A 57,671-nucleotide genomic window follows, 5' to 3' on the forward strand; every position below is an offset into this window, starting at 1 on the left:
TGTGTAGCGCACGGTGACGAGTTGCTCGCCCGGTACTCCCGCCAGCCCGTCGACGTCGTGCTGGTGGGCACGCAGCGTGCCGTGCCGACCGGTGTCGAGGCCACGCGTCGGTTGGTCTCTGCCAACCCGCAGGCGAACGTCATCGTGTTCGGTGCCCCCGACGACGCCGGCAGCATCGCCGCCGCCATCGCCGGTGGTGCTCGCGGCTACCTGCGGTGGGACGCCTCGCGCCCCGAGCTCGTCGCCGCGCTCGCGCACACGCTCGCCAGCACGTCCGTGCCCGCGCCCCGTCAGCCCTCCGACCCCGGTGTCCAGCTCACTGAGCGTGAACTGCAGGTGCTGCGAGGGATGAGCCAGGGCAAGAGCAATGGACAGATCGGTCGTGAGCTCTACCTGTCCGAAGACACCGTGAAGACCCACGCTCGTCGGCTGTTCCGCAAGCTCGGCGTGCGCGACCGGGCCCAGGCCGTGGCCCACGGCTTCCGACGCGGTCTCGTCTCCTGAATGGGTCTGTGTCGCCAACTCCGCAGTGTCCCTGATCCCCCCGAACACGCCACGCCGGCACGCCGGTGTGGCGTGTCACGTTGTAGGGCGACGAACTGTCGCCGGAAAGCTGACGATCGTCGACATGGTCCGCTCTGAGGTAGTGTCCGTCGTCGCAGGTGGCGTGGCGGAGTCGGCCCGGAAGCGACCGTCGGCGATATCGAGCGGTACCGGCAGGTACGGTAGGTGTCATCGGCGTGGTGGCGACGGTTTCGACAGCCGCACGCCGTTGTTTATGCACGCCTAGACGTAACACCGGGACTGTTGTCTGCGATGGCCAACGTGGGGGATGGGCTGGACGAGTCGGTCGCCGCCGCTGTGGAGGGAGATCCTCAGGCGGTCGAGCGGCTGCTGGCCGCTATCCGTCCCCTCGTGGTGCGGTACTGCCGCGCCCGAGTTGGCAGGCAGGAGCGCACGTTCGCTTCGGCAGACGACGTCGCCCAGGAGGTGTGTCTCGCGGTGCTCACGGCATTGCCTTCGTACCGTGATCAAGGCCGCCCCTTTCTGGCGTTCGTCTACGGGATCGCCCAGCACAAGGTCGCCGACGCGCATCGCGCCGCGTCCCGCAACCGCGCCGAGCCGGTCGCCGAGGTCCCTGACGAGGTCGAGGGCGACGTCGGCCCCGAGCAACGCGCTCTCCAGGGCGAGCTGAACGAACGGATGTCGCAGTTGTTGCAGGTTCTGCCGGACAAACAACGCGAGATCGTGGTGTTGCGGGTCGTCGTCGGGCTGTCCGCGGAGGAGACCGCGGACGCCGTCGGGTCGACGCCCGGGGCGGTCAGGGTCGCCCAGCATCGCGCCCTCGCGCGGCTACGCAAGGCGCTGGCCGCTGAGGAGGTGGTCTGATGACGGAACGCGACGGTGTCGACGGCGACAACCACGAAGGCAACAACCACCGGTTCGGGATCGACGGCCGCGACGAGGCCACGACGTCCAGGGACTCCCACGACTCCGGAGAGGTGTCGGACCTCGCCGACGGGTCGGATACGACGAGTAGGTCCGACGAGGCAGTGACGCGGGACGACGCCGACGTCGAGCGGAGTGACGTCGAGCTCACCGATCTCTCCTCGATCCAGGCCGACGACGCGTTGCTCGACGTTCTCGGTGGCGCAGACTCCCGGGTCGCCGACGGACTCGGCGACCACGAACTGAGCGCGCTGCTGCTCGCCTGGCGGCGGGACGTGGACAGCGAGGCGCTGCCCGAGCTGGTCGACACGGAGACGGCCGTCACGACGGTGCGCACCGCCGCCGTCGCGCACAGCGCCCGTGGGCGCGGGCGCAGGCGCATGCTCGTTCCCGTGGCCGCCGCCGCGGCGGTGTTGGCGATCGGTTTCACCGGGACCGCTCTCGCCGCGCGGGACGCCCAGCCCGGCGACACGCTGTGGGGCCTCAGCAAGGTGCTCTACGCCGACCACGCGCGGTCGGTGGAGGCCGCGGCGTCCGTGCGCATCGATCTGGAGGCCGCGCACCTGGCCATTGCGCAGCAGCGGTACGAGGACGCGCGGGCGGCGCTCGACGAGGCCGAGGAGGCGCTCGAAGGCGTCACCGGCGAGGACGAGCTGGCCAAGCTGCGTGCCCGGCACACCGAGCTGATGGCCCAGCTCGACGAGCCCGACAACGCGCCCGAGGCTCCGACGAGTTCGTCGTCGCACGTGACGTCGAGCACGGAGAAGTCGAACCCCTCGACGCCGTCGGGCACGTCGCCGGAGTCGTCGGAACACAGTGTCCCGCCCGAGCTGGACGAGACCTCGTCGATCCCGACGACCGAACCGCCGTCGTCCACGGAGCCGACCACGCCGCCGACCAGCACCGAGGACAGCCCCAGCGAGGACGAGTCGGGTGGCCGCTCGGACACGTCGGCCTCTCGCGAGAGCTGGAGCCTCACCGGCTGAGCGCCCGACCGGCGCGCTCGAAGACCCCCCGACACGACGAACGCCCTCCGCGAGGGAGGGCGTCGGTCGCGTTGTGCCGTCAGTGAGCGCTCTCGGTGGCGGTGATCCCGTCGGCGAACCCGCGGCAGTAGTCCCAGGTGACGTACAGGGCGGGGTTCGGGTCGAACGCCGGTTCGTGGGGCCGCATGTGCCCGTCCGAGAGCAGCTGTTCGAGACTCGCCCGGAGCAGATGCCAGTCGTGGTAGTGAGGCTGCTCGCACTCGCCGCAGTCCACCACGATGCCCCGCACTCCACGTGGCTCCAGCAGTGCCTGGTAGACCGTGAGGTCCGACAGGTCCGCGAGGAGCTCGGAGCGTTCTTCCGGGCTCATCGGTTCGGCAGCGGGTTCGTCCAGCGCCGCGAACTCCCTGGCTGGGTCGTTCGGGTCGTCGGCGAACGGATCCGGAGGCAACACTTCGTGTGGCACGATCCTGCACGGTACCGGGCCGTCCCCGGGTTGCGTCCAGATACCATCGATAAAAGGGTCCGCGGGTTTCGTGGACGGTTCATCCTGCCGAGGAAGGTCAGCTCCACCCATGACGAATGACACCGTGCCCTCAGGTCTGTCCTCCGTGTCGGAGGATGCCGGTGGGGTTCCGGACAAGTTCGCGATGCTGGGCCTGACGTTCGACGACGTTCTGCTGCTTCCCGCCGAGTCGGACGTGATTCCCAGCGGCGTGGACACGAGCACCAACCTGACGCGCAACGTCCGGCTGAACATCCCCGTGGTGTCCGCGGCGATGGACACGGTGACCGAGGCGCGCATGGCCATCGCCATGGCGCGGCAGGGTGGTCTGGGTGTGCTGCAGCGGAACCTGCCGATCGACGAACAGGCTCAGGCCGTCGAGGTCGTCAAGCGGTCCGAGGCCGGCATGGTCACCGACCCGGTCACGTGCTCGCCGGACGACACGCTCGCCGAGGTGGACGCGTTGTGCGCCCGGTTCCGCATCTCCGGTGTGCCGGTGACGGACGCGTCGGGCACGCTCGTCGGAATCATCACGAACCGCGACATGCGGTTCGAGGTCGACTACAGCAAGCCCGTGCGCGACGTGATGACGAAGGCGCCGCTCGTGACGGCCCAGGTGGGCGTCACGGCCGACGCGGCGCTCGGCCTGCTGCGGCGCCACAAGATCGAGAAGCTGCCGATCGTCGACGGTGACGGCAAGCTGCGCGGGCTCATCACGGTCAAGGACTTCGTGAAGACGGAGCAGTACCCGAACGCCACGAAGGACCCCGACGGCCGATTGGTCGTGGGTGCGGCCGTGGGCGTGGGTGCCGACGGGTTCCAGCGCGCCATGGCGCTGGCCGACGCGGGTGTCGACGTGCTCATGGTCGACACGGCGCACGGACACTCCCGCGGGGTCCTGGACACGGTGGCCCGGTTGAAGAAGGAGCTGGGCGACAAGGTCGACGTCGTCGGCGGCAACGTCGCCACCCGTGCGGGTGCGCAGGCGCTCGTCGACGCGGGCGCGGACGCGGTGAAGGTCGGCGTCGGACCCGGCTCCATCTGCACGACGCGGGTCGTCGCGGGCGTCGGCGTCCCGCAGATCACCGCGATCTACGAGGCCGACAAGGCGTGCCGGCCCGCCGGCATCCCCGTGATCGGCGACGGCGGCATCCAGTACTCCGGTGACATCGCCAAGGCCATCGCGGCCGGTGCGTCGTCGGTGATGCTCGGCAGCCTCCTCGCGGGCACCGCCGAGGCTCCCGGTGAGCTGGTCTTCGTCAACGGCAAGCAGTACAAGATCTACCGAGGCATGGGTTCGCTCGGGGCCATGCAGTCGCGGGGCGGCGGTCGTTCCTACTCGAAGGACCGTTACGCGCAGGACGACGTGCTGTCCGAGGACAAGCTCGTGCCGGAGGGCATCGAGGGGCGGACGCCGTTCCGTGGCCCGCTCGCGGGCGTGGTGCACCAGCTCGTGGGCGGACTGCGTTCGGGGATGGGCTACGCCGGGGCCGCGACGATCGCGGAGCTGCAGCGCGCCCAGCTCGTCCGCATCACGTCGGCCGGGCTCAAGGAAAGCCACCCCCACGACATCACGATGACGGTGGAGTCGCCGAACTACACCTCGCGGTAGTTCGCACCCCCGCCTCACACGCCGCCTCGCGGTCGAAGAACAGAAGGGATTTCACGTGCGGGATCTGGTCGAAATCGGCATGGGCCGGACAGCCCGGCGGTCGTACGACTTCGACGACATCGACATCGTGCCGTCGCGGCGCACGCGGTCGTCGAAGGTCGTCTCCACCGCCTGGCAGATCGACGCGTACCGATTCGACCTGCCGCTGGTGACCCACCCCACCGACGCCGTGGTCTCCCCGGAGACCGCCGTGTCGGTGGGCAAGCTCGGCGGGCTGGGTGTGCTCAACGCGGAGGGCGTGTGGGCCCGGCACGCCGACGCGGACAAGGCGCTCGGCCGGGTCGTGGACGCCGCTCGTCGGGGTGCCGACTGGGCCGAGCTGGGTGCGTTGCTCCAGGAGCTGCACTCGGCGCCGATCCAGGAGGGGCTGCTCACCGAGGCGATCCGCACGGTGCGCGACTCCGGGGTGACGGTGGCGGCCCGGGTCAGTCCGCAGCACGCGGCCGAGCTGACGCCCGTCCTGCTCAGCGCGGGTGTCGAGGTCCTGGTGGTGCAGGGCACGATCGTGTCGGCCGAGCACGTGGCACGCGACGGCGACCCGCTCAACCTCAAGGAGTTCATCTCGAACCTCGACGTGCCGGTGATCGCGGGCGGCGTCAGCGACTACCGGACGGCGATGCACCTGATGCGCACGGGCGCGGCGGGAGTGATCGTCGGACACGGCCACACCCCGGGTGTCACCAGCACCGACCGGGTGCTGGGCATCGGTGTGCCGATGGCCACGGCGGTGATCGACGCGGCGGCAGCGCGCCGTGACTACCTCGACGAGACCGGTGGCCGGTACGTGCACGTCCTGGCCGACGGCGGCATCACGTGCAGCGGCGACATCGCGAAGGCCGTGGCCTGCGGTGCCGACGCCGTGATGCTCGGTGCTCCGCTCGCGGCCACCCGGGAGGCGCCGGGCAAGGGGCTGTACTGGACCGCTGCGGCGGCACACCCGTCGTTGCCGCGGTCGCGCGTGGCCGAGGGCCCGAGCCGTGACGTCGACCTCGAAACGCTGCTGCGGGGGCCGTCGTCGGACCCGGAGGGCGTGGTGAACCTCTTCGGCGCGCTGCGTCGGGCACTGGCGAAGACGGGCTACTCCGATCTGAAGGAGTTCCAGAAGGTCGGGCTCGCGGTTCGAGCCTGATCGATCCCGCGTAACCAGCCGGTAACTTACCTCTGGTCAGGAACCGGTTGCGCGGTCTACGCTCTGCCTGTGACTGGGCGTAACACTCACGGTGTGGACCGCGCCGTCGACTACGACGTCGTGGTCGTCGGATCGGGCTTCGGCGGCAGCGTGGCCGCACTGAGACTGACGGAGAAGGGCTACCGCGTCGCGGTGGTGGAGGCCGGGCGCCGGTTCGCCGACGACGAGTTCGCGTCGACATCGTGGGATCTGCGGCGGTACCTGTGGGCGCCGAGCGTCGGATGCTTCGGCATCCAGCGCGTTCACCTGCTCAAGGACGTCATGGTGTTGGCCGGCGCGGGCGTCGGCGGTGGTTCGCTGGTCTACGCCAACACGCTGTACCGGCCGCTGCGGCCCTTCTACACCGACCGGCAGTGGGCCCACATCACCGACTGGGAGTCGGAACTCGCGCCGCACTTCGACCAGGCCAGCCGCATGCTGGGCGTGGTCACCAACCCCACGGTGACCCCGGCCGACGAGATCATGAAGAAGGTGGCGGCCGACATGGGCGTGGCCGACACCTATCACCCGACGCCCGTCGCCGTGTACTTCGGTGAACCGGGCAAGCGCGTGGCCGACCCGTACTTCGGCGGCGTGGGACCGGACCGGGTCGGTTGCACCGAGTGCGGTTCGTGCATGACGGGCTGCCGGGTCGGCGCCAAGAACACGCTCGTGAAGAACTACCTCTACCTGGCCGAGCAGCGGGGCGCGAAGGTCATCCCGCTGACCACGGTGACGGCGGTGCGGCCCCGGGGCGACGGCACGTTCGAGGTGGACCTCCGCAAGACGGGCACCGTGTCGCGACGGTTCCGGCACACACTGACCGCGGGGCACGTGGTGCTCGCGGCGGGCACGTGGGGCACGCAGCGACTGTTGCACGACATGCGCGACAAGGGTGTGCTGCCGCGGCTGTCGCGTCGGCTCGGGGAGCTGACGCGCACCAACTCCGAAGCCATCATCGGTGCGGGCCGGACCACCGTGGACCCGAACCGGGACTTCACCCGCGGCGTGGCCATCACGTCGTCGTTCCATCCGGACCCGAACACCCACATCGAGCCCGTGCGCTACGGCAAGGGCAGCAACGCCATGAGCCTGCTGCAGACGGTCGCTACCGACGGCTCCTCGGAGGTCCCCCGGTGGCGGCAGGTGCTGCGGTTCGTGCGCAAGCATCCGCTGCAGACGGCGAAGCTGTTCAACGCCTACCGGTGGAGCGAGCGCACGGTGATCCTGCTGGTGATGCAGAGTCTCGACAACTCCATCACCACCTACACGAAGAAGACCTGGTTCGGGCGTCGCAAGTACACGTCACGGCAGGGCCACGGGGCGCCGAACCCGACGTTCATCCCCGCGGGCTACGAGGCGAACCAGCGCACCGCCGAGCACATCGACGGGGTCGCGGGCGGCACCTGGGGCGAGGTCTTCGACATCCCGTTGACCGCGCACTTCATCGGAGGCACGCCCATCGGTACCGACCCCGACAGCGGTGTGATCGACCCGTACCACCGGGTGTTCAACTACCCGAACCTGCACGTCGTCGACGGCACGGCGATCACGGCCAACCTGGGGGTCAACCCGTCGCTGACCATCGCCGCGCAGGCCGAACGCGCGTTCTCGCTGTGGCCGAACAAGGGTGAGGCGGACCCGAGGCCCGAGCAGGGGCAGCCGTACCGGCGTGTCGACCCGGTGCCGCCGAAGTCGCCCGCCGTGCCCGCGCATGCCCCCGCCGCGTTGCGGTTGTCGGCGCGGAGCGGCGACTGAGCCGACGAGTCAGGGGCCGCCGACGGCGAGTTCCGTGACGACTGCTCGTCGGAGTGCGCGGGCGGTGTCGCGGACGTCGTCGGGGTGGTGTCGGGGCACGTCGCCGACGACGATCCGGTCGGCTGTCGTGCGTTCCGCGAGGTCCTGAGCGAGCCGGAGGTCGCGGGTGAAGACGCCGACGGCCCTGGGTGCGGGACCGGCCGGGTGCAGCGCCGTGGTGAGTGCGGCGTCGGCCGTGTCCGCGACCGACAGCGTGACGACGGGGCCGGGAGGGTGCCGCTCGGGAAGGCCGTCCACTGCGAGACCGGTCACCACCGTGGGACGGACGACGGCGCCCGACCGATCGCCCCCGAGCAGGACCCTGCCTCCGCGGGACCGCGCCTCGGCGACCCAGGCCAACGACCGGCGGGCGGCGTCCTCGTCGGGCAACGCGCCGACCGTGACGGCCGTGTCGTAGGGGTCGCCCACGACGTGGGAGGACAGTGCCTCGGTGAGCGCCGACTCCACGCGGTCGGCCAGCGGCGCGGGCACCACGACGTGTCGGACGGGCAGGTGGATGCGACCTTCCCAGTCGACCACCGACGCGGCCACGGTCGCCGCCGCACCCTCGACGTCCGGCCAGTCGGGCAGCACGGTGACGTGTGAGTGGCCTGCGGGTGTGGGCAGCGGGCACAGCCGGGAGTCGGCGGCCAGCAGGTCGGGCGTCCGAGTGGGCAGGACCGAGAACGACTCCGTCGGTGCGCCCGTCTCGGCCAGCGAGTCGGCGAGCACCTCCGCGAGCGCGAGCGTGGACAGCGAGGCCTGCGGTGGGGGAGCGAGCACCACGGGCGCGCCCACGGCGAGGGCGGCGCCGACCACGCGCGACGCGCTCGCCAGCGCTCGGGACGGCGGGACGAGGCCGAGTGCGATTCCGCGTGGCACCTGCCGGAGGACCCGCACGGTCGGCCGGGTGGGCGGGGTGAGCGGCTCCGCGAGGTGGGTCTCGGACCGCGTTTCGCCCGCGAAATGCGCCGCGTGCCGCAACGTCGCGACCGCGAGAGCCACCTCGGTGGCCGCGTGGGCCAGTGGCGTGGCGGCCTCGGCGGTGCGCAGTTCGGCGAACTCGTCGGCGCGGGCCTCGACAGCCGCGGCGAGCCGGTCGAGGAGGAGGGCGCGGGTGTGCGGGGGTGTCGACCGCGTTCTGCCCGCGAAACGCGTCGCGCCGGCCACCGCCCGCTCCACCTGCGCGGGGCTCGGCAGGCACACGGTGGCGACCTCGGTGCCGTCGTAGGGGTGGTGGACGGAGGCGGTGTCCTCGGCCTGTTCGGGGCGTCCGTCGACCCACGTCTCACGGGGGCTCGGGGTGACCGCGTCCATCGGCTCCATGCGCGTGACCGTAACCGCCACCTGGGCGAATCGCTCGGCGGTGGGCCTGCGACGATGGGGGCAGACTTTTCGTCTCGAAGGCCGACTGGTGAGGAGTTCGACAGTGTCAGATGGCCCCGTGCTCGTGGTGGACTACGGCGCGCAGTACGCGCAGCTCATCGCCCGGCGGGTCCGCGAGGCCCAGGTGTACGCGGAGGTCGTGCCGCACACGACCCCGGTCGACGAGCTCCTCGAACGCAACCCGTCCGCCATCATCCTCTCGGGCGGTCCCGCGAGCGTGTACGCGGAGGACGCCCCGGGCGTCGACCCGGCGCTGTTCGACGCGGGAGTTCCCGTGTTCGGCATCTGCTACGGCTTCCAGGCGATGGCGAAGGCCTTGGGCGGCACGGTCGAGCACACCGGCACCCGTGAGTTCGGCCGCACCGAGCTCGGCGTCACCGGCGGCACGTTGCACGAGGCACTGCCCGCCCGGCACCCGGTGTGGATGAGCCACGGCGACTGCGTCACGAAGGCCCCCGAGGGCTTCGCCGTGACGGCGGGCAGCGAGGGCGCGCCGGTGGCGGGCTTCGAGGACCCCGAGCGCAAGCTGGCGGGCGTGCAGTACCACCCCGAGGTGGCGCACTCGCCCCACGGCCAGGAGGTGCTGCGGCGGTTCCTGCACGAGATCGCCGGGGTTCGCCCGAGGTGGACGACGTCCTCGATCGTCGACGACCAGGTGGAGCGCATCCGGGCTCAGGTGGGTGACGGGCACGCGATCTGCGGACTTTCGGGTGGCGTGGACTCCGCGGTGGCCGCCGCGCTGGTCCAGCGTGCGATCGGCGACCGGTTGACGTGTGTGTTCGTCGACCACGGGTTGTTGCGCGCGGGGGAGCGCGCGCAGGTCGAACGGGACTTCGTCGCGGCCACGGGCGTCAAGCTCGTCACGGTGGACGCGGCCGACCGGTTCCTCACCGCGCTGGAGGGGGTCACGGACCCCGAGCAGAAGCGCAAGATCATCGGTCGGGAGTTCATCCGCGTCTTCGAGCAGGCGGCGCGTGAGGTGAACGCGAAGGAGGACGTCCAGTTCCTCGTCCAGGGCACGCTGTACCCGGACGTGGTGGAGTCCGGCGGCGGTGCGGGCACATCCAACATCAAGAGCCACCACAACGTGGGCGGGCTGCCCGACGACCTGCAGTTCACGCTGGTGGAGCCGCTGCGGCTGCTGTTCAAGGACGAGGTTCGCAGGGTCGGTCTCGAACTGGGGCTCCCCGAGACGATCGTGCACCGGCAGCCGTTCCCCGGCCCCGGTCTGGGCATCCGCATCATCGGCGCGGTGACCGCCGACCGGTTGGAGACGCTGCGGGCGGCGGACGCCATCGCCCGCGAGGAACTCACGGCGGCCGGGCTGGACTCCGACATCTGGCAGTGCCCGGTGGTGCTGCTCGCCGACGTGCGCAGCGTCGGGGTGCAGGGAGATGGCCGCACATACGGTCATCCCGTGGTGTTGCGCCCGGTTTCGAGCGAAGACGCCATGACCGCCGACTGGGCTCGGCTACCCTACGACGTGCTCGAGCGCATCTCCACCCGGATCACCAACGAGGTGGCCGAGGTGAACCGTGTGGTGCTGGACGTGACCAGCAAGCCGCCGGGGACGATCGAGTGGGAGTGAACGACGCGGGCCCCGGGGGTGGATAGCGGTGTGGATCGTGGGCGTGGTGCTGCTGGTCGTCGCGGTGGGCGCGTTCTTCTACATGAAGCACACGCGCGACGAACTGCACGCGATGATCGGCACCGAGACACTGTCGATCCCTGAGCTGGAGCGGTACCGGAGCGCCTCCGACGAGGTCGGGGGCACCGGGTCGTTCCGTAAGACGGCCGAGGTCGTGGGTGCGGCACATCCCCGGCCCGAGGGCCCGTTGACGGCGGAGCTGTCGAAGACCGAGTGCGTCTGGTACCGGTACCGCATCGACCGGCACTACGAGGTGATCGAGTACCGGGACGGCAAGCGGCATCGGCGCAAGCGCACCGAACGCGTCGCCGAGCACACCTCCCACCAGGGGTACGCCGTCATCGACAACGAGGGGCGCACCATCGGCGTCGACCCGAACGGCACGAACCCCGACGGTGTCGAGCAGACGGTGTCGCGGTTCGAGCCGCACCACGACGACCGTGGTGGCGTCGACCTGTTCGGTATCCGGCTGCCTGCGTTGTTCGGCCGCAGCGACAGCACCATCGGCTACGACTACAAGGAATGGGTCATCCGCCCTGGTCAGCGGCTGTACATCCTCGGTGAGGTCCACGACCGCATCGGCCCGCTCGTGATCGGCAAGCCGGCCGACAAGGGCCACTTCATCATCTCCACGCGCACCGAGGAGGAGCTGCGCGCGAGCCGGGTGCAGCGGCACAAGCTCCTGGCCGCCGGGACGATCGCGAGCTGTGTGCTCGGCGTCGGGTTCCTCGTGAGTGCCCTGTTCGTCTGACGGGCGGACCCGTCGCGCCGGGCCCTCAGCGCTTGTGCCGGCGCCTCAGCGTTGCGACTTGCGGGGTCGCATCGAGGCCACCAGCATCAACACCCCCACGAGCGCGGCCCCGCCGCCCAGGACCCAGCGCAGGTCCAGGTTCGGGAACCACGTGTGTGCGTCCGAGAGGACGTAGAGCGAGACGAACAGGGTGACGACTCCTGCCAGCAGGGTGACGGGGTCGGTGCTGCGCGAGGCGGGAGTGCGCTCATCGGCGGGGTCAGCCACGGATTACCTCCACGGGTCCGGCCCCGGCCTCGGCGGTCAGGGTGATGTGCGGTCCACCTTCGCCGTCGACACCGTAGTCGTGGCCGCGCAGCGCCGGCGGGTTGAGCCCGGTCTGACTCCGGCCGAGGCAGTCGAGGGTGCCGACCCGGGCGGAGCAGGTGTACCAGACGTCGGCGTCCGCGGGGACCTGCACCGTGACGGGGCCCGCACCGGTGCGGACGGTCGTGGTGACCCGGTCGTCGCCCGACAGTTCCCTGAGGTCGAGGTGCACGTTGCCTGCGGTCCTCGCGTAGACGGGGAGCACCTGCTCCGCCGAGGTGGGCCTGGCGACGAGATTGCCGAAGCCGCCCCGCAGGTGCTCGCTCGGGATCGTGGTGAGGACGAGTCCGGCCATCGCCAACGGCAGCGCCAGCCACACGAGTCCGCGGCTCCCCCCGAAGAACGCGCCCACCACCATGCCGAGACCGAGCACCCCGAGCATGAGCCCGACCACGTGTGCCGGGGTGAACCATGGCACGCCCTCGGCGGCCAGCGCCGCGCCCACCCCTCCGACCGCCAGGGCCAGGCCCGCGGCCGCGACGCCGATCCGGGACTTCCGGCGTTGCGGTGCGGGGGGCTCCGGCGGAGTCGTCGGGGTGGGCACGTCCGCGCCCGGCAGCCGCCAGCCGAGAGGATCCGCCCCCAACGGGTCCCAGGTCACGACTGCCTGCGACACGGGCGCTCCCCCGGCGCCCGTGGCCGCTGTCCCCATTGCCGCCGTGTCCGTCCGCACGCCCGTCGGCGCAGGCCGACGGTATTGCCCCCTGCTGCGGTGCAGCAGATAGAGGCTCCCCGCGACGAGCGCCAGACCGACGAACGTGCCGCCGTCCATCCAGGTGTGGTCGGCGAAGGTCCACAACGCCACCGGCAGCAGCACCACACACAGGACGATCACGGTGCTCTTCGCCATCGAGCTGTGCCCCTTGCCGAACAGGCTCTCCATCCCCGACACCGGGTCGTCGCCCTCGGCGAAGAGGAGGACGCCCAGCAGGTAGAGGGCGACGCCGATGCCTCCGAGCACGGTCAGCACGACGAACGCGACCCGCACGACGGTCGGGTCGATCCCGTACCGGTTGCCGATACCGGCAGCCACCCCCGCCACCTTGCGACCGTGGTGAGGTCGTCGAGGCCGGGAGACCCAGAAGTCCTTCACCGTGTCCTCGAATCCGTGGAGAGGTTTCGCCGAACCCGTCGTGTGGTCCATGTCGACAGCATGCGGGGAAAATCCGCTCGACACATCGGGGAACAACCCTGAACCTTCCCCGGGGGACGGCCCGTTGTCCGGGACAGGTTCAGGGGTTTCCCCGATGAACGGGCGGGGTGCGACGTGTGACGATGGACGGGTGGAGCAGCAGGTGACCGGCGATCGCGTGTCCACCGAGGGGGAGGACCGCACGGGCACCGGTGCGGCCACGACCGCGGAAGCGCGGGGGAACGAGGCCGCGTCCGGTTCGGGGGTGGACGCGGCCGTGGATCCGCCGGGTGGTCGGCACCCAGCATCGGCGGCGGACGGGGACATGCCGCCGAAGATGTATCGCCGCCGAGGTGGTCGGGCGCTCGCGGGGGTCGCGGGCGGTCTTGCCGACCATCTCGGCGTCAAGGTGCTGTGGGTGCGGGCCACGTTCGCGGTGCTCGCGGCGTTCGGTGGCATGGGGTTGCTCGCCTACGCGCTGCTGTGGATGTTCGTGCCGCAACAGCCGGGGGACGAGAAGAACCCGCCGGTGTCGGCCAAGGAACGACAGCAGACGTACGGCTTGGTCGCGTTGGGGCTCGGCCTCGCCGTGGTGGGCAGTGCCCTCACCGGTCTGTTCAGCGGTTGGGTCGGGGTGCCGTTGGCCGTCGCGCTGGTCGGTGCCGCCGTGGTGTGGCGGGAGGCCGACGAGTCCCAGCGCAGGCGGTGGCGGGACGGGGCCCGCACCGGGGTCGCGGGGGTGCTCGGTGGCGGCGGTGTCCGGCCTGCCGTGCGGGTGCTCGCGGGTGTGGCGCTCGTGGTGGCGGGCATCGGCGTCGTGGTCTTCCGGGGCGGCAGCCTCGACCAGGTTCAGTTCGCCCTGATCGCGGTGCTCGCGACCCTCGTCGGAGTCGCGGTGCTGACGGTGCCGTTCTGGCTGCGCCTCATCCGCGATCTCGGGGAGGAACGCCGCGCGAGGATCCGGACGGAGGAGCGCGCCGAGATCGCCGCCCACCTGCACGACTCGGTGTTGCAGACCCTCGCGCTGATCCAGAAGCAGGCCGACATGCCGCGTGAGGTGGCCCGGCTGGCCCGCAGCCAGGAGCGGCAACTCCGGCAGTGGCTGTACGGACCGTCGGGTTACGGCAGCTCCACGAACTCGGGGCGAACCCGGACCACGAACCTGTCGGAGGCGTTGGCCACCGCGTGCGGCGAGGTGGAGGACACGTTCGCGATCTCCGTGCAGCAGGTGGTGGTCGGCGGGGAGGTCGAGGTCGACGACCGGCTCGGGGCGTTGATCCAGGCAGCGCGCGAGGCGATCGTCAACGCGGCCAAGCACGCGGGCGTCGAGGAGGTCAGCGTGTACGCGGAGGTGGAGCACGACGCGGTGACGGTGTTCGTCCGCGATCGGGGGCGGGGCTTCGATCCCGAGGCCGTGGGGAAGGACCGGCATGGTCTTGCCGACTCCATCAAGGGCAGGATGGAACGCAACGGTGGCACGTGCCGGTTGCGGACCGCGCCGGGCGAGGGCACCGAGGTGCAGTTGGAGATGCCGCGCAGGTCCGCGGACAGGAGCGCTCAGGGGGCGACGTGACCACAGGCGAGCAGCAGAAGCGACCCGTCACCGTCTTTCTCGTCGACGACCACGCGTTGTTTCGCGCGGGGGCGCGGACGGAGTTGGAGTCGGTCAGCGACGAGGTCCGCGTGGTCGGCGAGGCCGGGTCGGTGGGGGAGGCCGTGGCCGCCATCCGCCGGGTGAGGCCGCAGGTGGTGCTGCTGGACGTCCACATGCCCGACGGTGGGGGCGCGGAGGTGCTGCGCCGGGTTCGGCCCGAGCTGCCGGACGTGGTCTTCCTCGCGTTGTCGGTGTCCGACGCCGCGGAGGACGTCATCGCCGTGATCCGGGCCGGCGCTCGCGGCTACGTCACCAAGACGATCTCGTCGCGCGAGTTGGTGCGGGCGGTGCTCAGGGTGGCCGACGGGGACGCCGTGTTCTCGCCCCGACTGGCGGGGTTCGTGCTCGACGCGTTCGCCGACCGCCCGGGCGCCGAACCGATCAACGACCCGGACCTCGACCTGTTGACGCCCCGCGAACGTGACGTGCTGCGCCTGCTCGCGCGTGGCTACGCCTACAAGGAGATCGCGTCCGAGCTGTTCATCTCGGTGAAGACGGTGGAGACGCACGTGTCGAGCGTCCTGCGCAAGACACAGTTGTCGAACCGCTACGAACTCTCCCGCTGGGCCTCCGACCGTCGGCTGGTCTGACTCCAGCGCGGGGCCACGACGGCCAGGGCCAGCGCGCCCAGGACGCCGAGCGCGGCCGACGCGATGCCGAGTGTCTGGCCGGGTGGGCTCCACTCCAGGGTGAGCGTGCCCGCCTGCACGCCCGCGGGCACGGTGACGGTGATCAGCCCGGCTTCGGTGGTCTCCACCGGGACTTCGACGCCGTCGACGTCCGCGCGGTAGCCGGGCCAGCCCAGCCGGGAGAAGACGAGCCGATGTTCTCGGGTCGGGTCGGCTGCGGCGAAGCGCACGGTCTCCGTGGTCGCGCCCGTCGTCGTGTGCGTGGTGGCGGCGGAGGTGACGTCCAGGCCGGCCGAGGCCCACGTCAGCGTCGAGTCCGGCCACGGCAGCGGTGACTCGCGTTCCAGGACCGTGACGACCTCGTCGCGTTCGCGGACCCGCCAGCCCGCCGGGCCGTCGACGGTGGCGGACGTGGGTACGAGAGCGTTCTGCACCACCACCGTGGTCACGCCGAGCAGGTCGGCCAGGGGAGCGCCGTCGTGGTCGGTGGGCCGCCACAGCGCGTCCCACGCCTCGGGGCAGATCGTGGACCCGGAGTTGTCGAGGCAGAAGGCGTCGACGAAGTCGAGGTAGCCGAGGCCGGTGTAGGAGACGAGCGAGTCGACTCCCGCGACGGAGTGCAGGTTGCCGAACAGGAAGTACCGCCACGCGCCGTCCGGGTGCAGGCCGAGGGTGCGTTCGGCCGTGCTCATGTCGGCGATCTGCATGACCGTGCCGGGATAGCGGTCGGCGAACCGGTCCTTCAGGTCGGTCACGGAGTGCGGGTAGTAGAGCTGGGAGACGTTGGTGTTCTTCGGCGCCAGACCGAGCTGGAGGGCGAGGACCGCGGCGGTGCCCGCGCACAGCAGCCCGGCGAGCCGGACCTTCGAGCGCCTGCCCCACCCGACGGCCGCGGTGACCAGGACCGCGAGCAGGACGCCGCCACCGACGTGCCAGGCCCACAGGTCGGGTTCCGCGGCCCAGGCCAGGTAGACGCCGAGCGCGACGATCGCCGCGCTCGCGGCCCCGCGGGCACGGGATCGGTCGGTGCGCAGCCCCGACGACAGCACCACGGCAAGGACGACGGCACAGCCGAGGAAGCAGTACTCCAGGTGTCGGATCGGCCAGCGGAACAACCACAGCTTCGACGGGCCGAGCGCCAGCACCGCGAACGTGCCCGCCACGACCAGCGGGGCGAGCAGCAGCCGCCAACGTTGCCGGACCACCGGCCAGTCCAGCCAGGGCAGGAGCGGCAGTGCGAACCAGGCGAAGTAGGCGGCGGGCACCGCCAGGCCCGTGCCGCCGAACACCCCGATGTAGGGCAGGTGGGTGGGCGTGCTGGAGGCCAGCAGGTCGGTCAGCCCCGGGACGAGGAAGCCGTCGTTGACCACGGTGGTGTCGCTGCGCCAGGTCACCGACGAGCTGCCGAGCAGCGGCAGGAACACCAGGGGGGTCAGCAGCGCGGCACACGTGCCCAGTCCGGCCACCACCGTGGTGCCCCGGGCGCGGCGGCGCACGGCGAACTCGACGAGCAGCCCGACGTACACCAGCGCGACACCGAGCACGCCGTACGGGTTGCCCGCCGTGACGGCCAGCGCGGAGACCGCGAACGCCCACAGCGGGTTCAGCCCGCCCCGGGCCGCGCGTCGCGTCGTCCACCAGACGTGCGGCACCCAGGCGAACGCGATGAGCCCGGACGCCCACGCGCTCGCGTCGAAGTACAGCACGAACCCGGCGAACGGCAGTGCGGTCGCCACCGCGGCGGCGGCGGAACGGGCGGCACCGTACTCCCGGCACAACAGGTATGTGCCGAGCGCGAGCAGCACGAGGAACTCGGTCTTGACGATCACGGCGGCCACCGCCAGGTCCGGCAACGCGGCCACCAGCAGGAAGTTGGCGACGTTGACCGGGTTGTAGACGCCGAACAACGCCTCGGCCGCGAGGTTGCCGCCCATCCAGGATCCGACGTCCAGCAGCGTCAGCCACTGCCCGTTGCCGACGAGCTCGCCCAACCGGTGCCACATCGGCAGGAACTGCTGGGCGCTGTCGTCCCAGAAGTAGAAGATCCGGTTGCCGATCAGGGGAAGCTGGGCCAGCACCGCCACCAGCACGCACACGCCGGTGGCTGTCCAGAATCCCGTGGCCCGCGACGGCGTGGGGCGGGGTTGCGGGTGGGTGACTCTCAGCTCGTCGGCAGGGATCGTGGTCGTCATGAGTGAACCTCCGGCTCGGCCCAACGCGGCTGGGCGCGGCGTTCGGTGAGGATGTACTGGGCCACCAGGAACGTCACGGGGATCGCCACCGCCGCCGCGAGCAGGGGCGCGATCCGGTCGTTCACGTCGAGCACGTCCACGAGCAGGTACAGGCCCACGGAACTGACGACGAAGTTCGTGGCGTTCGACAGCGGGAACAGCAGGAACGTCCGCAGGCTCGGGCGGATGCGGAACGTGAAGCGGCAGTTGAGGAAGTACGAGCCCACCATCGCCAGCACGAACGCCACCACGTGGGCGACGAGATACCCGAGGACGAGCCGCAGCAGCAGGTACAGGCCGACGTAGGTGGCCGTGTTCACCACGCCGACGGCGGCGAACCGGATCAGTCGTCCACGCACGGGGACTCCGGTGCGGCGACGGGACTGGTCTCCTTCACGAGGAAGTGCGGCCGATGTTTCGTCTCGTGGTAGATGCGCCCCAGGTACTCGCCGACGATGCCGACGAGCAACAACTGCATGCCGCCGAAGCCGATGATGCCGCACATGATCGTGACGTAGCCGGGTGCCGTGGTCCCGTTGAGCAGCGTCCCCAGCACGAGCCACAACGCGTAGCCGAACGCGGCGGCGGTGCACAGCGCGCCCAGGTAGACGGCGAGCCGCAGCGGCCGGTGGTTGAACGACAGGATGCCGTCGATGCCGTAGTTGAGCAGCGAGCGCAGCGACCACTTGCTGTCACCGTTCGCGCGGGTGACGTTCTCGTAGTCGACGACGGCGGTGTCGAACCCGATCCACGAGAACAGGCCCTTGGAGAACCGGTTGCGTTCCTGCAGCGACAGCAGCGCGTCCACCGCGCGCCTGCTCAGCAGGCGGAAGTCGCCCACGCCGTCGGTCAGTTCCACGTCGACGAGCCGGTTCATCACGCGGTAGTACGCCCGCGAGGCGGCTGTCCGGAGCCTGGCCTCGCCGGTGCGGGTCCGGCGGGCGACGACCTGGTCGTAGCCCTTGTCGAGGAGGGCGACCATGTCACCCAGCAGTTCCGGGGGATGCTGGAGGTCGGCGTCGAGGATGGCGACCAGGTCGCCGGTCGCGTGCTGGAGGCCGGCGAGCATGGCGGCTTCCTTGCCGAAGTTGCGACTGAGCGAGACGTACGTGAAGCGCGAGTCGTAGCGGGCCATCGCGCGCAGCAGGTCGAGCGTGCCGTCGCTGCTGCCGTCGTCGACGAGGACCACCTCGAAGTCCTCCGTGAGCGGAGGCAACACGTGGAGCAGGGTCGCCCGAAGGGCGGGAAGGCAGGACTCCTCGTTGTAGCACGGGACGACGACGGAGAGACGCATTGTCCGCTGCTTTCGGTCGGCCGGCACGCGACACGAGCGATGGGCCGGGGCCCATGGCTCCCCACGGTGCTTGCCGGGCGGCGGCGACCGAAAACGCGATGTCAGCGCATCAGGGCGGGAACTCCCGCCGGACGGGTGACAGGTCCGCGTGGCTCGCGCGCTACAGGACCAGGACGGCGATGACGGCGAGCACGACCACGAGCGCCGCCACCGCCCACAGCGCGATCCGCATCGACGACGGAGCCGGGTCGGCGGTCACGGGCACACGGGTGGCCGCGTTCGCGGGGGGAACGCGCGGTGGCCGCGGCATCAACGGCACGGTGGGCATGGCCGGAGCCGTGGGAGGAACGAACCCGGCCTGCCTGCCCTTGCTGACGGCACGCAACGCGGCGACGGTGTCCCCGAGTGTCGGCCGCAGGTCGGGCTCGGAACGCAGCAGCTTCTCCAACGCGGCGGTCAGGGGACCGCTGCGGGACGGCACCACGGGGTCGTCCTCGCCCTCCGGCCCGAAGGGAGGAGCCCCTTCCACCGCCTCGAACAGGGTCGCACCCAGTGCGTACGCGTCGGAGGCCACGGTGGGTTCACCGCCCCGCTTCACCTCGGGCGCGAGGTAAGCGGGGTTGGGCTTGCCGCCGTGGATGCCGATGTCGGTGAGTTTCACGCCGCCGTCGTCGGCGAGCAGCACGTTGCCGGGTTCCACGGCGCCGTGGATGACGCCCGAGCCATGCGCGGAGGCGAGCGCTGCACCGAGCGCCGCACCGAGGTACCCGGCCTGCTCCGGGGTGAGCGTGCCGTGCTCGGCGAGGAAGTCGGCCATGTTGCGCGAGGGCACGTACTCCATGACGAGCCAGACGTCGTCGCCGTCCTGGAGCGCGTCGTACACCGTCACGGCGCTCGGATGGACCACCTGCATAGCGCGCTTGGCCTCGTCGAGCGCGATGCGCCGAGCCTCGTCGGGGTCACGTTCCGGGTCCAGGTACGTCGGTTTCGCCGCGACGGTGCGGTGCAGCATCGTGTCGAAGGCCAGCCACACGATGCCGGCCCGGCCACGGCCGATCGGCTGGTCGAGCCTGTAGCGCTCCCCGACGAGTGAGCCTTCGGTCTTCTTCACACGACCCCTTGTATCGCGATGCCGGTCAAACGCACATCAACGAAGCAGCAGCGGTCACCCCGTGACCTCCGGGTCCGGCTGCGACGTCACCGTGGTGGGCTCCGGTTCCTCCGGTTCCTCGGTCTCGTCCGGGGTCGAGGTGATCGGGTTCTGCGTCGTGGTGGTCTCGTCCGTCGTGGTGTCGGTGGTGGGCTCGGGCGTCTCCTCCGACGTCGGCTCCGGGTCCACCGGCAAGGGATTCTCCTGCTCCACCGGTTCCGTGGTGGCGGCGACCTCGGTGGTGGTCGTCGTCGGTTCCGTGGTGGGGATGATCGAGGACGACTGCGAGGTGTCCTCGACGGGAGGCTGGTCGCCGGGACCGGTGGTGGTGTCCTCACCGCCACCGCCGAACAACCACATCACGAACGCCGCCATGCCGATCACGACGACGGCGCCGATCGCGGCGGGCACCTTCCAGTTGCCCTTCTCCTCGTCCTCGGCGGGAGGCGGACCGTCGTAGCCGCGGTCGTCGTCGTAACGGTCGTCGTAGTCGTCGTAGCGGTCACCGGCCGACGCGTCGGAGCCGCCGTAGGCGCTGGACTCCACGGGGACGGCGCGGGTCGGCTGCGGCCCGGGTGCGACGGCCGTGCGGTCGTACTGGTCGTAGTCGTCGTACCGGTCGTAGTCGTCGTACTCGTCGTAGCCGCCGTGCGACTGCCCGGCACGTGGGTCGTCGTAGTACTCGTCGTAGTCCCGGTCGTCGTAGTCCCGGTCGCCGTAGTCGCCCAGCCGACCGGAGTGGCCGTCCGCGTAGTTGGCGGCGGCAGCACCGGCCGCACCTCCGAGCGCGGCGGCTCCCGCGGCACCGAGAACGGCGGTGCCGCCGTCGGCACGCGGGTGTTCCTGAGTGGGCTCCCCACCGGGGCCGCCCAACGGCGTCTCGCCGCGTGCGACGGCTGCGAGCAGCTCCTCGCACTGGGCCGCCGTCGGTCGGTGTCGGACGTCGGGGTGCAGCATCACGGCGAGCACGCTGGTCAGCGGACCCGACCGACGCGGTGGGTTGATCTGTCCCGCGGCCACGGCGTGCAGCAGGCCCAGCGTGTTCTCGCTGAGTCCGAACGGGGGCTGGCCCTCCGACGCGGCGTACAGGGTGGAGCCGAGCGAGAAGACGTCGGACTCGGGGCCGGGGTCGCCGCCGATGGCCACCTCGGGGGCCAGGTAGGCGGGAGTTCCGGCGATCATGCCGGTCTTGGTGACCGTGACGTCGTCCTTGGCCCGCGAGATGCCGAAGTCGGTGATCTTCACGGTGCCGTTGCCCGCGAGCAGGATGTTGCCCGGCTTGATGTCCCGGTGGACGATGCCGACGGCGTGCGCCTCCTTGAGCGCGGCCGCGACCTGCGCGCCGATCTTGGCGACCTCGACGGGAGGCAGCGTCTTGTGCTGCTGCAACTCCTGCGCGAGGCTCGTCGACGGCAGGTACTCCATGATCAGGCAAGGCTGCCCGTTGTCGTCCATCACCACGTCGAACACGGTGATCGCGTTGGGATGATGGAGTCGGGCCGCGATTCTGCCCTCGCGCATGGTGCGTTGCCGCGCGTCCTCGGCCTCGTTCTCGTCGAGACCGGGTTGGAGCAGGAGCTGCTTGATCGCGACCGTTCTGTGCAGCACGTCGTCGTGTGCCTGCCAGACGGCACCCATGGCACCGGTCCCGATCCGCTTGATGACACGGTAGCGGCCGGCGACCAGGCGACCCTCGTCGCTCACGCGACCTCCTTCGGGCTCGCACATACCGGAGTTCGTGTGCCGGCTTACCGAGGACCGACCCGTGTCAGAGTAGGCTGATTACCCTCTGCACTCACGGGGGGCACGCTCGGGGAGTCGGTCGAACCCCGATCGAGGGCCACGGTAACGGGCTTACAAGGCCGATGAGCTTACAGTGTCGGTCTCGGCGGTGGCGTCGCATGGTGGACGCTCGATCGCGGACCGTCACCGACGCCCGCCCTCGCAACCACCTTCTCCGGGGTCACGTCGGGGCGTGGGGAACCGTCCTCGACGCCGGCCACGGTCGGTGGCCCGAGCGAGGAGTCGTCCGCGTCGTCGTCGGCCAGCATCGACGCGACCACCATCGACCCCACCAGCGCCAACGCCGCCAGCAGGAGCGCGATCAGCTTGGCCCGACGAGCGAGCAGGCTCTCGGGTTCCTCGGGGGCCGGAGCGCACGTTTCCCCGTGGTCGCTGTGGTCCCCGTGCTCGTTGTGGTCGCATGTCGTGTCGATGGTCCTGCCGTCGACACCGATGCCGAGGTTCTCGATCGAGAGGTTCGGCACGGTGGGAGCGTCGACGACGACCGTGGGTTTCTGCCCGGATTGGCGCCGGTCGTGCACTGCCTGCCCTCGCCTGCGTGTGGTGTTGTGACCGTTGTCCTGCCGTGCGGTGCGTGGACTCCACGAGCCAGACAACTCGTTAGTGGAGCCGTTTACCAGGACTTGTCGGTGGACAGTACGGGGTACACGACGAACGGCGGGTCACGTCACCCGAGCAGAGTAACGATCACGTATGGAACCGGCGTTGCACGTGCACGCTGTCGTGCAGGTGCGTCGTGCAGGAGGCGTGGTCGGACGGCCCGAGCGCGCCTCCGTCAGGCGAGGTCGGCGGCGATCCGCTCGTCGTCGGAGAAGACGAGCTTGCGGGTCTGGATCTCCGTGGTGCCGTCGGTGTAGGTGACCTTCACCGTGTTCAACGTGTAGCCCTCGCGGGAGTCGACGAAGACCTCCTGGACCTCGAAGTACGCCACGTCGGCGTAGCGGTCGGCGAGTCCTTCCGGTCCCTGCGCGGCCAGCTCGCCGGTGGTGAGCGCGTGTGCCGCGTGCGGATCCTCGGTCACGGTGTCGAAGTACTGCTGCGAGCGCTGCGCGAGCAGGTCGCTGTCGTGCTTGGACCACAGCACGACGGGGGCCCGCTCGGTGGGCGCGGGGGTGACCGGCGGTTTCGGTGGCACCGCGACGCCGTCGGTGTCGTTCGTGCCGTCCTGAGCTGGTTCGCCGCCGTCGGCGACGTCCTCCGCGGCCTCCGCGGCGGTCGGGGACGTGGTGTCGTGGGTCGCGAGCGCGCCACGGGTGCCGTCGGCTCCCTCTTGCGCGGACGTGGTGGCCGACGGACCAGCCGGTTCGGTGGTGTTCTCGCCGGTACGCGGCGTGCCGTTGCCGTCGTTGCCCGGCAGGGTCGGTTGGGGCGAGTTCGGCCCGGGCCAGGTGTCCAGGGCCCGGGTGGCGTCGGTGGAGTCCGAGACGAATGCCGAGCCCGCCATGAGCATCGCCGCCACGGCGGCCCCCGACGCCACGCTGGCGAACCAGGCCGCCTTGCGCCACGTCCGGGGCGGCGTCACCGACGCGGGCACCGAGCCGAGATCGAAGGTGCCGAGACCGCGAGGGCCGGACGAGTACACGCGAACGTCCTCGTCGCCCTCGGCGTCGGAGGCCGTGGTCAGCAGGACCCGTCTGCGTCGGGTGCGGCGGGATCGCGGCACCTCGTCGTCCAGGGCCAGCACGCCCCGGACCTCGGGGTAGTCGTCGGAGTCGTCCTCGTCGCCGTCACCGTCGTGGCCCGTGGGGACACGGGGGAGTGGTTCGGTGCGGGCGTGCGAGGTGCCTCCGCCGTGAGCCGCGGGGATCCACCGTCCCGGTGCGGGCCGGTGTCGGTGCCCCGACGTCTCGCCGGGGTCGGGCCCGTGGTCGTCGAGCCCGTCTCCCGGGTCGTCCAGGACGTCGATGACACCGATGCGCCCGGTGTCCTCGTCGCCGCTGTCGCGACCAGGAAGGTCGCCATGGGGAACGTCGAAATGTCCGGTCATGCCGGGTGGACGCCTCCTCCCGCTGCTGCGCCCCCGTGTGCCGGGGTCGCCGTGGGGCCCGAGCGAGGGAGGCCGTCCGCCCACGTCGCTGCCCTCGGTCTCGCGCGTGCGGACCGATCGGCGTTCGTGCCACCCCTCGCGCTCACCTGAAGCAGAGTAGGAGCTTTTCGACCCGGCGGCGGGCACTGAACGCCGACGTCCGTCCGATTCACTCTCTAGGGGCGCGAGCCTCATGCGCCCGGTGGCACGTCGGCGTCGTGCCTCCTCCTCAGCTACCGCTGCGGTAGCGGGCCTGCGTCGACTGGAGTGCCTTCGTCGCCACCGCACCCGAGCCCACGGCCAGCAACACGGCGAGGATGTCCATCACGGTGCCGCCCGCGGTGAAGAGCAGAGCAACCACGGAGGCCGCTGTCGTGCCGCCCGCGATCGGCCACCGCGAGCGCACGTAGTCGGCGATCGGGCCGCCGCCTGCTCGCTTGTTCGCCGCACTGTTCAGCAAGGCCAGGTAACCGACGTGGGCGAGCGCGGCGAGCAGGCTCGCGATCGCGGCCACGACGGCGATGATGTTGACGATGTCCATGACACCAGTGTGCCGTCGCGTCGGCCCGATCCGGGTCAGGGGAATCCCTGAGATCGGACAACGGTACCGAAACGACGCCGAACGTCGTCGGTGTCAGCGCCCGAGGCGGCCTCGACCGAGGTTCAGCAGCGCCATGGCGAGCTGCCGCCCTTCGGGGCCCAGCTCCCGGTAGCGCGCGAGCACGTCCATCTCGCGGTTGTAGACGATGCGCGGGCCTCCGGCGGCCATCCGGGCGGCGCCGATCGTCTTCGACACCTCGGCACGTCGCTTCACGAGGCGAAGGATCTCGGCGTCGAGCCAGTCGATCTCCTTGCGGAGCTCGTCGATCTCCTCGGCGGCCGGGCGGGCGTCGTGGTCGGTGTCGCGGGTCTGGGCGTTCATCGTGACCTCTTCTCAGTCGTGGAGGTGGTCCGGTCCCCGAGACGACGAAAGCCCCGGGGTCCGGTGGACTCCGAGGCTTTCGTGATGACTGGGTGGCACTACGCGATCACGGGAGCCGGAGTCCGGATCCCGTAGAAAAATCGGAACGCGTCGTGTCGCACGTCGTCGAGTATGCCACATCGAACCCCTTCCGAGGCCCGCGGTGACGTGGACCGCACGCGGCGCGGCGGTGCGGCGACGACGGCGACGTAACATCGAGACGTCCCTTCCCGCCGTTCCCCGGCTCGGGCGATCGGCTCGCCGTCGGTGGCATCGAGTAGCGTCGGCGCACGTCAGCTCGCCAGGCACGTCGTTAGGTCCAGTCACTCACGATGAACACCCTGTTCGACCTTCCCCCCGAACCGGCGCACCGAGCCGGTGACTCGTCCTCCACCGACGCCCGTGAGGCTCTTCTGGAGGACCTCAATCCCGCACAACGTGCGGCGGTGGAACACCAGGGGCGCCCGTTGCTCGTCGTCGCCGGAGCCGGTTCCGGCAAGACCCGCGTGCTGACCAGGAGGATCGCCTACCTGCTCGCCGCGAGGGACGTGCATCCCGGTCAGATCATGGCCATCACCTTCACGAACAAGGCCGCCGCCGAGATGCGCGAGCGCGTGTCCGACCTGGTCGGCCGTCGGGCGGGGGCGATGTGGGTGTCGACCTTCCACTCGATGTGCGTCCGCCTGCTGCGGCGCGAGGCGAAGACGCTGGAGATGACGTCCAACTTCTCCATCTACGACGCCGACGACAGCAGGCGCCTCATGACGCTCGTGGGACGAGACCTGGACCTCGACCCGAAGCGTTACGCGGCGCGCGCGCTCGCCACGCACGTGTCGAACTGGAAGAACGAGCTGATCGACCCCGACGCGGCGGCTCAGGCCGCAGCCAGTGACTTCGACCGCAAGGCGGCCGAGGCGTACCGCGAGTACCAGCGCAGGCTCGTGCAGGCCGGGGCCATGGACTTCGACGACCTCATCATGCGGACGGTCGAACTCTTCCAGGCCTTCCCCGACGTCGCCGAGCACTACCGGCGGCGCTTCCGGCACGTCCTGGTGGACGAGTACCAGGACACCAACCACGCCCAGTACACGTTGGTGCGTGAGCTGGTGGGCACCGAACCCACCGAGTCCGGGCTGGAACCGTCGGAGCTGTGCGTCGTCGGTGACGCCGACCAGTCGATCTACGCGTTCCGGGGCGCGACCATCCGGAACATCGAGGAGTTCGAGCGCGACTTCCCCGACGCGCGCACCATCCTGTTGGAGCAGAACTACCGGTCGACGCAGACGATCCTGTCGGCCGCGAACGCGGTCATCGCCCGCAACCCGGGCCGTCGCGACAAGCGGCTGTGGACCGACGCGGGTGACGGTGAACGCATCGTCGGCTACGTGGCGGACAACGAGCACGACGAGGCCGCGTTCGTGGCCGGGGAGATCGACGCGCTCGCCGACCGCGGGGAGGCGAACTACTCCGACGTCGCCGTCTTCTACCGCACCAACAACCAGTCGCGGGTGTTCGAGGAGATCTTCATCCGGCTCGGGCTGCCCTACCGCGTCGTCGGCGGCGTGCGGTTCTACGAGCGCAAGGAGGTCCGGGACGCCCTGGCCTACCTGCGGGTGCTGTCCAATCCCGAGGACACGGTGAGCCTGCGGCGCATCCTCAACGTGCCCAAGCGCGGCATCGGCGACCGCGCCGAGGCCGTGGTCGCGACGCACGCCGAGCGGGAGCGCATCTCCTTCGCCGCCGCCCTGCGCGACGCCGTGGCGGGCCGGGTGCCGCTGCTCAACCCCCGCTCGCAGAAGGCGATCAGTGCCTTCGTGGAGCTGCTGGACGGGTTGCGGGACCTGGTGGACGAGGGCACCGACGTCGCGGACGTGCTGGATGCGGTGCTCGACCGCACCGGTTACCGCGCCGAGCTGGAGGAGTCGCGGGACCCGCAGGACGCCACACGGTTGGAGAACCTCGACGAGCTGGTGACGGTCGCCAGGGAGTTCACGGAGTTCGCCCAGACCGTGCGGGCGGAGCAGGAGGCCGGCGACGACGCCGACGACACCGATGACGGGGTCCCCGAGCCCGGCTCGCTCGCGGCGTTCCTGGAACGAGTGTCGTTGGTCGCCGACGCCGACTCGATCCCCTCACCCGACGGCGAGGAGGACGACGAGGACGACCAGGGCGTGGTGACCCTCATGACCGTGCACACGGCCAAGGGGCTGGAGTATCCGGTCGTGTTCTGCGCGGGCTGGGAGGACGGTGTCTTCCCGCACCTGCGGGCGCTCGGCGAACCGAAGGAGCTGGCCGAGGAGCGCAGGTTGGCCTACGTCGCCATCACCCGGGCCCAGCGGCGGCTGTACCTGTCCCGCGCGCTGGTGCGCACGGCCTGGGGGCAGCCGATGAGCAATCCGGCGTCGCGGTTCCTCGACGAGATCCCCGAGGAGCTGATCGACTGGCGTCGGCAGGAGCCCCGCAAGGAGGCCAGGGCGCCGCGGGCGGCCACCACGTGGGGGCGCAGGCCGGGCATCGGTTCCGACTCGGCGCAGGCGGGCCTCGCGGCAGGCGGGATGCGCACCACGTCATTCCAGGGCTTCTCGTCGTCGCCGAGGCGGGGCGACGCGTGGAAGAAGACGGTGGCGCTGAAGCTCGACGTCGGCGACCGGGTCAATCACGACAAGTACGGTCTTGGCACCGTCGTGGCCACCGAGGGGTCGGGTCCGAGGGCCACGGCCACGATCGACTTCGGCAGCGCGGGCACCGTGCGGCTCATGCTGATCGGCAGCGTGCCGATGGTGAAGCTCTGAGCCGGAGCGGCCCGTTTTTGTCGGACCCTCGGTCTAACCTCGATCTCGAACAGGGGTTCGACCGGGGAGGTCCAGGGTGTGTCGTGTCACGGCCGGGGTGGTGTCCGGCTCGGGGACAGGCGCGGCATACAGCGCGGCCCGGGAGTCGAGGGACTCCCGGGCCGCGTGGATCGTCTCGATCACCGACGCCGTCGGCGTCGGAAGGTTCGGCGTCGGAAGGTTCGGCTCAGACGTAGACGCCGCGAGCGGCGAGCCAGGCTCGCGGGTCGACCTTCACGCCGTTCTCGTGCACCTCGAAGTGCAGGTGGGGGCCGGTCGACTGGCCCTTGTTGCCGATGACGGCGATCTGCTCGCCCGCCTTGACGCGCTGGCCGACCTGGACGGAGAAGCTGTCCATGTGGCCGTAGACGTGGATCGTGCCGTCGTCGAGCTGCACGCGGACCCAGAGCCCGAAACCGCTCGCCGGACCGGCGTCGATCACGGTACCGTCGGCCGCGGCGAGGATCGGCGTGCCGATGGCGTTGGCGATGTCGATGCCGTAGTGGGTCTCGCCCCAGCGAGCGCCGTAGCCGGAGGTGAACACACCCTGCGCGGGTGCCACGAACTTGGGGCGCGCGGCCTCCTCGGCGGCCTTGCGCCGCTCCTCGGCCTCCCGCTCCAGCCGCTCCTCCGTGAGCTCGGCGCTCTCGGTGAGCTTCTGAGCCTCCAGGGAGGCGTCGGTGGGGTCGGCGGTGACCTGGAGCAGTACCGGTGCGCCCGCACGGGCGTCGCCACCGACGCCTGCGGCGCCTCCGGTGGTCATGGCCGTGCTCGCGTCACCGGCGTTGGCCAGGGGAGTCACGTCGGTGTGGCGTTCGGTCGAATCGCCGCCGGACGTGGCCTGAATCGTCTGTCCTGCTGCTGCGGCGGCGAACGCGCCTGCCGCGACGGCGGCCACCATCACACGGCCACGCAGCGCCGAGGACGGCGCGGGAAGCCGGTGCGAGCCCCGGGCACGAACGACAGCACTGTCCAGTGCTTCTTCGAGTGCCGGGGAAGGACCTTGGCCGCCGGGGGAGCGGTGTCGAGCCAAGACAGCGCCTTCCGTTACTCGGGGAGTCAGTCGCGATCCGCCGGGCGGGGGGACCCGGTTGAGCGGTGTCGGGGTACCGCTCGTGGTTCGTGATCTGACCGTAATGGGGACTGCGGGACAGTAACGAAATGGTGGCGCTGCGAGCAAGGTTCCCACCGTGGCGACGGGCGGCCTGGGGGCCGCCGTGATCGTGGGTCGGTCGCATGACGACAGGTAGACGGGTATTCCGATCGCAAATGTGATGTGCGTTACATTCAGGCAACCGGAGGTTTGAAACCGCGCGAATGAGATTCCGATCACCGCTCGCGCGCGCAACGCGCTCGCACGCGCGCCGACCCGACGGTCGGGCGGCCGGTCCGCCTTCCCGCGCACTCGACGGGGACCGCGGGGAGGCGGCTGCCCGGCTACCCTCGTCGCCGGAAGTTCCGCGTGGCGCGGGCTGCTGTGCCGGACGCGCCGCGTCGCCCGCGACGCCGGCACGGGGGTGGATCATCGGACCTCGACGCGTAGACGTGACCGCGGCGTCGCGACCCACGGGTGTCGACGGGGAGGCCGACACAGAGGTCGGCGGTCTCGACCGGCGCCTGCTCACGGCCGCGATGGTGGTCGCGGTCGTCGGTGCGGCCCTGCGCGCGGTGGGCGGAGTCGTTCCCGTGGTCGACGGCGGTGAGCCCGGTTTCGTCAGTGCCCCGATGCTCGTCGCGCTCGCGCTCGCTCCCGTACTGGTGGCCGGGGCGCTGCTCCGTCGAGCGCGGCGTGGCGCGGGCGCGGCTGTCCTGGTGGGGACGGCCCTCCTCGCTCCCGGTGCGGCCCTCGTCGACCTCCAGCTCGCGGCCGACGCGTCCGTGGCGTCCCGGCCGGAGTTGTATCTCCCGGTCGATCTCGGACTGCCCTCGCCGACGCCGGGTCTCTGGACGCTGATTCTCGGGCACGGGTGTGTCGTGGTCGCCGGAGTGCTGGCCTTCGCGGCCCTGCGCCGTCGGGACGCGGTTGCCGGCGGTGGGGCGGGCGGTGGTCTCCTCGCCGAGGGGGGAGACACCGACGGTCCGATCGGTTGGCGTCGCCGCGTCCTGTTCGTCGCGGGGGCGGCCGCGGTGGTCGGCGCGTACGGGCTGCTGATGGCGCCCTTCTCCTCCGACGACGTCTACCTGCTCGCGTCCAACGCCTTCGACGGTCCCGGGCTGGTGCTGCTCGGACTGGTGGTGTGTGCGCTCGCCCTACCGTTGAGTGTGGTGCTGTTCGTCGCCGAGTTCCGTGAGGCCTCCGTGGTGCGGGCGGCGGTGAGCGGGCTCGCGCTCGCTCTCGCCGGGGTGAGTCTCCCGGCGCTGGTCGCCGCGATCGCGATGCCGTCGCTGCACGTCGGCGCGGGGTCGGTCATCGCCGCATTCGGCGTGTTCGGTCTCGGAGCGGCGTCGCTCAGCCTCGGGCGTGCGGAGCCGCGGCAACCGGACGCCGAGGTGGACGCGCACCTGCCGGGCCGGCGTGGTCTCGAAACGGGCACCGCGGTGGTCGCCGTGCTCACCGCCGGATTGGCCGTCCTCGGTGCGTTGTCGCCGCAGGTGGAGGTCGGCGGCGGCGCGGAGCCGCCCGAGAGTCCGGCCCGGTTCCTCCTGCTGGCGGCGGGTCTGGTGCTCGGCGTGGCCGGTGTGGCGATGTTCGTCGGACGGCTGGCCCCGCTGGTGCGGCCGGTGGTGTCGATGGTGTGGGTCGGTGTCCCGCTCGCGGCCGCGGCCGTGCTCGACACGGCTCTCACCACGGGCTACACGTCGTCGATGTTGTCCGTCTCCGGGCCGTTGTCCGGCGACGAGGTGACGGCGGTGTCCATCGACTCCGGACCCGGGGTGCTCTGGGCGTGGCTCGCGATGGTCGGCGCGGCGGTGACCGCGTGCTGTTCCGTCGTCGCCGGGCTGGTGGAGCGCGAGGAGCTGGACGAGGGCGAGAGCGTCGCGGGGCTGTCGGCGGTCGGTCTCCGCATGCTCACGCCGTTGGCCGCGGCGGCGGTGCTGGTGATCGCGGCCTTCGTGACGCCGATGGTGACGGCGGTCGGTTACGTCGAACCGGGCCTGATCTCCGACGTGGGTCCGCCGACCTGGGGGCTCGCCGCCGCGTTGGTCACCGTGCTCGGGGGCTGCGTGCTCGCGGCGCGGAGCAGGCCTGCGCGGGCGGCGGCGCTGCTGGTGGGGGCAGCCGCCGTGGCGGGGCTGCGGGCCGCGACGGCGCCGTTGGTCGGAGGACAGATCGACGGGGCCTCCGCGGGGCCCGGACTGTGGTTCTCGCTGGGCGCCGTGGTCGTGCTGCTCGCCTGTGCCGCGACGGCCGCGTTCGGTGGTCGGCGACCGTGACGACGTCGGCTCGCCCGGTGTGCGGCGGACCTCACTCGAACGGGTCGGCCATGGGGGCCGACAGCGCGATTTTCGCCACACTTCCCAGCTCAGACGGGGTGCGGTGACCCAGTTCACCTGACGTGGGCGATGTCGCGACCGGACGGCTCGATAGGGTCGACGGCGTCCGGCAGCACGGTTTCACACAAACCACATTTGGCGTGTCGTCAGGAGACTGAAGTAGTGGACCTCTACGAGTATCAGGCGAAGGAGCTCTTCGCTGCCCACGACGTTCCGGTACTGCCCGGAACCGTGGTCGGCGAGGCCGAGGAAGCCCGCCGGGCGGCCGAGGAAATCGGTGGCCAGGTCGTGGTGAAGGCTCAGGTGAAGACAGGTGGCCGTGGTAAGGCCGGCGGCGTGAAGCTCGCCGGTGACCCGGCCGAGGCGGTGGAGAAGGCCCGAGCGATCCTCGGCCTCGACATCAAGGGACATGTGACGCGTCGGGTGCTGGTCACGGAGGCGTCTGAGATCGCCGAGGAGTACTACTTCTCGTTCCTGCTCGACCGCGCCAACCGCACCTTCCTGGCCATGGCCTCCGCCGAGGGCGGCATGGAGATCGAGCAGCTCGCCGTCGAGCGCCCCGAGGCGCTGGCGAAGGTCCCGGTGAACCCGCTCACCGGTGTCGACCTCGACACGGCGCGCGACATCGTGACCAAGGCGAACTTCCCCGAAGCCGTTCGGGAGAAGGCCGCCGAGGTGGTCGTCAAGCTGTGGGAGACGTTCGTCGCCGAGGACGCCACCCTGGTCGAGGTGAACCCGCTGGTGCGGGACCCGAAGGACGAGATCATCGCCCTCGACGGCAAGGTGACGCTCGACGACAACGCGGACTTCCGGCAGCCGAAGCACGCCGACTTCGTCGACGTCGAGGCCGAGGACCCGCTGGAGGCCAAGGCCAAGGCCAAGGGCCTCAACTACGTCAAGCTGGACGGCCAGGTGGGCATCATCGGCAACGGTGCCGGCCTCGTCATGTCCACGCTGGACGTCGTGGCCTACGCCGGCGAGCGGCACGGCGGGGTGCGTCCCGCGAACTTCCTCGACATCGGTGGCGGTGCCTCCGCGGAGGTCATGGCCGCCGGTCTCGACGTCATCCTGGGTGACCCCGACGTCAAGAGCGTGTTCGTCAACGTCTTCGGCGGCATCACCGCGTGCGACGCGGTGGCCAACGGCATCGTCGAGGCGCTGAAGATCCTGGGCGACGACGCGACCAAGCCGCTGGTCGTGCGGCTCGACGGCAACAACGTCGAGGAGGGCCGCCGCATCCTCGCCGAGGCGGCGCACCCGCTCGTGACGCTGGTGGACACCATGGACAGCGCGGCCGACAAAGCCGCCGAGTTGGCTTCGGCAGGTGCGTGAACAACATGTCGATCTTTCTGAACAGTGACTCCAAGATCATCGTCCAGGGCCTGACCGGGTCCGAGGGCACGAAGCACGCCACCAAGATGCTGGCGGCGGGCTCGAACATCGTGGGCGGCGTGAACGCCCGCAAGGCGGGTCAGACCGTCACCATCAACGGCAAGGACCTCACCGTCTTCGGCACGGTCGCCGAGGCCATGAAGGAGACGGGCGCCGACGTCAGCGTCATCTTCGTGCCGCCGAAGTTCGCGAAGGACGCGGTCATCGAGGCCATCGACGCCGAGATCCCGCTCGCCGTCGTGATCACCGAGGGCATCCCGGTGCACGACTCGGCCGTGTTCTGGGCCCACGCGTGCGCCAAGGGCAACAAGACGCGGATCATCGGCCCGAACTGCCCGGGCATCATCTCGCCGGGACAGTCGAACGCGGGCATCATCCCCGCCGACATCACCGGCCCCGGCCGTATCGGTCTGGTGTCGAAGTCGGGCACCCTGACCTACCAGATGATGTACGAGCTGCGGGACATCGGTTTCTCCACCGCCATCGGTATCGGCGGTGACCCGATCATCGGCACCACGCACATCGACGCGCTGGAGGCGTTCCAGGCCGACCCGGAGACCGACCTCATCGTCATGATCGGTGAGATCGGTGGGGACGCCGAGGAGCGTGCCGCCGAGTACATCAAGGCCAACGTCACCAAGCCGGTCGTCGGCTACGTCGCCGGGTTCACGGCGCCGGAGGGCAAGACGATGGGCCACGCCGGTGCGATCGTGTCCGGTTCGTCCGGGACCGCGGCGGCGAAGAAGGAGGCCCTCGAGGCCGCCGGTGTGAAGGTCGGCAAGACCCCCACCGAGACCGCCGAGCTCGCACGCGAGCTGTACAAGGCGCTCTGACGCGCGACACGGGCGGGCGCGAGTGCGTGTCCCGCCCGTCCACCTCACGGAGAACGGGGCCGGGCACCTGGTGTGCACGGCCCCGTTCCGCGTCCGGGATGATCTGTGTAGAAAGAGCACCGGAACAGCGAAACCGCGTGCGCTCACATCGCGTCGAAAGAGTGGGCGGGAGTCGGCACCGTCGATCGGGGGCACAGCCGCGGCGAGGCGCTGTTGCGGCGGGCGTGCGCCGACCGCGACCCTACGAGCTCGAAGACGACAGGAGAACACGGATGACCTTCCCGAGCGGCACGCCGGGTGGATTCCCGGGCCAGAGCCCGCAGCAGCCACACCAGCCGTACCCGGGCCCGCAGGCGGCGGGACGGCCTTCGCTGCCGATGCCGAAGATCTTGCTGCTGGTGACCGGCGGGCTCGGGGTGTTGAACCTCTTCCTCGCCTTCGCCAATTTCACGGGCGGGAGCAGCTTCTACGAGTCGGCGGTCAACTGGGTCCCCGCCCTGTTGTTCATCGCCGGTGCCGTGGCTGCGGTGAGCTTCCTGCCCGGTGAGTCGAAGCCCGGGGCGTGGCCTGCGGTGCTGTCGCTCGGGACCGTGCTCGTGTTCCTGTTCACCGTGTTCCACGTCAACAATCTCGCCGTGGGCGGCATCCTCGTGCTGATCTTCGGCATCGCCCAGGCCGGTTGCGCCGTCACCGCGTACCTGCTGGACGCGGGCATCATCAAGCCGAGCAGCCAGCCGCAGCCGTACGGCCAGAACTACCCGCAGACCGGTGGCTTCGGGCAGCCCGGCCAGCCGGCTCAGTCGGGACAGTTCGGCGCGCCCGCGCCGCAGCAGCAGGGCCAGCCGGGCCAGCCCGCCGCGCCGGGGACGTCCTCGGAGGGCTCGGGCGGGTTCGCCGCGCCGACGAAGTTCGCGCAGCCGGTGCAGCAGCAGCCCACCGCGTACGCCCCGCAACACGGCCAGTTCCTCCAGCAGCCGTCGGGTGAGTCGAACCAGCAGCCCGGACAGCCGGGGCAGCCCGGCCAGGCCGGGACGCAGGGCGGTTCGACCGGTTCCAACGCCTGATCGATGACGTGTCGAGGGAGGGTGAGTCCCGTCCCACCGCCTGAGCGGTGGCGGCGTGGCTCACCCTCCTGACGTTCTCCGGGTGCGAAGGTGCCCCCCATGGGCAGACCGATCGTGCGCGACCACGAGCTGGGGTTCGATCGCATCCGGGTGCTCCTCGGCGTCGCGTTCGGACCGATCGTCATCGGGTACGCCGTGGTCGCGAGCCTGCTCGTGGTGGTGGTCGCGCTCGCGCCGAGGGCCGACTTCTCCGCCGAGGGTGTCCTCTTCGCCGCCTGTCCCGCGTGGTTGGCCGCCTACCAGGCGCCGCTCGACATCGACGGCGCACCGCTGGGGGTGCTGCCCCTGCTGCCGACGTTCGCCGTCGTGCTCGCCGTGTTCCGGGCGTCGATGGCGGCGTCGTACCGCCTCGACCATCTCGACGGTGGCCAGGCCGGAGTCGTGCTCCGCGCGCTGCCGGTGATGGGAGCGGTCGCGGGGGCGCACGCTCTGACAGCCGTCGCCTTCGTCGGCATCTCCGTCGGGACGTCCGTGGAGGCGCAGTTCCCCGAGGCCATCGTGATGCCCACCGTGGTGTCGGTCGTCGCGGCGCTGGTGGGAGCGGCCACGGCCTCGTCCGACGAGTGGCTGCACCGGCTCGATCCCGTGGCCGTGCGAGGCATCCGGGCGGGACTCGTGGCCTTCGGCGTCCTCATGGGGTTGGGCGCGCTCGCCTACGTCGGGGCGACGTTGGCGGCGTGGTCGACGCTGGAGACGTTGTTCGAGGCCTTCTCCCCGGACCCGGGCAGTGCGGTGGGCATGGTGCTGCTGAGCACCGCGTACGTGCCGAACGCGGCCGTGCTCGCGGCGAGTGTGCTCACGGGCGGCGGTTTCGTGATCGGGTCGGTGTCGGTGAGCGCGTTCGCGATGGACCCGGGACCGTTGCCCGCGTTGCCCGTCCTCGCCGGGTTGCCCGCGGAGTACGGGTCGTGGTGGCCGCTGCTGCTGGTGTTGCCTCTCGCGCTCGGAGCCGCCGTGGGGTGGTCGCTGCGGGACGTCGACGAGCGCGTGGTCGTGCGGCTGCGCGCGGTGCTCGTGGCGGGCGTGGTGTGCGGGTTCTGCGCGCTGGTGGTGGCCGCCGTCACGGGCGGAGAGCTCGGGGGCGGTGCCTACGATCCCGTCTCGGTGCGTGCCGAGGTGTTCTCCCTCACGGCCTTCGCCTTCGTGGCGGGGCCCGGTGCCGTGGTTGCGTGGTTGACCGGCGCGAAGTCCGATTCGCGGCGTACCCCTCGGAAGCGGCAGCGGGCACGACGCCCTTAGGGTTGGTGGCACCAGCTCAGTAGCCGTGCGCGCGGCGCACGCCCCGGTGAGGAGATCCCACTGGCTATCCGTTTGCGACTTCCGGCACGGGCGAGGACGGTGGTGCTCGCCTCGGGTTCGGGGACCCTGCTGCAGGCCGTGCTCGACGCGGCGACCGAGGACTCCTACCCGGCGGAGGTCGTGGCCGTCGGGACCGACCGCACGGGGGTGCAGGCGCTCACCAGGGCGGAACGTTCGGGAGTGCCGACGTTCACCGTGAAGATGAGCGACCACCCCGACCGGGCGGCCTGGGACAAGGCCCTCACCGAGGCCGTCGCCGCCTACCGGCCCGACCTCGTCGTCTCGGCCGGATTCCTCAAGATCCTCGGGCCGGAGTTCCTGGCTCGCTTCCCACATCGGGTCATCAACACCCATCCGGCGCTGTTGCCCGCCTTCCCGGGTATTCGGGCGGTGGCCGACGCGTTGGAACTCGGCGTCAAGGTGACCGGGTCGACGGTGCACTTCGTGGACGCCGGTGTGGACACCGGGCCGATCATCGCGCAGGAGGCCGTGGTCGTCGAGCCCGAGGACGACGAAGCGACGTTGCACGAGCGCATCAAGGCCACCGAACGCAGGCTGCTCGTCGACGTCATCGCGAAACTGGGCCGTGCGGGGTGCACGGTGGACGGACGAAAGGTGAGGTTCTCGTGAGCGAGCAGACCCCGATGGCGGGACAGCGGCCCGTACGACGTGCGTTGATCGGCGTGTCCGACAAGCGAGGCCTGCTCGAACTCGCGACGGGGTTGCACGCGGCCGGGGTGGAGATCGTCTCCACGGGCGGAACGGCGAAGGTCATCGCCGACGCCGGTGTGCCGGTGACCCCCGTCGAGCAGGTGACGGGTTTCCCCGAGTCGTTCGACGGCCGCGTCAAGACGCTGCACCCGAGGGTGCACGCCGGGTTGCTCGCCGACACGACCCGGGAGGAGCACCGTGAGCAGTTGCGGTCGCTCGACATCCTGCCGTTCGACCTGCTCGTCGTGAACCTCTACCCGTTCCAGAGCACGGTCGCGTCGGGTGCCGGGTTCGACGAGTGCGTCGAGAACATCGACATCGGCGGCCCCGCCATGGTGCGTGCCGCGGCGAAGAACCACGCGAGTGTCGCCGTGGTGGTGGACCCGGAGCGTTACGACTGGGTGCTGGAGCGGGTGCGCGACGGCGGCTTCGCCCTCGACGAGCGGCGGCGGCTCGCCGCGGCGGCGTTCGCGCACACGGCGGCCTACGACACCGCGGTGGCCTCGTGGTTCGCGGAGTCCTACGCGCCCGACGCCGAGGCCGCCGAGAGCGGTTTCCCCGACTTCCTCGGCGGGAGCTGGCAGCGGCACGCCGTCCTGCGCTACGGCGAGAACCCTCACCAGAAGGCCGCGATCTACCGGGGTTCCGAGCCCTCCGGGCTCGCCTTCGCCGAGCAGTTGCACGGCAAGGAGATGTCCTACAACAACTACGTCGACACCGACGCGGCGCGGCGGGCGGCGTTCGACTTCTCCGAGCCGGCCGTGGCGATCATCAAGCACGCCAACCCGTGCGGGATCGCCGTCGGTGGGGACATCGCCGAGGCGCACCGCAAGGCGCACGCCTGCGACCCGGTGTCGGCCTACGGCGGGGTCATCGCGGCCAACCGGCAGGTCACGGTGGAGCTCGCGGAGCAGATCGCCGACGTGTTCACCGAGGTGGTGCTCGCGCCCGGGTTCGACGACGACGCGCTGGACGTGTTGACGCGGAAGAAGAACATCCGGTTGCTGCGCCTGCCGGAGCAGGCGTGGGCCGAGACCACCGAGCTGCGGCCGATCTCGGGCGGGGTGCTCGTCCAGACCGCCGACCGGATCGACGCCGAGGGCGACGACCCGGCCAACTGGACGCTCGCCACCGGCGAGGCCGTGGACGACGCCACCCTGGCCGACCTGGCCTTCGCGTGGCGGGCGATCAGGGCGGTGAAGTCGAACGCCATCCTGCTCGCGCACGAGCAGGCCACGGTGGGGGTCGGCATGGGCCAGGTGAACCGGGTCGACTCTGCCCGGCTGGCGGTGAGCAGGGCCGGGGACCGGGCGAAGGGTGCCGTGGCTGCTTCGGACGCGTTCTTCCCGTTCCCCGACGGTCTCGAAGTGCTGCTGGAGGCCGGCGTGCGTGCGGTGGTCCAGCCCGGTGGGTCCGTGCGGGACGCCGAGGTGATCGCCGCGGCGGAGACCGTGGGCGCCACCGTGTACTTCACCGGGACCCGTCACTTCACCCACTGAGTCACGTTCTCGCCGCCGGTGCGTCACGGGTCTCGGCCCGGGCGCACCGGCGGTGTCGTGTTCGCCCCCGGCCGTGAGCGCCGGTGCGGCTCCTCGGGGCGTCGAGGTGGTCGCGCTGTGTCGTCGGGGGCCATGAGCTGCGCGTTCTGCGTCACTCGACCCGGTGCTGTTGCTTGACAGGGGTGGGGTGTCGACGTTTACTGAGGCTGTCGAACGTGTGTTCGATTGCCGTCTTCCCCGCGGCGCGTCCCGCGCACGTCGATCCTGCGTTCGACGTGCGCGAATTCGGTGTGAGGGGAGGTGACGTCGATGCGACCGTCGGGAGTCGAGCCGCATGCGGGCTCGGTGACTCCGATCCGGCCGGAGCGGACTGGTGCGTCCAGGGGCGCCGTCGCGCGGCTGGCGGCACTGCCCGGGGTGAGCACGGCCAGTGCGGTGGCCGAGGCCGCCGAGCATGCGAAGGCGGCGGGGCAGGTGCTGCCCGTGGCGTCTCCGCTCGCCGGGTTGCTGCCTCGCGAGGGCCTGAGGAGAGGCAGCACCGTGGCGGTCCGGGGCTCGACGTCCCTGCTGCTCGCCCTTCTCGCCGAGGCGACGGCGCGGGGTTCCTGGGCGGCGGTGGTGGGCGTGCCCGGGCTGGGCCTGGTGGCCGCCGAGGAACTGGGGGTGGAGTTGTCCCGGCTCGCGCTGGTTCCCCATCCCGGCGCGGAGTTCCCCGCGGTCACCGCCGCCCTGCTCGACGGGCTCGATCTCGTGGCGGCACGCCCTCCCGCCGGCCCGGGGAGCGAGACGCTCGCGCGACGGCTGTCGGCGCGGGCGCGGCAACGCGGTTCGGTGCTGCTCTCCCTCGGGGCGTGGCCGGGCGCGGAGGTCGAGCTGCGGTGTCGGACGATCCGATGGACTGGTACCGAGGACGGCCACGCTCACCTGCGCGAACGCGAGGTCGTGGTGGAGGCGACGGGGCGGGCGGCACTGGCTCGGCCGGTGCAGGCCACGCTCCTGCTGCCGGGGTCGAACGGCGGGGTGGGGGCACCGGACGTCGTTCTTCCCGCCACACGGTCGTCCGTCTCGCCGAGCCCGGTGCGGGAGGTCGCGGGATGACTCCTCGGTCGACTCCCGCACGTCGGGTGGTGGTGTGGTGCCCGGACTGGCCGGTGGTGGCCGCCTGTGCCTCGGCACGGCTGTCGGTCCACGATCCGGCCGCCGTGTTCGTCGGTAACCGCGTCGTCTCGTGTTCGCCCGCCGCGCACACGGCCGGGGTCACCCGGGGGATGCGTCGCAGAGAGGCGCAGGCGCGGTGCCCCGAGCTCGCGGTGTTCGCCGCGGACGAGGACCGCGACGCGCGACTGTTCGAGTCGGTCGCCGGGGCGGTGGAGGAACTCGTGGTCGGCGTCGAGGTCGTACGACCCGGGATCGTGGCCGTCCCCGTCGGCGGAGCCACGGCGTACTTCGGCGGGGAGCTGCCGTTGGCCGAGCAGCTCATCGACCACGTCGCCGTCCGCGCCGGGGTGGAATGCCAGATCGGTATCGCGGACGGCCTGTTCGCGGCGATGTTGGCGGCTCGGCGCGGCGTCGTGGTCGAACCCGGAGGCTCGCCCGCGTTCCTGGCGCCGTGGAGCGTCACCGAGCTCGACCAGCCGGACGCGGACCGGGCGGAGCTGGTGGATCTGCTGCGCAGACTCGGTCTCCGCACGCTGGGGGCGTTCGCGAAACTCGCCGAGCGCGAGGTGACCGCCCGGTTCGGGCGTGCCGGATTGGTGGCCCACAGGCTGGCGCGGGGACAGGACGAGCGACCACCGTTCCGGCGGACGCCGCCTCCTGAGTTGGAGCTCGTCGAGTCGTTCGAGCACGCGTTGGATCGGGTGGACACGGCGGCCTTCGCCGCGAGGACGCTCGCGACGCGGTTCCATGCCGGCCTCGCCTCACGCGGGTTGGCCTGTACCCGGCTCGGCATCTACGCCACCACGGAGAAAGGCGAGGAGCTGGGCCGGGTCTGGCGCTGTGCCGAGCCGCTCACGGCCGATGGGGTGGCCGACCGCGTGCGCTGGCAGTTCGAGGGGTGGCTGCGGACGGGGAAGGGAACGCGCCCCACCGCCGGGGTGCGGCTGCTGCGCCTGGTGCCCGAGGAGGTCGTGGAGGGCGAGTCGCTGCAGCTCGGGTTGTGGGCGGGCGGGGGCTCCGCCGAGCACACCCCGGAGTCCGATCGTGCGGGCAGAGCGCTGGTCCACGTGCAGGGGCTGCTCGGTCCGGAGAGCGTCTGCACCGCAGTGCTGGAGGGCGGCCGTGGGCCGGGGGAGCGGGTGCGGTTGGTCCCCTGGGGCGAACGCCGGACACCTTCCGCAGGGCACGACGCTCCGTGGCCGGGCCGGATTCCGGCTCCCTCCCCGACGATCGTCCCCGCTTCGGCTCCGTCCGCTGTCGTCACGGGTGTCGACGGGGCGCAGGTCGGGGTCACGGACCGCAACGAGGCGACGTCCGCACCGGCGTGGGTGGCCGTGGCCGACGGTCGGCCTCGCAGGGTGGTCGGTTGGGCGGGGCCCTGGGTCGTGCAGGCGCGTTGGTGGGCACCCGACGGCACGGGGACGCACGCCCGGCTGCAGGTGGTGCTGGAGGACGAGCGGGGTGAGGCCGTGGACGCGTTGCTGCTGCGGTGGGACGCCGAGCCCCGTGATGGTCCGAAGTGGAGTGTCGAGGGGGTGTACGACTAGCGGACGCCGACGGGCATCGGGACGACCGGGGACACCGTCCGGGAGGGGCGGAGCTTCGGGGAGCGACGAGGTGAGGACGCGGTAGGAGATGGGCTGGAACAACCCGCCGGTGCCGTGGCGGGAGTTGGAACGCGCGCTGTCCGGGCGCATCGAACCGTCGGACCGGCTCGGCGACGGCAGCGACAGTCCCGCGTGGACCCGGCGCAGACAGGAGTACGTGCGTCCCGTCGAGCTGACGACGGTGCGCGGCTCCGACGACACCGGGGCGGCGACCCGGGTGCCGTACGCGGAACTGCACTGTCACTCGAACTTCAGTTTCCTCGACGGCGCGAGCCATCCCGAGGAACTCGTGGAGGAGGCCGCCCGGTTGGGACTCGACGCCGTCGCCCTCACCGATCACGACGGCATGTACGGCGTGGCGCGGTTCGCCGAGGCCGCGCGCGAGGTGGGGATGCGCACGGTGTTCGGCACCGAACTCAGCCTCGGGTTGTCCGCGCCGCAGAACGGTGTGGCCGACCCCGAGGGAGAGCACCTGCTGCTGCTGGCGAAGGGACAGGACGGGTACGCGAGTCTGTGCCGTGCGGTGACGTCCGGCCAGCTCGCCGGAGGTGATCTCGACGCCGCCGACGTCACAGGAGTCGGCCGGTCCCGGGCGAAGGGCAGCGCGGAGAAGGGCCGCCCGGTGTACGACCTGGACGCCGTGGCCGAGGAGGTCGCGGGCCGCTGTGTGGTGCTCACCGGATGCCGGAAGGGGGCGGTGCGCCGGGCGCTGGTCGACGGCGGTCCCGCCGCGGCCGCGGAACGGCTGCGGGGACTCGTCGACCGGTTCGGCCGCGACGACGTGTACGTCGAGCTGATCGACCACGGGCAACCGGAGGACAGCGCCCACAACGACGTCCTGGCGGGACTCGCCGCCGAGTTCGGACTGCCGACCGTGGCCACCAACGTGGTGCACTACGCCACGCCGCAACGCGGGTATCTCGCCCAGAGCCTGGCTGCCATCCGCGCCCGGCGTGGGCTCGACGAACTGGAGGGTTGGTTGCCGTCCGGTCCCACGGCTCACCTGCGGTCGGGTGCGGAGATGGCGCGCCGGTTCGCGCGATACCCGGGAGCGGTCCAGCGGGCTGCGCTGCTCGGCACGCAGTGCGCCTTCGAACTCCATCTCGTCGCCCCGGATCTGCCGCCGTTCGACGTGCCCGACGGGCACGACGAGGCGAGCTTCCTGCGGACCTGCACGTTCGAGGGCGCGGCGGAACGGTACGGTCCGCGCGAACGCAACCCGGAGGCCTACCGGCAGTTGGAACACGAACTCGACGTGATCGAAAAACTCGGGTTCCCCGGTTACTTCCTGATCGTGTGGGACATCGTCCGGTTCTGCCGCCGCAACGACATCCTGTGCCAGGGGCGAGGCTCGGCGGCGAACTCCGCCGTCTGTTACGCGCTGGGCATCACGAAGGTCGACCCGGTGCGGTGGAAGCTGTTGTTCGAGCGATTCCTCGCGCCGGACCGGGACGGCTACCCGGACATCGACCTGGACATCGAGTCCGACCAGCGCGAGAAGGTCATCCAGTACGTCTACGCCAAGCACGGCAGGCTGCGTACCGCCCAGGTGGCCAACGTGATCACGTACCGAGCCCGCTCGGCCGTGCGGGACGCGGCGCGCGCGCTCGGCCACTCACCCGGACAGCAGGACGCCTGGAGCAAACAGATCGACCGGTGGGGTCCGTTGCGGCACGTGCACAGCCCCACGGAGCACGACGTTCCCGAGAACGTGCTTGAACTCGCGGCGGCGTTGGAGGACTTTCCCCGGCACCTCGGCATCCACTCCGGGGGCATGGTGATCTGCGACCGCCCGGTGAGCGAGGTGTGTCCGGTGGAGTGGGCCAGGATGCCGGGCCGCAGCGTGTTGCAGTGGGAGAAGGACGACTGCGCGTCGATCGGGTTGGTGAAGTTCGACCTGCTCGGCCTGGGGATGCTGTCCGCGTTGCACTACATGGTGGACCTCGTGGCCGAGTACAAGGGCGAGCGCATCGACCTCGCCGACCTGGATCTGGAGGACGACGAGGTCTACGCCATGTTGCGCAAGGCCGACGCGATCGGCGTGTTCCAGGTGGAGAGCCGGGCGCAGTTGGCCACTCTGCCCCGGCTCGCGCCGAAGACGTTCTACGACCTCGCCGTCGAGGTGGCGTTGATCCGGCCCGGGCCGATCCAGGGCGGGTCGGTGCACCCGTACATCCGCCGCTACACCGGCAAGGAGTCCTGGGAACACGACCATCCGCTGCTGAAGAACGCGCTCGACAAGACACTCGGGGTGCCGCTGTTCCAGGAACAGCTCATGCAGATCGCGATCGACGTCGCCGACTTCACGGCGGCCGAGGCCGACGAACTGCGGCACGCGATGGGGTCGAAGCGGTCGAGCCGGAAGATGGAGCGGTTGCGACGACGCTTCTACGAGGGCGCCGCCCGCAACGGCGTGGACCACGAGCTGGCCGAACGCATCTTCCGGAAGATGAAGGCGTTCGCGAGCTACGGCTTCCCCGAGAGCCACGCGCTGAGCTTCGCCTACCTGGTGTTCGCGAGCGCCTACTTCAAGCGCTACCACCCCGACGCGTTCCTGGCGGGACTGCTGCGGGCGCAGCCGATGGGCTTCTACTCGCCGCAGTCGTTGGTGGCCGACGCCCGCAGGCACGGCGTGAGGGTCCTCGGCCCGGACGTGAACGCGAGCCTGGCCCACACCACCTTGGAGCCGCGCGGGGAGGGACATGCCGTGCGGCTCGGGCTGGCGTCGGTCCGGTCTCTCGGCGACGGCCCGGCGGAGGAACTGGTGGCGGAACGGCGACGGCACGGGCCGTTCCGCGACATGACCGACCTGGCCCGCCGAGTTCGGTTGACCACGCCGCAGGTGGAGGCTCTGGCCACGGCGGGCGCGTTCGCCTCGTGCGGCCCCGATCGACGCGCGGCACTGTGGGCGGCGGGCGCGGTGGCGCAGGAACGGCCGGAGAAACTCCCTGGTAATCCCGGCGTGTCGGCTCCCGCGTTGCCGGGGATGGACGCGCTCGACGTCGCCGTCGCCGATGTGTGGGCCACCGGGTTGTCCCCGGACAGCTACCCGACCGAGTTCGTCCGGGACCGGCTCGACGCGCTCGGGGCGGTGTCCGCGGAGAGCCTGCAACGGATCGACAGCGGCACCAGGGTCCTGGTGGGAGGCGCGGTGACCCACCGCCAGCGGCCGGGGACGGCGGGCGGCATCACGTTCCTCAACCTGGAGGACGAGACCGGCATGGTCAACGTCGTCTGCTCGGCCGGACTCTGGCAGCGCTACCACCGGGTGGCACGAGCCAGTCCGGCTCTGTTGGTGCGCGGTGTGGTGGAACGCGCCGACGGAGTCGTGAGTCTGCGGGCCGATCGGCTGCAGCGACTTTCCCTGGCGGTGCCGACGACGTCCCGGAACTTCCAGTGACGTCGTCGGCGTGCACCTCAGTCCACCGGCGGGTCGCTGGGCTCCAGCTCGATGAGGTCGCCGTCGGCCAGCAGGTCCTCCACGGACGCGGGCAGCAGGTAGGCGGCGCCACCGCCGGGCTGGTTGAACCAGGGGATGGCGACACCCGCGAGCGCCCGGATCGGTCGCTGCACGCGGTACACGTGGTAGGGCCGGTTGACCCACTCCGGCACGAGCGAGCGCTCCTCGAAGGGCGTCCCCGCCGCGTAGGTCAGGTTGCCGTTGGGGCCGCCGAACCGGTCGAGTTCGCTGCCCACCGGCAGTTCCCGCATCTCCTTGCCACGGAAGAGCGTGAGGGGCGGCTCACCGGGCAGCGGCTGGATCGGCCACTGCTGGCCCTTGCCGCCCTGGCCGTTCGACGAGCCCGACGAGCTCGGCTCCCGGGACGCGGGAGCGGAGGCCGGGGGTGCGGGCGGAGTCGGTCCGCCCTGCGCCGGGGGAGCCGGGGGCGCTGGTTGCCGACGCGGTTCCTCGCGGGGCGGGGCGGGCATGCGCGGCTCGCCGTGCGGCTCGGCGGGCGCCGGTGGGCGAGCGCCGGTGGCCACGTCGGGGGGCAGAGTCGCGGTGATCCGCTGGGGTCCCTGCCGTTCCGGCTGCGGAGCGGGCTGCGGGGCCGGCGCCGCGGTCTCGGGGCGCGGACGCGCTTCCTGGGCCACGCCCTCCGGGGCGAGCAGGAGCTTGCCGAGCATGAACGCCGCCGCGTCCTCGACGTCGCCGAACACGGCCGGGCTGGTCAACTGCTTGTCGTCGTACCAGCCGACCCGCCAGCCCTCGGCGGCTTCCTCCAACGCCCAACCCCGATCGGCGGGCTCGCCGATGCGGTAGGCGGTGGCGGGCACGCCCAGCTCACCGAGCCGTTCGTGGAGGTCCTCCAGCACCGGCTCGTCGTAGACGAGCGGACCCGGCGAGTACTCCGTGGGCGGTCCCTCGTCATAGGCGGGGCCGGTGGGCGGCTGCTCGTCGGCGCGCTGCTGGGCGATCGGCTCGGGCGCACGGCGTTCCCGCTCGGGCTCGGGCGCACCGGGCCTGGGCTGCGCAGGCGGGGCGGGAGGAGGAGGCGGAGCCTGCTGAGCCGACTGAGCCGGCGGCACGGTCGCAGCCGGGGTGATCGTGGTCGGCGGGTCGTCGTCGAGAGCTGCAGCGGGCGTGAACGTGGTCGCGGCGTCGGCCGGGTGTTCCGCCGCGCGATCGTGCTCGCGCTCGTCGTAGCCGTCGTGGTCCTCGTACGACTCGTCGTACTGCTGGTCCTCGTACTGGCGGTCGTAGTGCTGGTCGTGGCCCTCGTGGTAGGCGTCGTCCTCGTAATCCTGCTCGTCGGCCGGGTGACTCTCGGGGTAGCGCTCCTGGCCGCGTCGCTCGTAGTCCTGCTCGGCGGGGTGACCCTCGTAGCGTTCCTGGCCGCGCCGAGGCTGCTCGTAGTCCTGCTCGTACTCGCGCTCGTAGTGCTGCTGCTCGTACGGCTGCTCGGCGTAGTCGCCCTCGTCGTAGTGCTGCTCGTCGTAGCGCTGTTCGTCGTCGTAGCGGCCGTCCTCGGACGCGGGGCCCTCGTCGAACCGCGGAGGTGCCGCGATGCGGGTGCGCTCGGCGTCGCTCTCCTGGAAGTCGGGGGACTCCCCGGAGTCGTGCCCGTCGAAGTCCGGATGCGGCGCGCGGACGGGAGCCGCGAGCTGGGTCTGCTCGGCGTCCGTCTCGGGCGGTTCGGCGTCGTACGGCTGGGGCGGCTCCCGGCGCTGCTGCGCCTGCGCGGCGGGGGCGTGGTCCTGCTCGGCGGCTTCCTCGCGCTCGGGCGGCGGAGGCGGCGTGGGCCGCTGCTGTTGCTGGGGCGGCGGGGCCCCACGCGACACGTGTGTGGCCGCGGCCTGGCGCACCGGATCGGGTACGTCGGGGATGCTGAACCCGTTCGAGCGGATGTGCTGCACGAGCTCGGGCTCCGGCGGGATGCCGTACTCGCGCAGGTAGTAGTTGACGGCCGCGGGCCAGATCCAGGTGCCATCGCTGTGGAAGGCGATCGGCACGGTGCTCTCGGGGTTCGCGGCCAAGCGGTCGAGGTCGTAGCCGCGGCCCGGCACCACGACGGGGGCGCCGTCGAGGTAGTCGAGCACCCTGTCCTGCTCCTCGACGTCCAGCTCGGGCCGGTTCACGGTGGGCCTGCCGTCCGCGCCCGGACCGTCGAAGATCCGGGCCATCCGGAACCGCGGGCCGGGACGTTCGGGGCCGAGGCCCGCCATCCTGCGCATGAGCCAGTCGGGCACGTTGTCCTCGGAACGAGGGAACATGCGCAGCTCGTCGGCGTAGGCCTGGGGCGGCGGGGCCAGATCCCAGGTGGGCTCTTCCCGGTCGTACTCGAGGTTGTAGCTGGACGGGTGGTCGAGCTGGTAGCGGGCGTTGAACCAGGTGCCGCGTCCCTCGCGGTACATGCCTGCGCGCAGCCTGCCGAAGAGGCTGGCGATGTCGTGAGTGGCGACCCACTCCTGGGTGGTTCCGTCGGCGAGGCCGACTTCACCCGTGAGTTCGTGGTACCTCCCCACGGCGCGATACTCGACGGTCACTCGGTGCCAGTCGCGCGGGGCAGCCCGTAGCAAGGAAAGGCCTATCTGCTTGACCAGGGTGTCCTGCTCGGTTGCGTTCAGCTGGGTCGGTAGAGCCACGCCCAACATCTTGGCCAATGAACGCCGCGGATGCACGGCACATGTGCACATCGTCGCGGTACGCCCGGCAATCTACGGTCCTTCCGTCGGTTCGCCGAGTGCGGAGCGCCACATTTCACCGGAACGAAGCAACCTTGGTATGAGACAGCGACCAACAATGGGGCGCAATGGCTACCGAACGTGCCCGTTCGACGACGGGTGACCCCACGGACGTCTCGTTCCGATCGAGTGGCAGGCGTCGTGAGTTGCTGGGCCTGCCGATTGCGGTCGTCGCAGGCGTCGGGATGGCGGCGCAGAGCCGGATCAACGGTGAACTCGGCGGACGGCTGGGTGATCCGATCCTCGCCGCGGTGATCTCCTTCGGCAGTGGGCTGTTGCTTCTGCTCGTCACGCTCGCGGTGTCGGCGAGGATGCGCACCGGGATCGGCCGGGTGCGGTCGGCGCTGCGTGCTCGCGCGCTCCGGCCGTGGCACTTCCTGGGTGGGCTCGCGGGCGCGACGTACGTGCTGGGGCAGTCGGTGTCGGTGACGTTGATCGGCGTCGCCATGTTCACGGTCGGTGTCGTGGCCGGGCAGACGGTGAGCAGCCTCGCCGTCGACCGGCTCGGGTTGGGACCCGCGGGAGTCCGGGTGATCACGTGGCCCCGGGTCGTGGGTGCGGTGCTGATGGTCGGGGCCGTGGGGGTGGCCGTGGGCGGGGATCTCCTCGACGCCGACGCCGAGCGCGTGTGGGCTCTGGTGTTGCCGCTCGCCGCGGGTGTGGGCATGGCGGTGCAGCAGGCGTTCAACGGCCGGGTGGGGGTGGCGGCAGGCAGCCCACTCACGGCGACGCTGGTGAACTTCACGGCAGGGACCACGGCGTTGGTGCTGGCCTGGGGCCTGACCCTGGTGACGTCCGCGCGGGGCCTGCCCAGCACGCTGCCGACCGAACCGGTGCTCTACCTCGGCGGTGTGGTCGGGGTCGTGTTCATCGCGGTGGCCTCGGTGCTCGTCTCGTGGACGGGCGTGTTGTTGTTCGGGCTCGCCTCGGTGGCGGGGCAGTTGCTCGGGTCGGTGGTGCTCGACCTGACGGTGCCGGCCGTCGAGGGCGTCGTCCGGGCCACGACGTTGCTCGGGTGCGGGGTCGCGTTCGTCGCCGTGGTGGTCGCCTCCGTGGGCGGTCGACGTGGCGGCGGGAGACCTTTGGAAGAATCGAGCTCGTGACGGCGACGATTCTCGACGGCAGGGCCACCAAGGACGCGATCTTCGCGGAGCTGGCACCGAGGGTGTCCGCTCTCACCGAGCAGGGGCGCACGCCCGGGCTGGCGACCGTGCTCGTCGGGGACGATCCCGGCTCGCACGCGTACGTGAAGATGAAGCACGCGGACTGCGCGAAGGTGGGAATCAACTCGATCCGGCGAGACCTGCCCGCCGACGTCACCCAGGACGAGCTGCACGCCGTCGTCGACGACCTCAACGCCGACCCCGCGTGCAGCGGCTACATCGTGCAGCTCCCGCTGCCGAAGCACCTCGACTCGGGCGCGGTGCTCGACCGCGTCGACCCGGCCAAGGACGTCGACGGACTCGCGCCGCTGAGTCTGGGCAGGCTCGTGCTGAACGAGCCCGGCTTCCTGCCCTGCACGCCGCTGGGCATCGTGGAGCTGTTGCGCCGCTACGAGGTGCCGCTGCGAGGCGCGCAGGTGACCGTCGTCGGCCGGGGCATCACGGTCGGCCGCACGATGGGTCTGTTGCTGACCAACCGCGACGTGAACGCCACGGTGACGTTGTGCCACACGGGCACCCGTGACCTCGCGGCCGAGGTCCGGCGCGCGGACGTCGTGATCGCGGCGGCCGGATCGCCGGGGCTGATCACGCCGGACATGGTCAAGCCCGGCGCCGCCGTGCTCGACGTGGGTGTCTCCAGGGTCGACGGCGTGCTCACCGGGGACGTGGCACCCGGGGTCGAGGAGGTCGCGGGCTTCGTCGCCCCCAACCCCGGCGGGGTCGGTCCGATGACGCGGGCGATGTTGGTGTCCAACGTCGTCGAGGCCGCCGAGCAGGCCGCCCGGTCGTGAGCACCGCCGTGGAGACCCGCAAGCCCCGCAAGGCGAGCACGGCACTGGAGTACGTGCCGTTCGCCGTGGTGTTGGCGCTCGTCGCGTTCGGGTTGCTGCGCATCGCGATGTACCACTGGCGCGAGGGTGCGGTGCTGATCGGTGGAGCGCTGCTGGTGGCGGCGGTGCTGCGAGCGGCGCTCGCCCACCGCAACCTGGCGTTGCTGACGATCCGCACGCGCACGGTCGACGTGCTGAGTTACGCGGGACTGGGGCTGGTGATCCTCTTCGTGGCGCTCACCATCACCGGCGGCCCACTGCGCTGAGCGCGAGCCGCCCGGCGAGGTACTTCCCGGCCCCGGACACGCCACAAGGGGCGTCTCGGCCATGACGGGGGGATGGCCGAAACGCCCCTTGGCGGGCGGTTCACGACGTGGTCGGGGGCCTCACGCCGTGACGGGTTCGGGTCGGGTCTGCGCGGGGAGCGCGGGCTCGCTGCCGGTGTCCTCGACGTCGGCGTCGACCTCGGCGTCGGCCTCGACCGCGTGGGTCTCGCCGCCGCTCGTGACGTCGAGCTCGACCGCGGGTGCGGGGGCGGGGGTCCGCTTGCGGTCGTACACGCTCGACGCGATGGTCAGCGTGAGGCCGACGACGGCGAGCATGGCGCCCACGATGTTCGGGGACACGAGGCCGAAGCCACCGGCGATGGCGAGGCCGCCGAGGTAGGCGCCGATCGAGTTGGCGATGTTGAACGCCGACTGCACGGCCGCGGACACCATCGACTGCGCGCCACCGGCCTTCTCCATGATCCGGGCCTGCATCATCGGGCCGACCATGAACGAGGTCATGCCGACGAGGAACAGCGTGACGGCGGCGCCGATCTTGCTGTCCGCGGTGACGGTGAACGCCAGGAGCACGACCGCGAGGGCGGTCATCGCGCCGTAGAGGCCGGGCAGGGGGAACCGGTCGGCGAGGCGGCCGCCGAGCACGTTGCCGACGGTCATGCCGAGGCCCGCCAGCGACAGCAGCAGCGTGACGCTGGTGGCGTCGTAGCCCGACACGTCCGTGAGCACGGGGGACACGTAGCTCAGGCTGGCGAACCCGCCGCCGAGGCCGAAGGTGACGATGGCCAGCGCGAACCACACCTGGGGCTTGCGGAACGCGCCCAGCTCGCCGCGCAGGGAGGTGTTGGTGGTCTGACGCTGGTGGGGGACCAGCTTGGCGATCGCGGCGAGGGCCACGACGCCGATCAGGGCCACGACACCGAAGGTGGCCCTCCAGCCGACCTGCTGGCTGAGGAGGGTGCCCGTGGGCACACCGACCACGTTGGCCAGGGTCAGGCCGAGGAACATCATCGACACGGCCTTGGCCCTGCGCTTGGGGCCGGCGAGGGAGGCCGCGACGACGGCTCCTGCTCCGAAGAACGCGCCGTGGGGGAGGCCGGCGAGGAATCGGAACAGCATGCCCGTCTCGGGGTTCGGGGCGAAGGCGAACAGGGCGTTGCTGACGGTGAACACGCCCATCATGGCCAGCAGCATCGTTTTGCGGGACAGCCGTACGGCGACGGCGGTGAGCAGCGGTGCGCCGACCACGACGCCCAGGGCGTACGCGGTGATGAAGTTGCCTGCGGTGGGGATGGAGATGCCGAGGTCGTTCGCGATCTCGGGTAGCACACCCATCATGACGAATTCGGTGGTACCGATGCCGAAGGCACCGATCGCGAGCGCGAGCAGCGCGATGGGCACGGGGCTCCCTTCGGGATTGGAGACAGAGGTCGGTACGGGACGAGCGCGTATCGATACTGGATCGATCAAGAACTACGACGAAAGAAAAGACCCGGCGGGGTCAGGCTCGCTGGGGCTCGCCTGAGAAGGCCCCTGACTTCATCGTCGCCGGATCTGTCCGACGTCCAGTTTCAACGAGATGACGGCCGCCTGTCATCCCGCATAAGAGTGACGCTGCGCACGGACGGGTTTGAGTGCGGCATTCGCGGTTTTCTGCAGCTCACGTGCAGAAGACGCGGGCGTGGGGCGGCGCAGGAAAAACCCCTCGGATCGCAGTCCGAGGGGTTCGAGGTTCGGTCGTCGGGCCGTCGGCAGCGGTGGTCACTCGGCGTGGGCCACGACCTCGCAGTCGGGGCCGGGGAACATCAGTGACTCGTGTCCGTCGGGAAACCGCACGACGTACGGCGGTTCCCCGTGTTCCCCGCGCACTTCGACGATCTCACCCATCTGCTCGGCGGCGCCGACCGTCCGCCCGTGTACGAGGATCCTGTCTCCCACTGATGCCTGCATCGACTACCACCTCCGCATCTTCGAGGGTAGGGGCGCGTCGCGTGGGTGGCGAGTCGGCGACGGGGACGACCACCGCGGCCCCCGGTGTGGGGGTGCCGACGGTTAGCCTCGGGGAGAAACCCCTTCAGAAATCCGAAATTACCGCTGGGTAACCACGGTGCGCGGTGATGTGGTGCACGTCTACCAGTACGCTTGTACCGCTAAGTCGACGAACCGCGAAGACCCGCGAGAGGAGCGTCCCCGCTCATGGCCAAGATCAAGGTCGAGGGCACCGTTGTCGAACTCGACGGCGATGAGATGACCCGCATCATCTGGAAGTTCATCAAGGACAAGCTCATCCACCCGTACCTCGACATCAACCTCGAGTACTACGACCTCGGCATCGAGGAGCGGGACCGCACGGACGACCAGATCACGGTCGACGCGGCGAACGCGATCAAAAAGCACGGTGTCGGCGTCAAGTGCGCCACCATCACCCCCGACGAGGCCCGGGTCGAGGAGTTCGGCCTGAAGAAGATGTGGCGGAGCCCGAACGGCACCATCCGCAACATCCTCGGCGGTGTCGTGTTCCGCGAGCCGATCATTATTTCGAACGTCCCGCGGCTCGTACCCGGCTGGACCAAGCCGATCATCATCGGCCGTCACGCGCACGGTGACCAGTACAAGGCCAGCGACTTCAAGGTCCCCGGCCCCGGCACCGTGACCATCACCTACACGCCCGAGGACGGCTCCGAGCCCATGGAGCTGGAGGTCGCGAAGTTCCCCGAGGGCGGCGGCGTGGCCATGGGCATGTACAACTACCGCAAGTCGATCGAGGACTTCGCGCGCGCGTCGCTGCAGTACGGCCTCGACCGCGGCATGCCGGTGTACATGTCGACGAAGAACACCATCCTCAAGGCCTACGACGGCATGTTCAAGGACACCTTCGCCGAGATCTACGAGAAGGAGTTCAAGGCCGACTTCGAGGCCAAGGGCCTGACCTACGAGCACCGGCTCATCGACGACATGGTGGCGGCTTCCCTCAAGTGGGAGGGCGGCTACGTGTGGGCCTGCAAGAACTACGACGGTGACGTGCAGTCCGACACCGTGGCGCAGGGCTTCGGCTCGCTGGGGCTGATGACCTCGGTGCTGCGTACGCCGGACGGTCGCACGGTGGAGGCGGAGGCCGCGCACGGCACGGTGACCCGCCACTACCGCCAGCACCAGCAGGGCAAGCCCACCTCCACCAACCCGATCGCGTCGATCTTCGCGTGGACGCGCGGCTTGGAGCACCGCGGCAAGCTGGACAACAACGCCGAGCTGATCGGCTTCGCGAACACGTTGGAGAAGGTCGTCATCGAGACCGTCGAGAGCGGCAAGATGACCAAGGACCTCGCGCTGCTGGTCGGCGGCGACACGCCGTACCAGACCACCGAGGAGTTCCTCGCGACGCTGGACCGCAACCTGGCCGAGAAGATCGCCCAGGGCTGACGCGGCCGAGTCCGTGACGTCGAGGCCCCGACTGGTCGGTCGGGGCCTCGACGCGTCTTCGGGGGTCCCATGCGATACGACACCACGCTGAGCCTGCCCCGGTGGCAGACCCGGCTCATGTTCGCCGTCGTCGTCCTGTGCGTGGTGACGGTGGCGGCGGTGTGGCTGGTGGCCGACGGACCGTTGTGGGGGAAGCTCCTCGCCACGGCCGTGCTCCTGGCGATGTGGCCGCTGCTCACGATGCACGGCCGGGTCACGGTGGACGACGACGTGCTCACGTTGGCCGTCGTGCCGCTGTTCCGCAAACGCGTCCCGCTGGCGGACGTCGTCTCGGCGACGCTCACCACGACCGATCCGATGAACGACTTCGGTGGCTACGGCTACCGGCCGCTCGGCGGTGGCGAGGTGGGTTTCGTCTTCGTCGCCGGGCCCGCCGCGAAGGTGGTGTTGTGTGACGGGCGGACGTTCGTCGTCGCGGCCCCGGACGCCGACCGGCTCGTGGCGGTGCTGAGCGAGCGGACGACGGAGGGCGCGTAGGTCTCGCGGAGGTTTCGCACTCGATCAACTCCGGCGGAACGGTGGTTGACTGGAGGAACGCTCGTCCTGACATGACACACCTGGGGGTGCGGAATGCACTACGAGACCACGGTTGCGCCGCCGCGGTGGTTGGACCGCCTGCTGTTCGTCCTTTTCGTGGCCTGTCTCGTCGGAGCAGTGTTCGCCTGGCTGCAGGAAGGGCCGCTGTGGGCCAAGCTCATCCCGACCGCCGCAGTCCTGATGACGCTGCCTCTCGTGGGCGCGCGGGGGCGCATCACGGTGGACGACCACGCGCTCACGCTCGCTGTCGGGCCGTGGTTCCGTAAGCGGCTTCCGCTGGCGGAGATCACGTCGGCGGAGCTGACTCGGGCCGCTCCCATGGACTTCGGCGGGTTCGGTTACCGGTCGCTCGGCGCAGGCGAGGCGGCTTTCGTGTTCGCCGCGGGACCGGCGGCGAAGGTGCACGCCACCGAGGGACGTTCGTTCGTCGTCGGGGCGCCGGACGCCGACCGGCTTGTGGCGGTGCTGAGCGAGCGGGTGACGGAGGACGACTGAGCCCGCAACGGCGGTACCGGATCGGTGCCACGTCGGGATCGGCTGCGCGAGACGTGCCGAGACGCGAGACTGCGCGCTCTGTCACCCGTCGCCGGACCATAGGGGCGAGGGGCGTGAGGGCGCCCACCGACGTCCGGGAGTCGCCGATGACCACCAGCGAGAAGATCGACTTCAAACGGGAACTCGACTGCTACCGCGCCCCGAGGGGCCGATTCCGCGTCGTCGACGTGCCCGACCTGCGTTACCTGATGATCGACGGGCACGGCGACCCCAACACCGAGCCCGCCTACGTCGAGGCGATCGAGGCGCTCTACCCGCTGGCCTACCGACTGAAGTTCGCGAGCAAACGCGCCGGGCGTGACTACGTCGTCATGCCGCTGGAAGGACTGTGGTGGGCCGACGACATGTCCGCGTTCACGAGCGCGCGGGACAAGTCGAGGTGGGACTGGACGCTCATGATCATGGTGCCCGATTGGATCGACGAGGCGATGGTCGCCGACGCGGTCGAAGCGATCGCAGCCGAGCCGGCCAAGGAGCCGCCCCGGCGGCTGTCCGAGGTGCGCTTGGCGACGTTGTCGGAGGGGCGGTGCGTGCAGACGTTGCACGTCGGCCCCTACGACGACGAGGCCGACGTGCTGGCCCGCCTGCACGACGAGTTCCTGCCCGACAACGGTCTTCGCCCCACCGGCAAGCACCACGAGATCTACCTCAGCGACGCGCGCAAGGTCGCGCCCGAGAAGCTGCGCACGATCCTGCGGCAGCCGGTCGCCCCCGTATCGTGAGTCGTCACGACCAGATGGTCACGTGCACGGGCGGGCGGAACCGCGACGGCGGCACGCCACCTTCGGGCGAGCGCATGAGCTGCATGGCGGCGGGCGTGCCGAGGAAGTAGCGCAGGGACGCGGCGGCGGCCGAGCAGCGCTGCCGGGCCGGGGTCGTGACGTGCCAGCACACGGGCGCCGGAGTGGCGGACGTGGGCAGCACGGCGAGCTCCCGCCTGCGCAACAGCGGCGCCACGAGGTGTTCCACGGCCACCGACACCCCGGCCCCGCCCGCGGCGGCCGACCACGCGCTGGTCTCGTTCGGATACACCTGGATGCGCCTGTCCGGGACCCGCAGTCGCCGCAGCAACCGCGCCACATCGCTGTCGGGGTCCGCGCCCGACGGACCCACCGACCACCGCCAGCTCGCCGGATCGCCCTGCGGCCGGTCGTCCGGCGGACCGACCGCCACGAGCGAGCATCGGAACACGGGGACACTGTCCAGCTCGCCGTCCGGCAACGCCGGTCCCAGCGCGGCGTCGGCGAGCCGGTGACTCACCAGCACTCCCGTCTGCTCGGTCGTGGCGAGCCCCGACGACACGTCGACCGTGTCGCCGCAGCGGGTGCCGAACGCCTCCAACAGCGGGCCGGCGACGAATTCGGCGACGATGCTCGTCACCGCCACGCGCAGGGGTTCCGGTGCGCCGTTCGCCTGCCGCACCGCCGCGTCGGCGTCGACGCCCAGCTCCACCATGCGTGAGGCGATCGGCAGCAGTCGTCGTCCGGCCGGGGTGAGCGTCATGCCCTGCGCCGTGCGCACCAGAAGTCGGTCGCCGTGATGCTGTCGCAGGGCCGCGAGCGCCTGCGACACCGCGGGTTCGCTGACCCCGAGCGCGCGGGCGGCGCCGGTCACCGAGCCCAGCCGTGCCACGAGGACGAAGGCGCTGAGCTGACCGAGTGTCATGCGCCCTGGTCGGGTGACGCCGGACACGGTTCGAGGCTACCTCTCGCGGCGATAAGGGGCCGCTTATCGCGGCATTGCCACCCCGCCCGCACGGGCCGAGCCTGGCGGTATGCAGGTGCCCGCGCAGTTCCAGTACGAGAAGGCCACGAGCGTCGAGCACGCGCTCGCACTGCTCGACGCCTACGGCGACGACAGCATGGTGGTGGCGGGAGGGCACTCGCTGCTCCCCATGATGAAGTTGCGGCTCGCCCAGCCGGAGACCCTGATCGACATCAACGACGTGCCCGAGCTGGCCCGCATCGGGGTCGATCGCGACTCGGTGACGATCGGGGCCCTGGTCCGGCACGCGGAGCTGCTCGACTCACCCGCGATCGGGGAGCACTTCCCGATCCTCCACGACGCCGAGCGGGTCATCGCCGACCCGGCCGTCCGCAACCGGGGCACGGTGGGCGGCTCGTTGTGTCAGGCCGACCCGTCGGAAGACCTCGCCGCCGTGTTCGTCGCCCTCGACGCGATCGCGCTGATCCGGGGGCGGGACGGCGATCGTGCGGTCCCCGTGCGGCAGTTCTTCACCGGCCCGTACTCCACGGCGCTCGACGACGGTGAACTACTGGTGGGCGTGCGCGTGCCGATCCGGTCGTCCGCGTCGGCGTACGCGAAGGTGGAGCGTCGCTCGGGCGACTGGGCCGTGGCGTCGGCGGGAGCGGCGTTGCGGCTCGACGACGGGCACGTCGCCTGGGCGGGCATCGGGTTGACCGCCGTCGGTGCGCCGTCGTTCGGTGCGCCGGAAGCGGAGGAGTACCTCGTCGGCGGCCCCGCCACCGACGAGCGGTTCGCGGAAGCGGGCACCATCGCCGCCGAACACTGCTCCCCGGTCGCCGACCAGCGCGGCCCCGTCGACTACAAGCGCCATCTCGCCGCCACGCTCACCACCCGCGTGCTGCGCACCGCCGCCGCCCGCTGGCGAGGCCACGGCAACCACCAGGAGTCGTGACATGGAGATCACCGTCACCGTCAACGGCCAGCCCTACACGCGCACCGTGGAGCCCCGCCTGCTGCTGGTGCACTTCCTCCGCGACGAGTTGGGGCTCACCGGCACGCACTGGGGATGCGACACCTCGAACTGCGGGGCGTGCGTCGTGCTCATGGACGGCGTGCCCGTGAAGTCCTGCACCGTGCTCGCGGTGATGGCCGACCGGCACGAGATCCGCACCGTCGAGGGGCTGGAGACCTCCGACGGGCTCGACCCGGTGCAGCAGGGGTTCCGCGCCGAACACGGCCTCCAGTGCGGTTTCTGCACGCCGGGCATGATGCTGACCGCCCGGTGGCTGCTCGACCGCAACCCGACGCCGTCGGAGGAGGAGATCCGCGAGGCGTTGTCCGGCCAGCTCTGCCGCTGTACGGGCTACGAGAACATCGTGCGTTCGGTGCGGTGGGCGGCCGAACACGAGGCCGCCGCGAACGCCGTCTCCGACGCGATCCCCGACCAGCGGGCCGACACGGCCGCCCCACGAACCCGGTCGGACTCGGAGGTGCAGGCATGACCACCGCGGACGTTCCCACCCAGCGCGGCACCCCCGTCGGCTACGGCAGCATGCCGCGCAAGGAGGACGAGCGCTTCCTGCGCGGCCACGGCCGCTACGTCGACGACATCACGCTGCCCGGGATGCTGCACGGCGCCGTGCTGCGCAGCCCCCACGCGCACGCGCGCATCGTCTCCCTCGACACCAGCGCCGCCCAGGCGCACCCGAAGGTGCGTGCCGTGATCACCGGACGCACCCTCGACGGCCTCGACCTCGCCTGGATGCCCACGCTGTCCCACGACGTGCAGGCGGTGCTCGCCACCGACAAGGTGCGCTTCCAAGGGCAGGAGGTCGCGTTCGTGGTGGCCGAGGACCGGTACGCGGCGCGCGACGCGTTGGAGCTCATCGACGTCGAGTACGAGCCGCTGCCGCCGGTCGTCGACGCCACCCGCGCGCTCGACGCCGACGCCCCCGTGATCCGCGACGACGTCGAGGGCCGCACCGACAACCGCATCTTCGACTGGGAGACCGGCGACGCCGCCGCCACCGACGCTGTGTTCGCGAACGCCGATGTGGTGGTGTCGCAGGACATGCTGTATCCGCGCGTGCATCCCGCGCCGATGGAGACGTGCGGTGCCGTGGCCGACATGGACCCGGTGACCGGGAAGCTCACCGTGTGGACCACCACGCAGGCCCCGCACGCGCACCGCACCCTGTATGCGCTGGTGGCGGGCCTGCCGGAGCACAAGATCCGCGTGATCTCCCCCGACATCGGCGGCGGTTTCGGCAACAAGGTCGGCATCTACCCGGGCTACGTGTGCGCGGTGGTGGGCTCGATCGTCACCGGCAAGCCCGTCAAGTGGGTGGAGGACCGCTCCGAGAACCTCATGAGCACGTCGTTCGCCCGCGACTACCACATGCACGGCGAGATCGCGGCGACCCGCGACGGCA

Annotated in this window: 49 protein-coding genes (2 of these 49 cut by a window edge); 31 read left to right on the forward strand and 18 right to left on the reverse strand. The window is 71.0% G+C overall.

The window, feature by feature from the left end; all coding sequences use genetic code 11:
* The 3 genes from JAV51_RS11600 to JAV51_RS11610 all read left to right on the forward strand — a co-directional run.
* Window positions 1–504 carry the 3' portion of a response regulator transcription factor gene (locus JAV51_RS11600; RefSeq protein ID WP_003073605.1) on the forward strand. 93 nt of this gene lie to the left of the window's left edge, so the window shows 504 of its 597 coding nt (coding positions 94–597); its start codon lies off the left edge, out of view; its stop codon occupies window positions 502–504.
* 312 nt (window positions 505–816) lie between these two features.
* Window positions 817–1,389: a sigma-70 family RNA polymerase sigma factor gene (locus tag JAV51_RS11605; protein WP_005443388.1), complete on the forward strand. Its 573-nt coding sequence runs from the start codon at window positions 817–819 to the stop codon at window positions 1,387–1,389.
* A complete protein-coding gene (locus JAV51_RS11610) occupies window positions 1,389–2,435 on the forward strand; it encodes an anti-sigma-D factor RsdA (protein WP_197320699.1) in 1,047 nt (348 codons plus the stop codon). The genes JAV51_RS11605 and JAV51_RS11610 overlap by 1 nt, the downstream gene beginning before the upstream one ends.
* A 79-nt stretch (window positions 2,436–2,514) precedes the next feature.
* Here the strand turns inward: JAV51_RS11610 and JAV51_RS11615 are convergent, their stop codons facing one another.
* Window positions 2,515–2,901, reverse strand: coding sequence for a DUF5319 domain-containing protein (locus tag JAV51_RS11615; RefSeq protein WP_197320700.1), 387 nt, complete (start codon window positions 2,899–2,901; stop codon window positions 2,515–2,517).
* 109 nt (window positions 2,902–3,010) lie between these two features.
* Between JAV51_RS11615 and guaB the strand changes: the two genes are divergently transcribed.
* From guaB to JAV51_RS11630, 3 genes are all read left to right on the forward strand, one after another.
* Window positions 3,011–4,552 carry an IMP dehydrogenase gene (gene guaB / locus JAV51_RS11620; protein ID WP_197320701.1) on the forward strand — a complete coding sequence of 514 codons (1,542 nt, stop codon included), beginning with the start codon at window positions 3,011–3,013 and terminating at the stop codon, window positions 4,550–4,552.
* Between the two features lie 55 nt (window positions 4,553–4,607).
* Window positions 4,608–5,741: a GuaB3 family IMP dehydrogenase-related protein gene (locus JAV51_RS11625; RefSeq protein ID WP_197320702.1), complete on the forward strand. Its 1,134-nt coding sequence runs from the start codon at window positions 4,608–4,610 to the stop codon at window positions 5,739–5,741.
* Between the two features lie 69 nt (window positions 5,742–5,810).
* Window positions 5,811–7,538: a GMC family oxidoreductase gene (locus JAV51_RS11630; protein ID WP_197320703.1), complete on the forward strand. Its 1,728-nt coding sequence runs from the start codon at window positions 5,811–5,813 to the stop codon at window positions 7,536–7,538.
* Window positions 7,539–7,547: 9 nt separating this feature from the next.
* Here the strand turns inward: JAV51_RS11630 and JAV51_RS11635 are convergent, their stop codons facing one another.
* Entirely contained in the window at window positions 7,548–8,903 is a 1,356-nt protein-coding gene (locus JAV51_RS11635; RefSeq protein ID WP_231641897.1) for an aldehyde dehydrogenase family protein, read from the reverse strand.
* Between the two features lie 103 nt (window positions 8,904–9,006).
* On the opposite strand from JAV51_RS11635, the gene guaA reads away from it, so the two are divergent.
* Both guaA and JAV51_RS11645 read left to right on the forward strand, forming a co-directional pair.
* Window positions 9,007–10,551 carry a glutamine-hydrolyzing GMP synthase gene (gene guaA / locus JAV51_RS11640; protein ID WP_197320705.1) on the forward strand — a complete coding sequence of 515 codons (1,545 nt, stop codon included), beginning with the start codon at window positions 9,007–9,009 and terminating at the stop codon, window positions 10,549–10,551.
* Window positions 10,552–10,579: 28 nt separating this feature from the next.
* Entirely contained in the window at window positions 10,580–11,362 is a 783-nt protein-coding gene (locus JAV51_RS11645; RefSeq protein ID WP_197320706.1) for an E3 ubiquitin ligase family protein, read from the forward strand.
* A 45-nt stretch (window positions 11,363–11,407) separates the two neighbouring features.
* Here the strand turns inward: JAV51_RS11645 and JAV51_RS11650 are convergent, their stop codons facing one another.
* Both JAV51_RS11650 and JAV51_RS11655 read right to left on the reverse strand, forming a co-directional pair.
* Entirely contained in the window at window positions 11,408–11,629 is a 222-nt protein-coding gene (locus JAV51_RS11650) for a hypothetical protein (RefSeq protein ID WP_197320707.1), read from the reverse strand.
* A complete protein-coding gene (locus JAV51_RS11655; protein WP_197320708.1) occupies window positions 11,622–12,872 on the reverse strand; it encodes a PspC domain-containing protein in 1,251 nt (416 codons plus the stop codon). The genes JAV51_RS11650 and JAV51_RS11655 overlap by 8 nt, the downstream gene beginning before the upstream one ends.
* A gap of 103 nt (window positions 12,873–12,975) precedes the next feature.
* Between JAV51_RS11655 and JAV51_RS11660 the strand changes: the two genes are divergently transcribed.
* Together JAV51_RS11660 and JAV51_RS11665 are read left to right on the forward strand one after the other, a co-directional pair.
* A complete protein-coding gene (locus JAV51_RS11660; protein WP_197320709.1) occupies window positions 12,976–14,433 on the forward strand; it encodes an ATP-binding protein in 1,458 nt (485 codons plus the stop codon).
* Window positions 14,430–15,104, forward strand: coding sequence for a response regulator transcription factor (locus JAV51_RS11665; RefSeq protein ID WP_005443401.1), 675 nt, complete (start codon window positions 14,430–14,432; stop codon window positions 15,102–15,104). Before JAV51_RS11660 ends, JAV51_RS11665 begins: the two co-directional genes overlap by 4 nt.
* Here the strand turns inward: JAV51_RS11665 and JAV51_RS11670 are convergent.
* The 9 genes from JAV51_RS11670 to JAV51_RS11710 form a co-directional block, all read right to left on the reverse strand.
* Window positions 15,062–17,335, reverse strand: a complete 2,274-nt coding sequence (locus JAV51_RS11670; protein WP_197320710.1) for a hypothetical protein — start codon at window positions 17,333–17,335, stop codon at window positions 15,062–15,064. The two genes, JAV51_RS11665 and JAV51_RS11670, sit on opposite strands and share 43 nt — an antisense overlap.
* Complete coding sequence (locus JAV51_RS11675) at window positions 17,332–17,733, reverse strand: GtrA family protein (RefSeq protein WP_197320711.1); 402 nt, start codon at window positions 17,731–17,733, stop codon at window positions 17,332–17,334. Before JAV51_RS11675 ends, JAV51_RS11670 begins: the two co-directional genes overlap by 4 nt.
* A complete protein-coding gene (locus tag JAV51_RS11680) occupies window positions 17,718–18,668 on the reverse strand; it encodes a glycosyltransferase family 2 protein (protein ID WP_197320712.1) in 951 nt (316 codons plus the stop codon). Before JAV51_RS11680 ends, JAV51_RS11675 begins: the two co-directional genes overlap by 16 nt.
* Before the next feature lie 160 nt (window positions 18,669–18,828).
* A complete protein-coding gene (locus JAV51_RS11685; protein ID WP_197320713.1) occupies window positions 18,829–19,779 on the reverse strand; it encodes a serine/threonine-protein kinase in 951 nt (316 codons plus the stop codon).
* Window positions 19,780–19,833: 54 nt separating this feature from the next.
* Complete coding sequence (locus JAV51_RS11690) at window positions 19,834–21,522, reverse strand: serine/threonine-protein kinase (RefSeq protein ID WP_197320714.1); 1,689 nt, start codon at window positions 21,520–21,522, stop codon at window positions 19,834–19,836.
* A 167-nt stretch (window positions 21,523–21,689) separates the two neighbouring features.
* A complete protein-coding gene (locus tag JAV51_RS11695) occupies window positions 21,690–22,085 on the reverse strand; it encodes a hypothetical protein (protein ID WP_231641898.1) in 396 nt (131 codons plus the stop codon).
* 311 nt (window positions 22,086–22,396) lie between these two features.
* The gene (locus JAV51_RS11700) at window positions 22,397–23,608 is read right to left on the reverse strand and encodes a hypothetical protein (protein WP_197320716.1); all 1,212 of its coding nucleotides are present in this window, start codon (window positions 23,606–23,608) and stop codon (window positions 22,397–22,399) included.
* A gap of 268 nt (window positions 23,609–23,876) precedes the next feature.
* A complete protein-coding gene (locus tag JAV51_RS11705; protein ID WP_197320717.1) occupies window positions 23,877–24,188 on the reverse strand; it encodes a hypothetical protein in 312 nt (103 codons plus the stop codon).
* A gap of 93 nt (window positions 24,189–24,281) precedes the next feature.
* The gene (locus JAV51_RS11710) at window positions 24,282–24,569 is read right to left on the reverse strand and encodes a chorismate mutase (protein WP_197320718.1); all 288 of its coding nucleotides are present in this window, start codon (window positions 24,567–24,569) and stop codon (window positions 24,282–24,284) included.
* A gap of 371 nt (window positions 24,570–24,940) precedes the next feature.
* Here JAV51_RS11710 and pcrA point away from each other — a divergent pair, with 371 nt between their 5' ends.
* Window positions 24,941–27,400 carry a DNA helicase PcrA gene (gene pcrA / locus JAV51_RS11715; protein ID WP_197320719.1) on the forward strand — a complete coding sequence of 820 codons (2,460 nt, stop codon included), beginning with the start codon at window positions 24,941–24,943 and terminating at the stop codon, window positions 27,398–27,400.
* Window positions 27,401–27,626: 226 nt separating this feature from the next.
* Here the strand turns inward: pcrA and JAV51_RS11720 are convergent, their stop codons facing one another.
* Window positions 27,627–28,340, reverse strand: a complete 714-nt coding sequence (locus tag JAV51_RS11720; protein ID WP_197320773.1) for a M23 family metallopeptidase — start codon at window positions 28,338–28,340, stop codon at window positions 27,627–27,629.
* Between the two features lie 644 nt (window positions 28,341–28,984).
* Between JAV51_RS11720 and JAV51_RS11725 the strand changes: the two genes are divergently transcribed.
* The 10 genes from JAV51_RS11725 to JAV51_RS11770 all read left to right on the forward strand — a co-directional run bounded on the left by JAV51_RS11725 (window position 28,985) and on the right by JAV51_RS11770 (window position 43,897).
* Window positions 28,985–30,814: a hypothetical protein gene (locus JAV51_RS11725; protein ID WP_197320720.1), complete on the forward strand. Its 1,830-nt coding sequence runs from the start codon at window positions 28,985–28,987 to the stop codon at window positions 30,812–30,814.
* 222 nt (window positions 30,815–31,036) lie between these two features.
* Window positions 31,037–32,206 (forward strand): ADP-forming succinate--CoA ligase subunit beta, encoded by a 1,170-nt coding sequence (sucC, locus tag JAV51_RS11730; protein WP_197320721.1) that lies wholly within the window; start codon window positions 31,037–31,039, stop codon window positions 32,204–32,206.
* 5 nt (window positions 32,207–32,211) lie between these two features.
* Entirely contained in the window at window positions 32,212–33,099 is an 888-nt protein-coding gene (gene sucD / locus JAV51_RS11735; protein ID WP_197320722.1) for a succinate--CoA ligase subunit alpha, read from the forward strand.
* Between the two features lie 272 nt (window positions 33,100–33,371).
* Window positions 33,372–34,163: a DUF5336 domain-containing protein gene (locus tag JAV51_RS11740; protein WP_197320723.1), complete on the forward strand. Its 792-nt coding sequence runs from the start codon at window positions 33,372–33,374 to the stop codon at window positions 34,161–34,163.
* A 99-nt stretch (window positions 34,164–34,262) separates the two neighbouring features.
* Window positions 34,263–35,462 carry a DUF6350 family protein gene (locus JAV51_RS11745; RefSeq protein ID WP_197320724.1) on the forward strand — a complete coding sequence of 400 codons (1,200 nt, stop codon included), beginning with the start codon at window positions 34,263–34,265 and terminating at the stop codon, window positions 35,460–35,462.
* A 72-nt stretch (window positions 35,463–35,534) separates the two neighbouring features.
* Complete coding sequence (gene purN, locus JAV51_RS11750; protein WP_197320725.1) at window positions 35,535–36,152, forward strand: phosphoribosylglycinamide formyltransferase; 618 nt, start codon at window positions 35,535–35,537, stop codon at window positions 36,150–36,152.
* Window positions 36,153–36,166: 14 nt separating this feature from the next.
* On the forward strand, window positions 36,167–37,732 hold the full coding sequence (purH, locus tag JAV51_RS11755) for a bifunctional phosphoribosylaminoimidazolecarboxamide formyltransferase/IMP cyclohydrolase (RefSeq protein ID WP_197320774.1): 1,566 nt from the start codon (window positions 36,167–36,169) through the stop codon (window positions 37,730–37,732).
* Between the two features lie 309 nt (window positions 37,733–38,041).
* Window positions 38,042–38,830, forward strand: coding sequence for a hypothetical protein (locus tag JAV51_RS11760; RefSeq protein ID WP_231641901.1), 789 nt, complete (start codon window positions 38,042–38,044; stop codon window positions 38,828–38,830).
* Window positions 38,827–40,437 (forward strand): DNA polymerase Y family protein, encoded by a 1,611-nt coding sequence (locus tag JAV51_RS11765; RefSeq protein WP_197320726.1) that lies wholly within the window; start codon window positions 38,827–38,829, stop codon window positions 40,435–40,437. The genes JAV51_RS11760 and JAV51_RS11765 overlap by 4 nt, the downstream gene beginning before the upstream one ends.
* A gap of 88 nt (window positions 40,438–40,525) precedes the next feature.
* Window positions 40,526–43,897, forward strand: coding sequence for an error-prone DNA polymerase (locus JAV51_RS11770; RefSeq protein WP_197320727.1), 3,372 nt, complete (start codon window positions 40,526–40,528; stop codon window positions 43,895–43,897).
* A gap of 17 nt (window positions 43,898–43,914) precedes the next feature.
* Here JAV51_RS11770 and JAV51_RS11775 read toward each other — a convergent pair whose 3' ends face one another.
* Complete coding sequence (locus JAV51_RS11775) at window positions 43,915–46,593, reverse strand: glycohydrolase toxin TNT-related protein (protein ID WP_197320728.1); 2,679 nt, start codon at window positions 46,591–46,593, stop codon at window positions 43,915–43,917.
* 158 nt (window positions 46,594–46,751) lie between these two features.
* Here JAV51_RS11775 and JAV51_RS11780 point away from each other — a divergent pair, with 158 nt between their 5' ends.
* Genes JAV51_RS11780 through JAV51_RS11790 form a run of 3 tightly spaced genes read left to right on the forward strand, consistent with a single transcriptional unit; the run spans window position 46,752 to window position 48,942 of the window.
* Window positions 46,752–47,786 (forward strand): DMT family transporter, encoded by a 1,035-nt coding sequence (locus tag JAV51_RS11780; protein ID WP_197320729.1) that lies wholly within the window; start codon window positions 46,752–46,754, stop codon window positions 47,784–47,786.
* Window positions 47,783–48,637 carry a bifunctional methylenetetrahydrofolate dehydrogenase/methenyltetrahydrofolate cyclohydrolase gene (locus JAV51_RS11785; protein WP_197320730.1) on the forward strand — a complete coding sequence of 285 codons (855 nt, stop codon included), beginning with the start codon at window positions 47,783–47,785 and terminating at the stop codon, window positions 48,635–48,637. Before JAV51_RS11780 ends, JAV51_RS11785 begins: the two co-directional genes overlap by 4 nt.
* Window positions 48,634–48,942, forward strand: coding sequence for a DUF3017 domain-containing protein (locus JAV51_RS11790; RefSeq protein ID WP_197320731.1), 309 nt, complete (start codon window positions 48,634–48,636; stop codon window positions 48,940–48,942). Before JAV51_RS11785 ends, JAV51_RS11790 begins: the two co-directional genes overlap by 4 nt.
* 120 nt (window positions 48,943–49,062) lie before the next feature.
* Here the strand turns inward: JAV51_RS11790 and JAV51_RS11795 are convergent, their stop codons facing one another.
* Both JAV51_RS11795 and JAV51_RS11800 read right to left on the reverse strand, forming a co-directional pair.
* Entirely contained in the window at window positions 49,063–50,361 is a 1,299-nt protein-coding gene (locus JAV51_RS11795; protein ID WP_197320732.1) for an MFS transporter, read from the reverse strand.
* A gap of 360 nt (window positions 50,362–50,721) precedes the next feature.
* The gene (locus tag JAV51_RS11800; protein WP_197320733.1) at window positions 50,722–50,910 is read right to left on the reverse strand and encodes a DUF1918 domain-containing protein; all 189 of its coding nucleotides are present in this window, start codon (window positions 50,908–50,910) and stop codon (window positions 50,722–50,724) included.
* 246 nt (window positions 50,911–51,156) lie between these two features.
* On the opposite strand from JAV51_RS11800, the gene JAV51_RS11805 reads away from it, so the two are divergent.
* The 4 genes from JAV51_RS11805 to JAV51_RS11820 all read left to right on the forward strand — a co-directional run bounded on the left by JAV51_RS11805 (window position 51,157) and on the right by JAV51_RS11820 (window position 54,254).
* On the forward strand, window positions 51,157–52,380 hold the full coding sequence (locus JAV51_RS11805) for an NADP-dependent isocitrate dehydrogenase (protein WP_197320734.1): 1,224 nt from the start codon (window positions 51,157–51,159) through the stop codon (window positions 52,378–52,380).
* A 69-nt stretch (window positions 52,381–52,449) separates the two neighbouring features.
* Window positions 52,450–52,917, forward strand: coding sequence for a hypothetical protein (locus JAV51_RS11810; protein WP_197320735.1), 468 nt, complete (start codon window positions 52,450–52,452; stop codon window positions 52,915–52,917).
* A gap of 93 nt (window positions 52,918–53,010) precedes the next feature.
* Entirely contained in the window at window positions 53,011–53,472 is a 462-nt protein-coding gene (locus tag JAV51_RS11815) for a hypothetical protein (protein WP_197320736.1), read from the forward strand.
* A 146-nt stretch (window positions 53,473–53,618) separates the two neighbouring features.
* On the forward strand, window positions 53,619–54,254 hold the full coding sequence (locus tag JAV51_RS11820) for a GyrI-like domain-containing protein (protein WP_197320737.1): 636 nt from the start codon (window positions 53,619–53,621) through the stop codon (window positions 54,252–54,254).
* 4 nt (window positions 54,255–54,258) lie between these two features.
* On the opposite strand, the gene JAV51_RS11825 is transcribed toward JAV51_RS11820, so the two are convergent.
* The gene (locus tag JAV51_RS11825) at window positions 54,259–55,197 is read right to left on the reverse strand and encodes a LysR family transcriptional regulator (RefSeq protein ID WP_197320776.1); all 939 of its coding nucleotides are present in this window, start codon (window positions 55,195–55,197) and stop codon (window positions 54,259–54,261) included.
* 109 nt (window positions 55,198–55,306) lie between these two features.
* On the opposite strand from JAV51_RS11825, the gene JAV51_RS11830 reads away from it, so the two are divergent.
* The 3 genes in view from JAV51_RS11830 to JAV51_RS11840 are tightly spaced (at most 1 nt apart) and all read left to right on the forward strand, a layout consistent with a single transcriptional unit that may run on beyond the window.
* On the forward strand, window positions 55,307–56,191 hold the full coding sequence (locus JAV51_RS11830) for a xanthine dehydrogenase family protein subunit M (RefSeq protein WP_197320738.1): 885 nt from the start codon (window positions 55,307–55,309) through the stop codon (window positions 56,189–56,191).
* 1 nt (window position 56,192) lies between these two features.
* Entirely contained in the window at window positions 56,193–56,741 is a 549-nt protein-coding gene (locus JAV51_RS11835) for a (2Fe-2S)-binding protein (RefSeq protein ID WP_197320739.1), read from the forward strand.
* Window positions 56,738–57,671, forward strand: the start of a protein-coding gene (locus tag JAV51_RS11840) for an aerobic carbon-monoxide dehydrogenase large subunit (protein WP_197320740.1). 1,454 nt of this gene lie beyond the right edge of the window; 934 of the gene's 2,388 nt are visible here — the first part of the coding sequence; it begins with the start codon at window positions 56,738–56,740; its stop codon lies off the right edge, out of view. Before JAV51_RS11835 ends, JAV51_RS11840 begins: the two co-directional genes overlap by 4 nt.

Source organism: Saccharomonospora sp. NB11 (assembly GCF_015910535.1).
GTDB lineage: Bacteria > Actinomycetota > Actinomycetes > Mycobacteriales > Pseudonocardiaceae > Saccharomonospora.

Excerpts from the sequence above, each read along its gene's own strand:
- sucD (WP_197320722.1), top strand. The coding sequence starts at position 32,212 with ATGTCGATCTTTCTGAACAGTGACTCCAAGATCATCGTCCAGGGCCTG.
- JAV51_RS11815 (WP_197320736.1), top strand. The coding sequence starts at position 53,011 with ATGCACTACGAGACCACGGTTGCGCCGCCGCGGTGGTTGGACCGCCTG.
- JAV51_RS11740 (WP_197320723.1), top strand. The coding sequence starts at position 33,372 with ATGACCTTCCCGAGCGGCACGCCGGGTGGATTCCCGGGCCAGAGCCCG.
- JAV51_RS11800 (WP_197320733.1), bottom strand. The coding sequence starts at position 50,910 with ATGCAGGCATCAGTGGGAGACAGGATCCTCGTACACGGGCGGACGGTC.
- JAV51_RS11635 (WP_231641897.1), bottom strand. The coding sequence starts at position 8,903 with ATGGAGCCGATGGACGCGGTCACCCCGAGCCCCCGTGAGACGTGGGTC.
- JAV51_RS11670 (WP_197320710.1), bottom strand. The coding sequence starts at position 17,335 with ATGACGACCACGATCCCTGCCGACGAGCTGAGAGTCACCCACCCGCAA.
- JAV51_RS11760 (WP_231641901.1), top strand. The coding sequence starts at position 38,042 with ATGCGACCGTCGGGAGTCGAGCCGCATGCGGGCTCGGTGACTCCGATC.
- JAV51_RS11680 (WP_197320712.1), bottom strand. The coding sequence starts at position 18,668 with ATGCGTCTCTCCGTCGTCGTCCCGTGCTACAACGAGGAGTCCTGCCTT.
- JAV51_RS11835 (WP_197320739.1), top strand. The coding sequence starts at position 56,193 with ATGGAGATCACCGTCACCGTCAACGGCCAGCCCTACACGCGCACCGTG.
- JAV51_RS11825 (WP_197320776.1), bottom strand. The coding sequence starts at position 55,197 with ATGACACTCGGTCAGCTCAGCGCCTTCGTCCTCGTGGCACGGCTGGGC.
- JAV51_RS11765 (WP_197320726.1), top strand. The coding sequence starts at position 38,827 with ATGACTCCTCGGTCGACTCCCGCACGTCGGGTGGTGGTGTGGTGCCCG.
- JAV51_RS11700 (WP_197320716.1), bottom strand. The coding sequence starts at position 23,608 with ATGACCGGACATTTCGACGTTCCCCATGGCGACCTTCCTGGTCGCGAC.
- pcrA (WP_197320719.1), top strand. The coding sequence starts at position 24,941 with ATGAACACCCTGTTCGACCTTCCCCCCGAACCGGCGCACCGAGCCGGT.
- JAV51_RS11805 (WP_197320734.1), top strand. The coding sequence starts at position 51,157 with ATGGCCAAGATCAAGGTCGAGGGCACCGTTGTCGAACTCGACGGCGAT.
- JAV51_RS11720 (WP_197320773.1), bottom strand. The coding sequence starts at position 28,340 with ATGGTGGCCGCCGTCGCGGCAGGCGCGTTCGCCGCCGCAGCAGCAGGA.
- purH (WP_197320774.1), top strand. The coding sequence starts at position 36,167 with ATGGCGGGACAGCGGCCCGTACGACGTGCGTTGATCGGCGTGTCCGAC.
- JAV51_RS11810 (WP_197320735.1), top strand. The coding sequence starts at position 52,450 with ATGCGATACGACACCACGCTGAGCCTGCCCCGGTGGCAGACCCGGCTC.
- JAV51_RS11745 (WP_197320724.1), top strand. The coding sequence starts at position 34,263 with ATGGGCAGACCGATCGTGCGCGACCACGAGCTGGGGTTCGATCGCATC.
- JAV51_RS11605 (WP_005443388.1), top strand. The coding sequence starts at position 817 with ATGGCCAACGTGGGGGATGGGCTGGACGAGTCGGTCGCCGCCGCTGTG.
- JAV51_RS11820 (WP_197320737.1), top strand. The coding sequence starts at position 53,619 with ATGACCACCAGCGAGAAGATCGACTTCAAACGGGAACTCGACTGCTAC.
- JAV51_RS11705 (WP_197320717.1), bottom strand. The coding sequence starts at position 24,188 with ATGGACATCGTCAACATCATCGCCGTCGTGGCCGCGATCGCGAGCCTG.
- JAV51_RS11780 (WP_197320729.1), top strand. The coding sequence starts at position 46,752 with ATGGCTACCGAACGTGCCCGTTCGACGACGGGTGACCCCACGGACGTC.
- guaB (WP_197320701.1), top strand. The coding sequence starts at position 3,011 with ATGACGAATGACACCGTGCCCTCAGGTCTGTCCTCCGTGTCGGAGGAT.
- JAV51_RS11610 (WP_197320699.1), top strand. The coding sequence starts at position 1,389 with ATGACGGAACGCGACGGTGTCGACGGCGACAACCACGAAGGCAACAAC.
- JAV51_RS11655 (WP_197320708.1), bottom strand. The coding sequence starts at position 12,872 with ATGGACCACACGACGGGTTCGGCGAAACCTCTCCACGGATTCGAGGAC.
- JAV51_RS11830 (WP_197320738.1), top strand. The coding sequence starts at position 55,307 with ATGCAGGTGCCCGCGCAGTTCCAGTACGAGAAGGCCACGAGCGTCGAG.
- JAV51_RS11660 (WP_197320709.1), top strand. The coding sequence starts at position 12,976 with ATGAACGGGCGGGGTGCGACGTGTGACGATGGACGGGTGGAGCAGCAG.
- JAV51_RS11775 (WP_197320728.1), bottom strand. The coding sequence starts at position 46,593 with ATGTTGGGCGTGGCTCTACCGACCCAGCTGAACGCAACCGAGCAGGAC.
- JAV51_RS11770 (WP_197320727.1), top strand. The coding sequence starts at position 40,526 with ATGGGCTGGAACAACCCGCCGGTGCCGTGGCGGGAGTTGGAACGCGCG.
- JAV51_RS11710 (WP_197320718.1), bottom strand. The coding sequence starts at position 24,569 with ATGAACGCCCAGACCCGCGACACCGACCACGACGCCCGCCCGGCCGCC.